Raw genomic sequence first — 43,959 nt, 5'->3', positions numbered from 1 at the left:
TTAACAGATGCTGTAAGAATTCATTAGCGATTTAAATTATCAGCCGGACCTAAGACCGTATCCATTAATTTATGCATATCATCCATTTTACGCTTGAAATCACCTAAAGCAACATTACTCATGGGGCCATCAGGCGCTTTCATAGACAATAGTTCAACTGCAATTTGAATGGCAGCCATTACAGCAATACGTTCGTTACCGCTGGTACGCCCTGCCTCCTTAATGCGCTCCATGTGTTGATCCACATGATGAACAGCGTCAAGTAGTTTGGTTTTTTCTGAAGGCGGACACGCCAACATGTATTCACGCCCAAGCAAGCTAATATCTAAACGTTCCATAATTAATCCTGCGTGTTGTTCGTAGGCTGAATCACATCACCACCTGGTAAACGTGCTAAGAGGTGTGCGACATGATCGCGCGCCTCTGTGGCAGCCCGTTCTAAAACATGCGCTTTAGATTCACTTTGCTGCAGACGGTTTTTAAGACTATTTAGCTCATCTTGCTGTTGAATGAGTTCTGCATAAAGTGACTCTTGAGCCTCTTCGGCCATACGTCGTGCGGTTTCCATGTCTTGCTGATGTCTGGTGACTATTTCAGCCATATTGGCATACTCGGCCTGTTGCGAACCCAACTGGTCACGTAGTGTAGTTCGCTCTTGTTCGAGTAATTTTACACGCGATAAGAGTTCTGAGCGTTCGGTTTTGAGACGCTCTGAGTATGACACCAAACGACTAATGCGATTGGCTAATTGATCAAGATCCTGCAGCATAGGCAATATCGTAAGTGGTGAACCCAATAGTGGGTAAATAAATAAAACATAACCATCATAACCCTATGTCGTCGCATAGGGCTATGATTTCCTAGTTATTAGGTGTTAAGTTAATGTCTTTATGATGCAAGCGCTGAGTCGCATAACTGCGTTGACGTAAAAAACGAGTTTCTTGGCGGTGTCTGAATATGTGCACAGATAATTCATTCAGTGCCTGAAAATAGACTTCTCGTTTAAAATCAATTACGGCATCTAACGGCACCCAATAATCACTCCAACGCCACGCATCAAACTCTGGAGCTGATGTTGCGCGTAGACTGACGTCGCTATCTCTACCGACCATACGAAGCAAAAACCAAATTTGCTTTTGCCCTTTATAATGGCCGCGAGACTCGCGCCGTACAAAATGATTGGGAACGTTATAACGCAACCAGTCTCGAGTCCGTCCTAAAATGTGAACATGTTCAGGTAATAAGCCGACCTCTTCGTGAAGTTCTCGATACATAGCCTGTACAGGACTTTCACCTTGTCGGATTCCGCCTTGAGGAAATTGCCAAGCATGTTCCCTAATACGTTTACCCCAGAACACCTCGTTCTTGCGATTTACAAGAATGATCCCTACATTTGGACGGTAGCCTTCTCGATCTAACATAGGCCACCTCTATAATTTCAATATAATTAGTTAGATTATACGTACCAGTTGAGTTCCATACCATGCATGCAAGCCACTATCATATAAACACACTAAAAGAAGCTCCCGCTGAAGCCGAAATTGCCAGCCATCAACTCATGACTCGAGCAGGCATGATTCGCCGTATTGCTGGCGGCGTTTATACCTATATGCCTTTGGGCCTGAAGGTACTACGGAAAATTGAACAGATCGTACGCGAAGAAATGGATAACTCTGGCGCACTAGAACTGCTTATGCCAGTGGTTCAGCCTGCTGAACTTTGGCAAGAAACAGGCCGCTGGGATGAATATGGTGCCGAATTACTACGAATAAAAGATCGCCATCAACGCGACTTTGTTCTGCAGCCCACATCTGAAGAAGTCGTTACAGACATTGTGCGTAATGAAATTCATAGCTGGCGCCAATTACCGGTCAACTTCTATCACATTCAAACTAAGTTTCGTGATGAGCGCCGCCCTCGATTTGGATTAATGCGTGGCCGTGAGTTCACCATGAAAGATGCTTACTCCTTTGATCGTGATGAGGAATCAGCACAAAAGAGCTACGACATTATGTATGCGGCCTATATGCGGATTTTTGAGCGTTTAGGTTTGACTTTCCGAGCCGTGGCAGCCGATACCGGCTCTATTGGTGGTTCACGTAGTCACGAGTTCCAAGTCATTGCCGATACAGGAGAGGATGAGATCGTCTACAACCCTGACTCAGACTACGCGGCTAACATCGAACTAGCACAAGCTCCCTGCTTAATTGCAGAGCGTCAAGCACCTCAAGCTCAATTAGAAAAAATATCTACACCGAATGCGATTAAGTGTGAGCTTGTAGCAGAACAATTGAATCGTCCACTGAGCGATACAGTTAAGGCGGTAGTCCTAGCAACGGATCCTCATCAAGATCAAACTGACGTCAAAATCTGGCTACTTTTAATTCGTGGTGACCATGAGCTCAATGAAGTCAAAGTCGGCAAGCTTGCTGGATTTGAACATGGGTATCGTTTAGCAACCGAAGAAGAAATCACGTCACATTTTGGTTGTATTCCAGGCTACTTAGGCCCAGTAGGCCTATCTGATAAAGTCGCTATTATCGCGGATAGTACCGTTGCTAATATGAGTGATTTCATCTGTGGGGCAAACGAAGCCGGTTTCCACTTTAGTGGTGTTAACTGGAATCGAGATCTACCCGAAGCCCACGTTGCTGATTTACGCAATGTGGTTGCGGGTGACCCTGACCCTACCGGCACTGGCACACTCGCCATACAGCGAGGCATTGAGGTCGGTCATGTTTTCTTTTTGGGTGATACTTACTCAAAAAAACTACAAGCCACTTATTTAGATACAGATGGTAAGCCAGCTCTTATTCAAATGGGTTGTTATGGTATTGGTGTAAGTCGTATTGCGGCGGCTGCCGTTGAGCAAAATCACGATAACAAAGGAATCATTTGGCCTCGTGCCTTGGCTCCTTTTGAAGTCGTTATTTGTGCGTTAAATTGGCACAAAAGTGAAACTGTCCAACAGGCTGCGACGGCGTTGTATACCGAGTTAAAAGCCAAAGGTGTTGATGTTATTCTCGATGATCGCGATGTGCGCCCGGGTGTGATGTTCGCCGACTGGGAACTCATTGGAGTACCTTTACGCGTCACTGTTGGTGATCGAGGCTTAAAAGAGGGTGTCGTAGAGATTCAAAATCGTCGTGATGGTCATAATGAAAAAGTGACTACCTCTGACGCCTGCGACTATCTTAATCAGGCCCTACAACACCTGTAAGAATAGGTAAAAATCACAGTGGCCCGTTACTTAACCATTAACAGGCCGACTGCATTTCTTCACATTATTTACAAAGACATGCCAACTGAAATGAGTCAAAATGCTAATCAGCTTCAGATTCGCGTATATTACGAAGACACCGATGCAGGTGGTATCGTTTTTTACGCTAATTATCTTAAGTTTTTTGAACGCGCTCGTACGGAATGGCTACGCCGCCTTGGCATTCATCAATCCCAGATGGCGCAATCCGAACAGCAACTCTTTGTGGTGAAACGAGCAGATATTGAGTACATAAAATCAGCCAAGCTAGATGATTTACTTGATATTCATAGTCGAATCACCCATATAGGAGGGGCTTCAGTACATTTTGCTCAAGAAGCCTGGCGCGACGATGATTTATTGTGCCAAAGCTCTATTGTGGTAGTAAGTGTTGATGCCAACACGATGCGTGCCGCTAAAATTAACTCCAACCTTCGATCAATTTTGGAAAACGCTCAGGATTGACCATGCAAGCAAGCAGCGACCTATCGCTAATCCGCCTCCTTTTAGAGGCCAGTATCCCCGTACAACTCGTGATGTTAATCCTTGTTGGTATATCTATCGTGTCGTGGAGCTATATATTTAGCAAACGCGCCGCGTTAAAGCGCACTCTCGCACAAACAAGTCGTTTTGAAGATGACTTCTGGACGGGGGGAGACCTAACTATGTTGCAACAATCCATCGCATCCAGACGTGATGAAAATGGTGCACTAGCTCGCATTTTTGAGTCCGGTATGTCGGAATTCATTAAGGCACGTCGCTCCAATCAAAAAGGAGAGGCTCTGCTCGATGGTCCTCGTCGGGCAATGCGCGCCACATTCCAGCGAGAACTCGACCAACTGGAATCTAGACTCAACTTTCTCGCCTCAGCAGGCTCTGTCAGCCCCTACATTGGCCTACTTGGTACGGTATGGGGAATTATGCATGCTTTTATTGGTCTATCTGGGGCTCAATCAGCAACATTAGCCTCTGTTGCTCCAGGGATTGCAGAAGCCCTAATCGCTACGGCTATTGGTCTATTTGCAGCGATTCCTGCGGTGGTTGCTTATAACCGCTTCACCAATGAAGTGGATCGTATCGCAACACGCTTTGAAAGTTTTGTTGATGAGTTTCTCAACATCTTGCAACGCCAGGTATAAGCCATGTCCTCGTTACGCGGTAACTCTAGACGCAATAGCCGTCGTTTAAAAAACGAAATCAACGTCGTGCCTTATATCGACGTCATGTTGGTGTTACTAGTGATTTTTATGGTGACAGCCCCCATGATTACTTCGGGGCTGATTGACCTACCTACCGTAGGCCAAGCCTCTGAAGTCCCTGCAGCCCCTATCGAAGTTCAAATTGACAAAGAAGGCCAGATGGCCATTCGATTACGCGAAGGTGATGCTCAATTTCAAACAATTAACCCTGAAAGTTTAATTGCTGAAGTCCGCTCACTCGCTCTCAATCAAAACCCAGTGGTCATTGCTGCTGACGGTGAGGTTCCCTATGCGTCTGTCATGGATATCATGGATCAGCTTCGAGGCAATGGTTTTACCCGCTTAGGTTTTTTGGTTAACCAAAAAGCAGACAATTAATTGTTAAGCACGCATGAGTTTATTTAATCGCCACGATCAGAATGAGGTAATGACGCCCGAGCAACGTGAGCAGCGTCGTGGATTGATGTATGCCATTGCTTTACACGTCGCGCTCGTCTTGCTTTTGCTACTTGGCTTCATTACGGCGCCTAAGTCCCCCAACCCCGTTCAAATTGAACTTTGGGCAGAAGGCGAAATGGCAGTTGCTGAAAATATGGATGAGCCTGTTCCTGCAGAGGAACCCGAAGCCGAGCCTGAGCCAACGCCTGAGCCTGAAGTTGCTGCTCCAGTAAAGCCTGAGCCTGAGCCAGAGCCAACCCCAAAAGCTGAGCCTCCACCCCCACCTAAGGTAACTCCCCCTCCTACAGAGGACCCGGAAATTGCCTTAGAAAAAGCACGTAAAGAAAAACAAGAAGCAGAGCGAAAAGAAAAGCTCGAGGCAGAGAAAAAAGCCCGAGAAGACGCTGAACGTAAAGCCAAAGAGGACGCCGAGAAAAAGGCTAAAGAAGAAGCTGATCGTAAAGCCAGAGCGGATGCGGAGAAAAAAGCCCGTGAAGACGCCGAGCGCAAAGCCAAAGAGGATGCCGAGAAAAAGGCTAAAGAAGACGCTGAGCGTAAAGCCAGAGCTGCGGCAGCTACTAAGGCAGAGGCCGAGAAAAAAGCCCGTGAGGATGCTTTCCGTGCAGCCATGCTTGGTGCTGGCCAAGAAGTCGCTGGCGCCCCCGGAGGTACTGCCAACCGTAATCAAGTAGGCGGTAGCGGCGGGAATGATGGCTATGGTGCTAAAGTCCGTGCTTGTGTACGTCCTCGTGTCGTTTACAACACACCACCTCGTAACGGAAGCAACAACCCTGCATTACAATATCGTGTAGACCTAAATCCTGATGGCTCTGTGCGTAATGTACGCATCACTCGCTCTTCAGGTATTGCACTATTTGACGATGCGGTACAAAAAGGGATAGCCAAATGCTCGCCTTTCCCAAAACCAACCAATGGCCGCTACCCATCGTATATTGATGGCGAGTACCGTATGTATGATTAAACAGGAGATTGCCATAATGACTGCAACTATTTCCGCTGCTAAAGCGACTCGCGCCAAACGTCCATTACGTGGTGCGGGTGTATTGGCTGCGGCCTTTGCTACCGTTATGTTGTGTAGCCAAAGCGTACAAGCTCAACTGCGTGTCGATATTTCTGGTGTGGGTGCTACCCAATACCCTATTGCGGTGGCTGATTTTGCCAACAATCCAGCTGCCCAGCCCATTGCCGAAATTATTCGTGCAGACTTAAGCCGTTCCGGCCAATTTCAATTGATAAACGCGACAGGTGCGAACCTGAACGCAGACAGTGCCATCGATCATGAGAGCTGGCGCAATCGTGGCGCTGATTACATGGCTTATGGCTCCGTCACGCAATCAGGTGGGCAATACAATATTACCTACCGCTTAGTTGACGCCGTAAATCGTGTTGAAATGGATGGTATTGCCTTTGCTGGCAGTGAAAAAGAATTACGCCGCCTATCACACCGTATCGCCGATCGTATTTATGAAAAAATCACGGGTGTACGTGGTGTTTTTTCAACACGAATCGCGTATGTGTTGCAAATGGGCGACACACATGAGTTACAAATTGCAGATGCTGACGGTCAAAATCCACAAGTAATGCTACGCTCTAAGAGCTCCATTATTTCGCCTTCTTGGTCCCCAGATGGATCTAAACTTGCCTATGTTAGCTTCGAAACTGACAAGCCTGTGGTCTACGTCCAGACCCTTGCTACAGGCAAACGAGAACCTGTTGCCAACTTCAAAGGAAACAACAGTGCTCCAACCTGGGCCCCAAGCGGAAACCAACTAGCCGTGGTGCTTTCACGTGATGGCATCTCGCAAATCTACACCATCAATGCAGATGGTTCAGGCTTGCGTCGAGTCATGCGTTCACCACTGATTGACACAGAGCCCACCTACTCTCCAGATGGTGGTTCTTTGGTTTTCACAAGCGATCGTGGTGGCAATCCCCAAATCTATAAAGTCGACCTAAATGGTGGTGAAGCTCGTCGTATTACTTTTAACGGAAGTTACAATATCTCACCAGAGGTAGCTCCGGATGGTAATAGTCTTGTCTATGTAACTCGTAGGAATGGCGCTTACCGCGTCGCTCTCCAAGATATGCACACAGGAAATGAACAGCTTCTAACAACAGGTCCCGACGATCAATCACCCAGCTTTGCTCCTAACGGAATGCAAGTTTTATATAGCTCTGTACAAGGTGGGCGCAGTGTGCTCGCGGTGACATCAGTAGATGGACGAGTCCGTCAAACCCTGTCGTCCTTAAACGGCAAAGTTCGTGAACCGACTTGGGGACCATTTACAAACTAACTTTCTGTGTGACTCTTTTTTAAAGGAACGCTAATGAGCTCGCGCATTTTTAAAGGCTTTACTGTAGCATCTTTGGCTTTAGCTTTAGCCGCATGTAGTTCTGTACCCCTAGACGATTCTGCTTCAGGCGCAGGTACCGGCAATGGTGGCATGACTGATCCAAGCACTGGCATGATTATGGATCCGTTTAACCCTCAAAGCCCTCTAGCCCAGCAGCGTTCGATCTACTTCGACTTTGATAGCTATGTTGTAGCTGAACAATACCGCAATACCGTAGAGATGCATTCTAACTACTTGCGCAATCAGCCCCAACAAACTATCCGCGTCGAAGGTCACGCTGATGCTCGTGGTGGTGCTGAGTACAACTTAGCCCTTGGCCAACGTCGCTCCGAAGCTGTTGCTCGCACAATGACACTTATGGGTGTTAATGCAAGCCAGATCGAAGCCATCAGTTTTGGTAAAGAACGTCCAAAATCAATGGGCAATACCGAGGCTGATTACGCTGAGAACCGCCGTGCAGACATCAACTACCAGCGTTAATTACGCTAAAGTATGATAAATTGACGCCGTAGCGATGACTCGCTGCGGCGTTTTTTCTACAAGGATTCATCATGAGCGTATTTAGTCAGTCTTGGCGTCACCGTTTTGCCCTATTTACGGGCGCAGCCATATTAGCAAGCACCGCCCTACCTTCTTATGCTTTTGCAGATGATGAGGCTCGTCGAGCTATTCTTGAGTTGCGTCAGCAAATACGTCAAATCACTGAACAGAACCAACACGCTAAATTACTATTAGCAGATCAAATTGAAATGATGCGCCAAGAGATTGCGCAACTACGAGGCAAGGTAGAAACCTTAGGGTGGCAAAATAGCCAAGCCCAACAATCAGAACAAAGCTCAACGCTGATCGCAGATCCCCAAGAGCAAGCTGCCTATGAGGCCGCTATGGATTTGTATCGTAATGGTCAATACCAAGAAGCAGCGAGTGGGTTTGGTACCTTTATTGAAGCGTACCCGAGTAGCTCTCAGATCGATGAAGTCCGTTTTTATGAAGGCAGCAGTCTTTATGCTTCTAAACGTTTTTCCGCAGCCATTCAAAAACTACAGAGCTTAGTGACTAGCAACCCTTCTGGTGAGCGTGCGGCAGATGCGTTAATGGTAATCGCCTCCAGCCAAGTAGAAATGAATGATTTAGCATCAGCACAAAAAACACTACAGCGTATTGCTAAGGATTACCCACAGTCTGCCGCTGCAGAAACAGCCCGTAGCCGCTTACAACTTCTACAATAAACTGTGTTTAACGAGTTAATTCAGCAGCCTATCCACAGCACTCTGCCTATTCATAGTCAGAGTGCTACCTTTTATGCAGAGCAAGGTACGGGCGATTTGCTGATCTTAGTACATGGTTCCTTGTGTGACTTGCGTTACTGGCGTTGGCAAATCAGTAAACTGCACGCGGCAGCCCATGTTGTCACGATTAGCCTACCGGGCTATTGGCCCAACAATCCTAGCTCAACGGCCTATGAGTTTGATTTACAGAACCAAATTGCCGCTATTGCTGATGTAATTCAACAAAAACGGCAGTCAGGGCAAAAAGTCTATGTCCTAGGGCATTCTAGAGGGGCTTTTGTCGCTGCCCAGTATGTGCTGACATACGGCAATATTGACGGATTAATTCTTGCAGACCCCGCTTTTCCTATTGATAGTCCTCCTCCCGCGCTCCCTGTGCTCGCCCAAGCGGCGAGTCTTATGGCTGAGGGTCAAGACGAGTCCGGCCTACGTTTATTTATTAATGCAGTTAGTGGTGAAAATACATGGCAACAAATGGTGGGCTGGTTTAAAACAATGGTAGAGGACAATGCCCACACGTTAATAGCTCAAAGCAGAGAAAACCTACCCGCAATTAGTACCGTTCAGCTGGAGCAACTGCGTGAGCTACCTTTGCTCTTGATAAGCGGGGCACTCAGTCCTACACGTTATCAACAGAGCGTGGCACGGCTATTAACGCTCTTGCCTCATGCCAACCATGCCATCATTAATAATGCCTCACACGGCATGAATCTGGCTAACCCAAAGGCCTTTAATCGTGCCGTCCTTGAGTTCATTCATCATTAAAAAACCGCCATTACCAATTCGTCTGATTTCATGATAGAAATCAAAAAAAGGTAACGACGGTTTTATTCGCTATTTAACGCTGATTACACTATTCAAACTGTCTGGCATTCGCTGGATTGACTTTGCAATCCATGCTGATTTTTTGAGCATGATCAAAAAGTAATTCGACTTGCATGCGATCTCCTACCTGTAATTTAGCTACAGGTTTTTCGAACATGGCATGCAACCCACCGGGCTTGAACTCTAGTGTCCCTTTGGCGGGGATCTCCATTTTCTCGGCCATAACCATTTTAGCCATCCCATCTTGCTCGATGGTCTCGTGCAACATAACATCGTCATAACTGGGTGAAATCGCAGCAAGTAAATTCATTGCTTGATCCCCGTCATTATGCAGCACGAAGTATCCAGCAGAAGGCACATGCTCTGGTAACAAACGTACCCAACATTGCTCTGCTCGGACTTGAGTAGTGGTTTTTGCCTCGGCAAACTGAGCGCTATAGTCGGTCACATCGTGATGCCCATGGTGGCCGTGATGATGATCATGCGCCGCCGCGGTTAATGAAAAAGCAGACAAGCTTAAAGCAGCGGATAAAGTAAAAATTCGCATTGTAAATCCTAAGTTTTGAGATAAGTCGTAAATACAGATCAATAAAATAAAACTAGGATTTAACAGGTGGCCCTCTGGCCCCTAAAGGCGCCCCTAAAAAATGGCAACGGCGCAGAACAGAGGGAGAGTTCCGCCGCAAGATTAGGGGCAGTAGTAAGAGTCCTAGCACCAATGTGGGCGTATTGGTATTCAGACCTAAAAAACTAAGCGCAGCGCCAAAAACACAATCTAATAAAGGGTGATCTATATGTGGATCATGAGAGCCATCTAGCCCTAAATCCAGATATATCACTGTTGGGCCTGTAAGCCCTACCACACACATAGTTAAGGCCGGGCCATTACCAACCTTATCTGTATTGGGCATATAGCCCGCAGGAATTAATGCGCGCAACAACACCGCCAGCATCAATAGCATGGCTAACAGACGCACAGGTGGTCTGATGTGTTTTAACGTCGAGCAACCAATCATTAATAGAAAAGCGGTACTATAAATAAGGTGGTATCCGCACCACCTACGCGTTTTTTTTAAGCACTATTATTATATGAACCAAACAGCATTACGCACTAGCTTTATTAATGAGTTAAAAGCCTCTATTAAGCTAGGTTCTCCGTTGATTTTAACCAATTTAGCACAGGTTGCCTTATTAACTACCAATTTAATTTTCATTGGTCGCCTTGGTAAAACAGAGTTAGCCGCTGGTTCATTATCCGCCAGTTTCTACCATGCTTTTATGATTTTTAGTTTAGGTTTGGTGTCCGCGACTATTCCTATGCTGGCAACAACAATTGGTAAAAAACGCAGTAATGTACGTGAAGTTCAACAAATTATTCGACACGGTTTTCTTACTGCATTTCTTGTTTGCATCCCTTTTTGGTTTGCCTTATGGCATGCCGACGCGGTATGGATTGCCTTAGGGCAAAACCCAGATACGATTGAACATGCCATTCAATATGTACGAACAGTGCAATGGTCATTATTACCGTATTTAGGTTATATCGTCATTCGGTCTTTTTTTGCAGCCTTGGAAAAACCCCTTTGGACCTTAATCATTGCGATTGCAGGTATTTGCATCAATGCCTTATTTGCGTGGCTTTTTATTTTTGGACACTGGGGACTGCCCACAATGGGAATTGCGGGGGCAGGTCTTGCCACCACCCTAACTAATTTACTGATGTTCGTGGGTATGGTGGTATTAACATTTAAACACCCGCTTTTCCATCGCTATCAAATTTTTATGAATTTTTGGCAATGGAATACCCAACGCTTAATAGGCATGTGGAAACTCGGTATCCCTATCGCCATTACCTTTACACTAGAAACTCTAGTGTTTTATGCCGCGGTATTAATGATGGGTAGCATAGGGGATACGTCCCTAGCAGCACATGCCATCGCCATGCAAATTAGCTCCGTCACCTACATGATTCCCCTGGGCTTTGGGCAGGTCGCTACGATACGAGTCGGATTAGCTATGGGGAGAGCTAGCCCTAAAGATGCGGTACAAGCTGGCTGGATCTCCTATGTGCTCGGTGTCGGTTTTATGGCAATTGCGGCAGGCGTTATGTGGTGGCAGCCAGAGATCTTAATTCATCAATTTATTGATGCCTCTGCTCCAGAAAACCGCGCCGTCATTATTACAGCCGTCCAGTTCTTATTCTTTGCGGCCCTATTTCAATTAGCTGATGGCGCTCAAGCCGTCGCAGCGGGGATGCTTCGTGGACTGTATGACACTCGCACCCCTATGTTGTTGGCGCTACTGGGTTACTGGGGGTTAGGCGTACCCATTGGGGCATTTTTAGCCTTTGGTCTAGACCTAGAGGGCATCGGTATTTGGATTGGCTTTGTAGCTGGTCTAAGTGTAGTTGCGGTTCTATTAACGTTACGCTGGTGGCGTCACGGCCAACGCTTGCTAGAACGACAAGAATACGCTTGAGGTCCGATAAAAAATACGCCATGCTCAAAAAAAGAGCATGGCGTATTAGCAAATCAATACAACGTATAGCTAGATTTACAAGAGTTCTTTACGCAAATCAGCAGCGGATTTAGGTGAAATTAACCCCGGGGCCACATCAAAAACAGTTTTAGCCCCAAACTGCCCCTGCTGAGCCAATCGATGAGCCGCCCGAGCATAAGCCACAAGAACGCTAGAGGTAAACTCTGGATTGCTGCCTAACGCTAATGAGTACTCCACTGTTTGTTTGGTGCCATTACCCGAAGTACCACTACGAATCACAAAGCCACCATGGGGCATCGCACCATGATCACGTTCAAGCTCATCCATAGAGATCACATGCACAGTGGTGTCATAATCTGCAAAATAATTTGGCATCGTAATGATCGTGTCTCGGACTACGGCCTCATCTGCCCCATCCTCTAGAACAATAAAGCATTCGCGACGATGTTTTTCTCGGGTTGATAAAGTGGGAAGATCCCCATTACGGACACGATTCACTGCCTCTTCGATAGGAAGAGTGTATTGAACCCCTGCCTTAACCCCTTCGACTCTACGCACAGCATCCGAGTGGCCTTGGCTAAGTCCCTTGCCCCAAAAAGTATAAGTCTCACCCGCAGGTAATACACTTTCACCCATTAAGCGATTGATAGAAAATAAGCCGGGGTCCCAACCCACAGCAATAATATTCGTATGTTGATTTTTTTGAGCGACGGCATCAACGGCAGCAAAATAGGCTGGAATAGCCGCATGCGTATCAAAGCTATCAATGGTATTGAACCACTGCGCCAAATGCGGACCTTGCTCTGGCAAATCATCTTTAGAGCCACCACATAAGATCAACACATCAATATCATCTTTATGTTGCTCGATTTGATCTAGCGCATAAATCGGTATGTTGGCAGACTGTAACTGTACACTTTCAGGTTTTCGGCGGCTGAATACAGCGACTAACTCCATGTCTGGGTTTTGGCCTATCGCCAACTCTACACCCCTGCCCAAGTTACCATAACCAGCAATGCCAATACGGATTGTTGCACTCATCATTTTTCCTTTAAAACATAAACGTCGAAATTCTAGGCTACACCAAAAGCCATGCGTGCGGCAAAAGCAATAAATAAAATCGCCACGGCTATGTTACAAAATACAGCAAGGCGACGATGACGCCTGAAACTTGCTGCTAAATGGGTTCCACCAAAAATAAGGGTGGATAAATACAAAAAGCTAAAGAGTTGTAAAAAACCACCAAGCACCATAAAAGCTAACCATGGATGGCCTTGGGTCGGATCTACAAACTGCACAAAAAATGAGAGTAAGAACAGAATCGCTTTGGGATTAAGTAGGCTCAGCACGACCGCCTTACTAAAATAGCTTTTATGTTTGACCTCTGTTTCTAGATGCTGAGGATCAGGGCTGCTCATTGCGGGTTTATAGAGAAACCATAGCATCCTAGCCCCTAAATAAAACAAATACCCCGCCCCCACAGCGCGTAAGCCGTAAAACAAAATAGGCATAGCCTGCAACAACGTACCTGCACCTGCTGCGGTTAATGTGATCAAAATCGTATCACCGACCAAGATACCTGCTGCTGCTTGATAGCCTATTTTTACACCTTTAGCCGCTGCACTCGCAAGCACGAAGAGGGAATTAGGCCCAGGCAATAAAATCACAAACAACGCGCCTACCAAGTAGGTTCCTAAATTAATAACCCCAATGCTCTCGAACACTCCGCACCCATTTAGCAAAAAGATAAATAGTACTCTAATCCCCCATCCCCAATCACGAGAATTTAAAAAACAAAAAGCCCACCCCTATGAAGAGGTGGGCTTGATAATCGAAAGCCCTGCCAAAAGCACAGACTAAAGCGACTATTCTACTGAAGTACGAATTAAATAATCAAAGGCACTTAGCGCTGCTGTTGCTCCCTGACCGGCAGCAATAATAATTTGCTTATAAGGTACTGTGGTTGCGTCACCTGCGGCAAACACACCCGGGATAGAGGTTTGACCCCGTACATCAATCTCGATTTCTCCGTGTTTGGAGCGCTTAACTACATCGCCTAACCATTCATTGTTTGGCACCAAACCAATCTGTACAAAAATACCATCTAAAGGGATGTCTTTGGTTTCTTGGCTAGTGCGGTCTGTGTAACGTAATGCTGTTACCTTAGAGCCATCACCGATAACCTCTGTAGTCTGCGCCATTTTAATCACAGTAACATTAGGAAGACTATGCAATTTGCGCTGTAACACTTCATCAGCACGCAAGGCTTCACCAAACTCTAATAGCGTTACGTGATTCACTAAGCCCGCTAAATCAATTGCGGCCTCTACCCCAGAGTTACCACCACCAATAACGGCAACATCTTTGCCTTTATAAAGTGGGCCGTCACAATGTGGGCAATAGGCTACCCCTTTGTTACGGTAATCAGCCTCTCCAGGCACTCCTAGTTCACGCCAACGAGCCCCCGTTGCCAAGATAAGAGATTTCGTCTTTAGCGTAGCCCCATTTGCCAGTTTCAACTGGATTTCTTTGCCTGGAATCAGCTCTTCGGCACGCTGTACGTTCATGATATCCACATCATAATCACGTACATGCGCCTCTAGCGCTCCGGCAAAAGAAGGGCCATCGGTTTCGCGTACAGAGATGTAGTTTTCAATGGACATCGTATCCAATACCTGACCGCCGAAACGTTCAGCGACCACACCCGTACGAATCCCTTTACGCGCTGCATAAATAGCGGCAGCAGCTCCTGCGGGGCCACCACCTACGACTAATACGTCATAGGGCTCTTTTTCATTTAAGGCTGCAATTTGCTCTTCGCTATCACCTGTACCCAGTTTAGCGAGTAACTCCTCGGCATTGGCTCGGCCATAGTGGAATTCTTCACCGTTTAGAAAAACGGCAGGTACAGACATGACTTCGCGCTGTTTGACTTCATCCTGAAACAACGCACCATCAATCGAAGTGTGTTTGATACGTGGATTGAGCACCGACATTGCGTTCAAGGCTTGGACTACATCTGGGCAGTTCTGGCAGCTCAAGGAGTAGTACGTTTCAAATACATAATCCTCATTCAAATTACGAATTTGATTGGCGACCATCTCATCCATTTTAATCGCATGACCACCCACTTGAAGTAATGCCAGCACCAGAGAGGTAAACTCATGCCCCAACGGAATCCCTGCAAACTCCACAGCAATATCACTGCCTGCACGCTGAATCTTAAAGGAGGGCTGACGAGAGCTCTGACCATTGTCTAAAAATGTAATTTTAGCTGGGCTAAGCTCCGCAATTTCAGTTAAGAGTTCGCGTAATTCATTGGATTTAGCGCCCTCATCGAGTGACGCAATTAGCTCGATTGGTTGCGTGATATTTTCTAAGTACGCTTTAAGCTGTGTTTTTAAACCTGCATCTAACATAATGGTGGCTTCCTTTTTAGGCAGTTTTTAGTGAAGTGAGGAATGTAAGGGGCAAAAAAAGCGCCCGATATAATCGGGCGCTGTAGAGGCGAATGGGTTATTCATTTGCCTCTAAGCAATCCCGCTTAGATTTTACCTACTAGATCTAGGGATGGAGCTAGCGTTTTAGCACCTTCTTCCCATTTAGCTGGACATACTTCGTTAGGGTTTTTAGCGATGTACTGAGCGGCTTTAACTTTACGTAGCAACTCTTTAGCATCACGACCAATACCGTTGTCGTGGACTTCCATGGTCTTGATTTGACCTTCAGGGCTAACAATAAATGTACCGCGAAGTGCTAGACCTTCTTCTTCGATTAGCACTTGGAAGTTACGAGCCAACTGATGAGTTGGGTCAGCCAACATAGGGTAGTTCACTTTACCAATAGCAGCAGAGGTGTCATGCCATGCTTTATGAGCAAAATGTGTATCTGTAGATACGGAGAAAATCTCTACGCCGTATTTTTGGAACTCAGCGTAGTTATCGGCTAAGTCTTCTAGCTCTGTTGGACATACAAACGTAAAGTCAGCAGGGTAGAAAACAAAAACAGACCATTTTCCGGCAATGCTTTCGTTGGTGTACTCTTTGAACTCACCATTGTGGTAAGCCATGGCTTTAAAAGGTAGGATCTGTGTATTGATTAAGGACATCGTAGTTATCTCCCGTTCTGGTTAATTTGTGACAGTGATTTCATTATAGGAATTCACTATCAATTTGTGAAATTGATTAAATTTATTGAATCGATAGTTTTTAGCTATGAGACAATGAGTAAAACCTATAGATCAATTTACTTAATATAGGTTAACAGGGCTTTATGACAAATAAAAGCCCTGCCCAGGGTTATGACTCTGACGCACCCTTTGCTTTGGAAGCACAATAATGATGCAATGCTTCTCGGGCAATGACTAATTCCTCGTTTGTAGGAATCACCCAAACTGAAACAGCACTGTCTTCCGTTGATATTTTTTGTGCACTTTGTGCGTTTAGCTCTGGGTCTAGTTTGACCCCTAGCCATTCTAGGTGCTGACAAATACGCGCTCGAATTTCAGGGCTATGCTCCCCAACCCCTGCTGTAAAGACAATGCCATCCATCCCTTGGGTTGGAACACATAAACCGGCTAAGCTTTCTGCTGTACGAAAACAGTAATAATCGACGGCTAATTTTGCATTAGGGTCCTCGCTGGCTAGCAAGGTGCGCATATCACCGCTAATGCCCGACAACCCTTTCATACCAGACTGGTTATACAAAAGATCCTGAATCTCATCTGCATTTTTTTGACGCTGCTGCATCCACCAAAGTACGACTCCAGCATCTAAACGCCCTGGGCGTGTACTCATGGGTAAGCCATCTAAGGCCGTGAAACCCATTGTACTGACTACACTTTTACCATTTTGAATCATGCACGCTGATGATCCTGACCCCAAGTGCGCCACAATCACACGTCCTTGATGTAGTTCAGGTAAATGTTGCTCTAGGTAGTCCGAAATATACTGATAAGACAAACCATGGAAACCATAACGGCGCACGCCCTGATCGTAATAACGCAAAGGTAAGGCGTAGTGGTTATACAGCGGGTCCTGCTGACAGTGGAAGGCCGTATCCACACATGCAATCTGTAAAATTTGAGGCCAGTGTTTACGAATAACACGAACTGGGGCCAAATTATTATGCTGATGCAATGGAGCCAATGGGGCCAAGTCATCTAAGTAGGTCAAGAGCTGATCGTCAATAACCGCACTATCATCCATGTCAGAACCACCATGCACAATGCGATGTCCTACCGCTATGGCAGGCTTATCCATACGGAATGTTAACCAGTTAGCCAATAGTTCCTGAGCCGCTTGAAGGTCTTTGGTTTCATCAAACGTAGTAGAACGATCTTCGAGTATCTGCCCTAATGCCCCTTTTACCTTGAAATGCGCTATATCTGTGCCGATCCCAGAAACCTGCCCGCCATATAGATAGCTTAAATCATTCACATCTACGGTTTCGGCATCGGGTATCTGATAGACGTTAAATTTAAGGCTGGAGCTACCCGCGTTAATAACAATTAATTTTTCACTCATGTTATTCCCCTGCCGCTGCAGCCAAAATGGCGTTTTTTTTCATGAGTGCATCCGCATAAACAGCAGCTACGGCACACGAGGCCAATCGCGCTGTCGCAGAGTCGGCACGGCTAGTTAGAATAATAGGTACTCGGGCACCTAAAACAATACCTGCGGCCTCAGCACCTGATAAAAAAGTGAGGTTTTTTGCCAGCATATTACCGGCTTCTAGATCGGGAGCCACCAAAATCTGAGCCCGTCCTGCTACTTCAGATTTAATCCCTTTAATACGAGCGGCCTCTAAGCTAATCGCATTATCCATTGCTAAGGGCCCGTCAATAATGACATCTGTAATTTGCCCTCGATCGGCCATCTTACATAATGCCGCAGCCTCTAGTGTGCTTGGGATTTTTTCAGTCACGGACTCTACGGCGGATAAAATGGCAACGCGTGGAATACCTAGGCCTAAGCCAACGTGTAAATCTGCCGCATTTTGCACAATATCGACCTTAGTCGTTAAGTTAGGCACAATGTTAATCGCTGCATCTGTGATAAAAAGCAGCTCATCGTAACTAGGCACATCCGTAATAAACACATGACTGACACGACGCTCAGTGCGTAGCCCTTTACCCTCTACCGTCATCACAGCATGCATTAGCTCATCTGTATGCAAACTGCCTTTCATCAATAACTGAGCATTACCACGTAATACCTGTAATACGGCTGTCTCGGCAGACGCATGACTATGTGCTGTATTGATAATTTGAATACCGTCTAGGTCGTAGCCATGTTCTGCTGCTACGGCCTCGATGCGTACCTTAGGTCCAACAAGAATGGGAGTGAACAAGCCCAGTTTTGCGGCCTCAAGGGCGCAACCTAAAGAGACCTCATCGCATGGATGCGCAACAGCACATACACGACGCGGTTCTTGCTGTTGCGCGCGCTCTATTAACTGAGCAAATGAAGCGGGTATTTGTGACACAATGACTCCTTGTAGTAAAAGCAGTGCAACGATGCAACCACTTACATTTTAAGGGTTAGCACTATACTTTGCTATGTCAAAGCTCAATTAAAGCGAATTAAAAGCGATTAAAAACAATTTGTTGTGTCAGCGCCCCTTGAAATTACAAAAGTCGCCCTTATATAATTAGCACTCAGAGGGGTAGAGTGCTAACACCTCCCCTAACTCAACGAATTTATCTTGACCAACTTGTTTTTGAACAGGAGTTCATCTTATGAAATTGCGTCCTTTAGGCGACCGTGTGATCGTCAAACGTTTGGACAATGAGCGTCAAACTGCCTCTGGTATTTTTATCCCTGAAAGCGCTGCTGAAAAACCTGATCAAGGTACAGTAGTAGCGGTTGGCCCAGGCAAGCGTTCCGATGACGGCACCGTTCTACCTTTAGACCTAAAAGTTGGCGACAAAGTATTGTTCGGCAAATATGCCGGTCAGAGCGTCAAAGTAGACGGCGATGAAGTACTTGTGATTCGCGAAGAAGAAATCCTCGCTGTTTTCGAGTAATACAGTCTTATCCACATATTAACGCTACTGAATTAAGGAATTACCTATCATGGCTGCAAAACAAGTATATTTTGGTGATGATGCTCGTACACGCATTGTACGTGGTGTAAACATTCTAGCTAACGCTGTTAAAACAACAATGGGCCCCAAAGGTCGTAACGTTGTTTTAGATCGCTCTTTCGGTGCTCCTACCGTAACCAAAGACGGTGTATCCGTAGCTAAAGAAATCGAACTTAAAGACAAGTTCGAAAACATTGGTGCTCAACTCGTTAAAGAAGTGGCTTCCAGAACTTCTGATAACGCTGGTGATGGTACAACAACTGCAACCGTTCTAGCTCAAGCTATCGTCGAAGAAGGCTTGAAATACGTTGCCGCTGGCATCAACCCAATGGATCTAAAACGTGGTATCGACAAAGCAGTGGCTGTAGTAGTTGATGAGCTACGCACACTATCCCGTCCTTGCACCACCACAAAAGAAATCGCTCAAGTTGGCTCTATCTCTGCTAACAGCGATGCCTCCATTGGTCAGATTATTGCTGACGCCATGGACAAAGTAGGCAAAGAGGGTGTGATTACTGTCGAAGACGGTAAATCCCTGGACAACGAATTAGACGTTGTTGAAGGTATGCAGTTTGACCGTGGTTACTTATCCCCTTACTTCATCACAAACACAGAAAAACAAGTTGCGGTTCTAGAGAACCCGTACATCTTGATTTTCGACAAAAAAATCAGCAACATCCGTGACTTGCTACCTATCCTAGAGCAAGTAGCTAAAGACGGTCGTCCTTTGTTGATCATTGCTGAAGACGTTGAAGGCGAAGCCCTTGCTACCCTAGTTGTAAACAACATCCGCGGTATCCTAAAAGCCACTGCTGTTAAAGCTCCTGGTTTTGGCGATCGTCGTAAAGCCATGTTGGAAGATATCGCTATCCTAACAAACGGTACAGTGATTTCCGAAGAAACAGGCATGTCTTTAGAAAATGCTGACGTAACCCACTTAGGTCAAGCTGTTCGCGTCGAAGTAGGCAAAGAAAACACCATCATTATTGATGGTAGCGGTGATAATGTTTCTATCGAAGCTCGCGTTAAACAAATTCGCGCTCAAATCGAAGAAGCCACCTCTGACTACGACCGTGAAAAACTGCAAGAGCGTGTAGCTAAACTAGCTGGCGGTGTTGCTGTAATTCGCGTTGGTGCAGCTACTGAAGTTGAAATGAAAGAGAAAAAAGCACGCGTAGAAGATGCGCTACACGCAACTCGTGCTGCTGTAGAAGAAGGGATCGTTCCTGGCGGTGGCGTAGCACTAATCCGTGCTCGTAAAGCCGTTGCTTCTCTAACTGCAGATAACATCGACCAAGAAGCAGGTATCAAGCTTGTTCTACGTGCTATCGAAGCCCCTCTACGCACTATCGTCAGCAACGCTGGCGAAGAAGCCAGTGTTGTAGTTAACGAAGTCGCCCAAGGCGAAGGTAACTACGGTTACAACGCTGCGACTGGCGAATACGGTGACTTAGTAGAGCAAGGTGTTCTAGACCCAACTAAAGTAACCCGCACAGCACTACAAAATGCCGCCTCTGTTGCTAGCTTATTGCTAACAACCGAAGTTGCAGTTGCTGAAATTGCCGAAGACAAACCTGAAGGCGGTATGCCTGATATGGGTGGTATGGGCGGCATGGGTGGTATGGGCGGTATGGGTTTCTAAGAACCTAACCGACCAGCGCTGTGTTAATACCACAGCGCAAAAATGACGCGCATTAGCCCCTGCTTTTTTGCAGGGGCTTTTTCGTGGGCGCACGTATAATAGGTACTATCGATTATTTTTAATGCTTATTATGAAATTTATAGACCAACTTCATCACGCTTGGGTAGATCAAAACTCGCTCTTAACCCTAGGGTTAGACCCTGACATCAGTCGCTTTCCTAATGAGCTAAAGGGCTCTACCCAACCCATTTATGATTTCTGCACGGGCATTGTGGATGCATGTGCCCCCTATGTCAGCGCATTTAAACCTCAAATTGCTTATTTTGCTGCCCTTAGGGCCGAGGATCAGCTTGAGCGTATCTGCACCTATATCAAGCAGCACTACCCTGCACTACCTATCATCTTGGACGCTAAGCGTGGTGATATTGGATCTACAGCTCGTCAATATGCCATTGAAGCTTTTGATCGCTATGGTGCCGACGCGGTGACAGTTAACCCCTACATGGGGATGGACTCCATAGAGCCCTATTTTGAGTGGCCTGAAAAAGGCGTCATTATTCTCTGCCGCACATCTAACCCAGGTGGTTCTGACTTGCAATTTATGCCACTACAAAATGGCACCCCGCTTTATTTGCATGTTGCAAAACTGGTCTCAGAGAAATGGAATACCTATGGTCAATGTGGCCTAGTAGTAGGTGCTACTTTTCCTGAAGAAATTGCAAAAGTACGTGCTGTAGTCGGCGATATGCCACTACTTGTTCCCGGTATCGGGGCCCAAGGGGGCGATATTCCGGCGACGGTTCGTGCCGGTTTAAATAGTATTGGCACAGGCATGATGATTAACTCATCACGAGCCATTCTTTATGCGAGCAACGGTACAGATTGGCAAGAGGCTGCTGCACGTGTCGCCAAGGAAACCCGTGATGCGATTAATGCCGCCCGTTAATCATTAAACAACCCTGAGTTAATGGGTATGGATTGCTCTGCCGTATCCTCTATAGTGGGCTGCGGCGGGGCCAAATTAGGCTCAATTAAATCCAGTGCGTGCTGCAAGGCAAACAATACGGCCTGTTCGCGAACGGCGTGGCGACTGCCCTGAAAAACCTCTGTAAACGCATGTGTGACCATGCCATCGCCAACCCTACGTGCCAACCCAAAGCAAACCATGCCGACTGGCTTCCCCGGTGTAGCCCCTGTCGGCCCCGCAATACCAGTGGTCGAAATCGCAATATCTGATGCTGCACTTTTAGTAAGTACCCCCATTGCCATTTCCATCGCTGTTTGTTCGCTGACGGCACCAAATCGGTCTAAGGTTTCCGCATTTACGAGCAAGTCTTGCTGTTTAGCCTCGTTGGTATAGGTAATATAACCACGCTCAAACCATTGGCTTGATCCACTAATTGCTGTAATTGCTGCACCAAGCAACCCGCCGGTACACGATTCAGCGCAAGACAAGACCAGTTGGTGCCTCAGTAGCGCAGTGCCCAGTTTTTGGGCTGCGATTTCGGCAGAGTTATAAGTGGGCTCCATAACAACACCTCTTAGATAAAGTAAGCCACTGCATATAAGACGGCTAGACTATAAAGAGCCGCAAGAATGTCATCTAGCATGACACCAAAGCCGCCGCTTAACTGTGCATCAAAATAACGAATAGGCATAGGCTTTGTTATATCAAATAACCTAAATAAAGCAAAAGCGAGCACTTGCATCCACCAAGTGTTCATGGGTAATAGCCATAACACGAGCCAAAAAGCAACGGCTTCATCCCATACCATACCACCATGGTCGGATACGCCTATATCATCACCACTACGTTGACAGGCCCATACCCCGATGACGAAGCACACAATCACCGTCGCAATCCAAGGCAAGGTCTGCATCAGAAGCAGCCAAACGCCCCAACCCCATAAGGTTCCCCATGTACCTGGTCCCGGATAAATCAGCCCTGAGCCCATGCCAAAGGCGATAACACGCCAAGGCTTAGCATAAACCCAAGCTAAGCTAGGACGAAGCGTTGTTTTTTTAGTCATAATGTCATTGAGTTAGGGAAGTGGTCAAACCCACCCTGCACAGGAAGTGTCAATGCCTGTTTATTTTCATCCAATACCGTAATCCCCGGACTATCGGTAATGGTCCCGATGCGAGAAAGCATAACCTGATGGGCTGCGGCAGTTTCAAGTAAATAAGCTCGCTCTGCGACAGGTGCAGTAAAACAGAGCTGGAATACGTCTCCACCGCTTAAGACAGCGGATTGGCGCACTGACTCATCTACGCCTTGTAATGCCGAGTGAACGGGTAAAGCCGCCCACTGCAGGGTTGCACCACAATGACTCGCCTTTAAAAGATGAGATAAGTCTTGCAATAGGCCATCTGAAATATCAATAGCGGCATGAGCATGCCCAAGCAAGGCAGGAGCGAAATGGATAGGAGGCTGGGGCCGCTCTAAGAGTGGCCGACTCTGTTCTAATCGCCCCGTATCCATAGGCAAAGTACCAGACAAATAGCGGAGTGCTAAATCAGGCGCACCTAACGACCCACTCACCCAAATATCATCTTCAGGGCGTGCCAAATCACGGCGCAAGGCTTGGACAATAGGGACTTCGCCAAAAACCGTAACCGTTAACACGATTCCATGTGGATTCCGCGTCGTATCGCCCCCGATTAGGGGACAGCCTGATGATTTGGCTAAAGCTAAAAAACCCGCACTAAAATCACGTAGCCAAGGCTCATCGACTGAGGGCACTGCTAGCGCTAATACGCAACCTTTAGGTGTTGCCCCCATTGCGGCTAAATCCGAGATATTCACGGCTAAGGCCTTATGACCTAGCGAATGTGGGTCTACGTCAGGGAAAAAATGACGGCCTTCAATCAGCGTGTCAGTACTGACTGCTAATTGAAAGCCGGGTTGGACTGAGAAAACAGCGCAGTCATCACCTACGCCTATATAGCCCTCTGGAGCAGCTTGATTAAAAAAACGTTGAATCAAACCAAATTCGTTTAGGGCTGACATGGGCGTCTCTGGGTTAGGAGCGTTTTTTAGCGCGTTTTGCCTGATATTTTTTAAACTCTGCGGGACGAACTTGAGCGGCCACACGGTCTAAAACACCGTTTACAAATTTAAAACCATCTGTACCACCAAACGACTTGGCTAGCTCGACGGCTTCGTTGATTGTCGCACGGTAAGGAACCTCGGTGTGGTTGACTAATTCGTATGTACCTAGCAACAAAACCGCATGTTCTATAGGTGATAGTTCTTGAAGACCACGATCCACAAAAGGTTTAAATTGCTCTTGTAAGGGAGAGGCGTCACGCATCACACCGAACAAAATCGTTTTATACCATTCAATATCACAGCTTTCAAAACCATTTTCACCACGGATATGTGCATCAATGGAACCCGATTCTTGGAGGCCATCGGCACCACGAATCAACCATGCATAAATACCCTGCAGAGCAAAACCACGAGCACGGTGACGAGGTGTACCGTCTAGCAATTCGTCCTGTTCAAAATCAACAGAATCAGTTCTCATCGTCAAAATCTTCGTCCTCGTCATCGAAATCTTCATCGCTAGGCTCTAGCAAAGAGAGCAAGTTTGCCATCTCTACAGCAGCTTGAGCACAATCACGACCTTTTTCTGCAGCTCGTGCATGGGCTTGTTCTTCGTTTTCAACCGTTAAAATACCGTTGGCAATGGGTAAACCTGTCCCAATCGAAACACGAGCAATCGCAGAGGCGCTTTCATTGCTAACGACTTCGAAGTGATAGGTTTCGCCACGGACTACGGCACCTAAAGCGATCAATGCATCAAACTCGGTGGTTTCAGCCATTTGAATGATGGTGACACCAACCTCTAGGGCTCCAGGTACAGAAAAAACGGTAATATCTTGGGGATCAACGCCAAGCTTAGTTAACTCTTCGATACATGCGTCTTGTTGGGCTAGACCGATTTCCTCGTTAAAACGAGCACGGACAATACCAATATGTAGGCCTTCGCCGTTTAAATCAGGTTCAACAATATAGGGCTTCATGGGGTGGACTCCAAACAAAATTAGGCGGTGGGTTCGGTCAGGTAGCCCGTCACGGTAAGGGCAAAACCGGTCATACTTGGCATTTTACGTGGGCGGGCTAATAAACGAGCTTGGCCTACATCTAAGTCACGTAAAATTTGTGCGCCTATACCATATGTGCGCAAATCGTAACGGTGTTCTGCAGCGGCAGTTGACGCCGTACCAGCAGGCTGTTCGCTACGTAAATTGAACTGCTCGAAGATCTTTTCCTCGGAACCTTGACAATTTAACATAACCACCACCCCTGATGGGGCTTTAGCAATGGTTTTTAATGCAGCAGGAATACTCCAGCTGTGATCATCGCTGTCTGCACACAACATATCTATGACCGTAGTCGGTTCGTGAACACGCACTAAGGTTTCTGTGTCTGCTGTGATATTGCCATGCACCAGTGCTAAATGAGGAGCCCCCGAGGCTAAATCTTTGTAGCCAATGGCACGGAATGCCCCCCAAGGGGTTTGCATATTTTGGTCGAACAAACGCTCAACCATGGACTCATGCGCACTACGATATTGAATTAAGTCCGCAATCGTACCAATTTTTAAATTATGTTGCTGAGCAAATTCGATCAACTGTGGCAAGCGAGCCATCGTGCCATCTGGATTTAAAATCTCACAGATCACAGCGGCTGGTGTTAAACCTGCCATCCGAGTTAAATCACAACCTGCCTCGGTGTGCCCAGCTCGAATCAATACCCCGCCATTTTCTGCCTTTAAGGGGAAAATGTGCCCGGGCTGCACTAAATCAGTAGGTCGTGCATCACGTGCCACCGCGGCACGCACTGTTTTAGCGCGGTCAGCTGCAGAAATACCGGTTTCCACACCCTCTGCGGCCTCGATGGAGACGGTAAAATTGGTTCCAAATCGCGTACCATTACGTACGGCCATCAATGGCAAATCAAGCTGCTGGCAGCGCTCTTCGGTTAAGGTTAAACAAACCAAGCCACGTCCGTGTGTCACCATAAAATTAATGGCTTCAGGTGTGACGAATTCGGCGGCCATGACCAGATCGCCTTCGTTTTCACGATCCTCTTCGTCGACCAAAATCACCATGCGACCAGCGCGTAGCTCGGCCACAATATCGGTAACAGGAGAAATATCGTATTCGTTATTATCTTGTGTATGCTGACTCATGACTGTCCTGCGTAAATGTATTGCCCCTATTTTAGCCCTTGAAGACGAATTAGGTACAATTTCCCTTTATTTGTATAGTCCATTCTATTAATGCAGTAAAAACCCCACGCTTTCTTATGCCTAATGCCCCTCTATCTATTGAAGCAGGACGCCGTCGAATCCAGTCTGTTGAAACAGGACATCGACTATTAGCTGCGCTAGTTAATGCGGCTCAACCCATGCCCTTAGGCGAATTAGCCGCTGCGGCTGAAATGACGTCAGCCAAAGCTCACCCCTATCTGGTGAGTTTTATTAATGTGGGCGTAGTTCGACAAGATGCAATTAGTGGACATTATGAGTTAGGTCCTTTTGCGATGCAAATGGGCTTAGTTAGCCTACAACGGTCCACTCCTCTACGCATTGCCCAGCCTTTGGTGATTGAAACGGCCAACCAAATAGGACACACTCTCGCTACCGCAGTCCTTGGCTCTCATGGACCAACAATTGTGCATCTCTGTGAGGCCAGTTATCCCGTACACGTCAATATGCGGGCCGGTACAGTGATGTCTATGCGCCATACAGCAACGGGGCATGTGTTTGCGGCTTGGCTCGCCCCTAAGGTCGCAGAGCATTACTTAAAACGAGAATATGCAGACTCTGCCATTTTACGTAGTACACATTTAGACTACGAAGACCCAGACTTTGTGCAATTACTCGAACAGGTACGCCAACAAGGGGCCGCCCAAGCTTTGGGTAATCCCTTACCAGGAGTGGATGCAATTTCCGTGCCTATCTTTGATCACTCCGGTAATATCGTGCTGGCCCTCACGAGTATTGGTCCTAGTGCGGTCTTTGATGTAGGGTTGGATGGTGAGATTGCTCATGCCATCAGCCAATGTGCCAAACGAATATCCTCTGCGTTAGGCTATATGCCTGCTAATTAACTCTCTATTTATAATTAATGTGTTAGAACGAGAACTTAAACTTTATATTCCCCCTAATCAACGGATAGCATTAATCGATGCTATTCACCTGATTGCGAGTCAGCCTCCTATCCATCTGGCGGCCCACTACTTTGACACGCCCCTACGCTGCTTAGCACGTCAATTTGCGGCTTTACGCCTAAGACTTGAGGGGACTCAATGGGTGCAAACATTAAAAATGCGTGGCACAGACGAGTTAAGTAAGCTGGAATACAATCATCTTAGACCGGGGCCTAGTTTAGATTTAAGTGTCTATCAAAACACCGCAGCGGCTGCTCTGTTTGAGCAATTAGCTGCCCCCCTAGAGGTCCGTTATCAAACGGATGTGCAACGTACAATTGCGGTAATCAAACAAGACCAGTCAGAAATAGAAATTGCCTTGGACTTTGGGGTCATTAAGGCTAAAGGCTCTGAATTACCGATCAATGAAATTGAGTTTGAACTCAAAACAGGTCACATGACCGATGTATTTACTGCAGCAAGTAAATGGTTAAAACGGTTTGCCTTAATTATTGAGTTACGCTCTAAATCCGAACGAGGCGACGCGCTGTATGAATACATGCTTCACCAGCCTCGCCCTCTAAAAGGAGCCTCAGCTGCACTCGCTCTGGCCCAACAGCCATATCGCCCAGACCCCATTGGTGAAAGTGATGAGGCTTTGGTTTCTCATTTATACATGACAGGGGCCAACGTATTTCTGGGTCAAGTCATCCGTAATGCAACCTTTTTAGCTGGCGTTGATGAAATAGTCGCACCAAAGGACTTACAAGCCAGCTATTTAACATTGTTGCGTGTAGGCCTACGCCGCTTACGTTCTTGCCGTCAGCTCTTTAAACCTTGGTTAACCTCGTCAGAATTGGCTTTAGATCAAGAGTTGCGGGAGCATTACAAAGAGTTTGGCCTCTGGCGTGATAAAGATATGTTCTGGTTAGAGCTGCAACCTAAGTTAGTGGCGGCAGGTTTACCCGCCGCCAAAAAGCTTGAACCACCTAAAAGCAAGACCTCTTCAGCACAGGCTTTAGCCGCCAGTACAGAGTTTCAACTCGTATTGCTCACGAGTTTGGCTAACTTGGTCTTACTTCAAGCACTCAATCCCTCTGCCTACCAACCCGATCTGCCACAGGCTCAGCTTAGTTCCCGCTTAGCAAACTGGCTCAGTCGTATTCAAAAACTATGCGCTCAATTTGGTCTATTGTCCCCATCTGAGCAACACGACTTACGAAATCAAATTAAACGCCTACGTTATAATTTAGAGATAGTGGGTTATTCAACGGATGATGCTCTGTATGCATTATTAGATAAAGCCCAAGATCAGCTCGGCGACCTCTGTGATATCTATGTGGTTCAAGATTGGTATGAAGAAAATGCTGTCAATAAGGCTCAACGTGCTTTTGCCAATGAATGGCTAAATCAAAAAATAGCAAAATACAGTGCTAAAAGTAAAAAAACGCTGGCTCTGTTACAAGACCAGCGTTTAAAACCAGATCGCCATTAAGGCTTTTTAATCACCCAATAACGCACCAGCAAATTCACTGGCAACAAAGGGCTGCAAGTCATGCATGCCCTCGCCGACCCCAATCCAATAAACAGGAATAGGACGAACTCCGTTACTGCCTGCTGCTACTGCCGCTAAAATCCCACCTTTGGCTGTACCATCTAATTTAGTTACGACCAATCCAGTTAAACCAATCGCCGCGTCAAAGGCTTTGATTTGTGCTAAAGCATTTTGCCCTGTATTGCCGTCCACAACTAATAAACACTCATGTGGAGAGCTTGCGTCCGCTTTAGTAATTGCTCGTTTTACTTTTTTCAACTCTTCCATGAGATTGAGCTGTGTAGGCAGTCGACCTGCGGTATCAACCATGACCACATCTGAGCCTCTTGATTTCCCTGCCGTCACGGCATTAAAGGCAACTGCACCTGGATTTCCGCCCTCTTGAGCAATCACCTGCACATTATTACGGTTTCCCCACTCGACAAGCTGTTCTCGGGCAGCCGCTCGGAACGTATCCCCAGCAGCCAATAAAACACTAGCCCCTTGTTGTTGAAAAGTATGGGCTAATTTACCAATAGAGGTTGTTTTACCCGCCCCATTGACGCCCGCAATCATTAGCACAAGGGGTTTAGCCGCATTCAAAGGAAACGGTTTTTCTAAAGGGCTAAGATGACGAGTTAATGCCTCTTTGAGAGCCTTTTTCACCTGCTCGCCCTCTGTGATTTTCTCTTTGCGCACCTGAGCTCGTAAGTCGGTGAGTAGTGCCTCTGTGGCCTCCACCCCTGCATCCGCCATAATCAACGCAGTTTCTAGTTCCTCAAACAACTCCTCATCAACCTTTACCCCAACAAAGAGCGTTGTTAATGACTGACCTGTTCTAGATAATCCTTTACGTAACCGGGATAACCAAGAGCCTTTCGATGGTTTTTCTTGTGTAGTGCTGCCTTCGGCGATAACCGGAGCCACATCAGGTGCAGCTACAGGTAAAGGCTCTGGAGTCGGGACAGATTCGGGTTCCGGTGCGAGTGCGGGTTCCGGCTCAGGGGTCAGTTCAACCTCTTCTAGCTTGGTCTCTACCTGTACATCCCGTGTAAGCTCAACAAAGATATCCTCTTTAGGCGTCAAATCAGCGGTTTCTAAAAGTGCTTGACGTGATGAGGTGGGCTCTGGCGTTACAGTTAACTCGGGCGCTGGAGTCACGTCTGCTACAGGAGTCGGCTCGGGCGCTAAAGTAGGTGCTGCAGCCTCTGGCTCTGACCCCGTCTCAACGGTTTCATCAAGGGCTTGCTCCCCCTGTTCTAGGCGCTGTTGTTCTTGTTGTTCAAGCAGCTCTTGCTCTTTTTTTGCTTTGCGTCTTTTAAAAAAACTAAACATGGCTTTACACTAAACCTAATTTGTTGAATCACGCACTAAAATGTAGGCATGAAAAAAAATGCAATTCGTATCGTAGGTGGACAATACCGTCGCACCCCTATCCCAGTGGTTGATGCCACCAGTTTGCGTCCCACGCCTGACCGCGTGCGTGAAACACTGTTTAATTGGCTACGCTATTTTTGGGCTGATGATTTCAGCAATAAACGCGTATTAGACCTATTTGCGGGTACTGGAGCCTTAGGCTTTGAGGCCGCCTCTAATGGCGTAGCCTTTGTGCAAATGGTAGAGAAAGATCCTACTGCCATTACTGCTTTACGGGCTTTACGAAATAAACTACAAGCCCATCACGTCCGTATTCATGCAGGCGATGCCATGCATGTTCTAGAGCGTGCCGACCACCCTTTTGACCTTATCTTTTTAGATCCGCCTTTTCATCAAGGCTGGTTAGATAAAATATGGAATCAACTACCCACTATTTTAAGCCCAGATGCCTTAATCTATGTTGAAAGTGAGAGTCCTATCGTATTTCCAGCAAACTTTGCTAGTTTACGCCAACAAAAGGCCGGACATGTGCACTTTCAGCTATTAGAATTTGCCGCAACGGCAAAAACAGATAATAATGCGGACAATGCGCCCGATTCTGCATAGCCTTCTATTTGTGGGCTATTCGCTTAATAACTACCCTTTGTATATGACTAAACTATGATTACTGCTGTTTATCCCGGAACCTTCGACCCCCTTACTCGTGGCCACGAAGACCTAGTCCGCCGTGCCGCTAATCTTTTTGATCGCGTGGTGGTGGCGGTAGCCCATAGCCCCAACAAGCGTCCTTTCTTTAGTGTAGACGAGCGAGTCGAAATCGCTCAAGAGGTCTTAAGCCACTACTCTAATGTCGAAGTCAAAAGTTTTGGGGGATTACTCAAAGATTTTGTACGTGAACAAGAAGCTCGTGTCATTGTGCGCGGTTTACGCGCTGTCTCTGATTTTGAATATGAGTTTCAGATGGCAGGCATGAACCGCCACTTATTGCCCGAGGTAGAAACCTTGTTCATGACACCATCAGATCAATATCAATTTATTTCTGGTACGTTTGTACGCGAAATTGCACTATTGGGTGGGGATGTAGGTAAATTTGTTTTTCCATCAGTAGAACGTTGGTTAACCACCAAAGCCGCCGAGCGCCGTCAGCAACAACCAAAAGCCTAACTTCGCCTTAAAGTCTAAATAGGACTACACTAGGTGTATTATCCCTTTAGGCTTTAAGCGGTTTATTATCATGGCCTTATTTATTACCGAAGAATGCATTAACTGCGATGTCTGCGAACCGCAGTGCCCCAACACAGCCATTTATATGGGCGAAGAGATCTACGAGATCGACCCACATTTATGCACAGAATGCGTAGGGCATCATGACGAGCCTCAGTGCATTGTTTTTTGCCCTGTTGAGTGTATTGAAATACACCCTGATCATCAAGAAAGCCAAGAGCAACTACTGGCAAAATATCATCAGCTAACAGCAAAAAACTAGCGATCTGGGTGACCGGGGTCTTTTTTGACTAACCGACATGGGCGACCTAAAACATGCGTAAACCAAACGGCAGCCACGTCGCCCTCATCAATAGCAGCCATTGTTTGCCCTTGTAAGTTCGTGACTTGGCAACGTACCTCATCATCGTCTTCTAAGACATCCAAAAGCAACTCTAAGCGAAGCATGCCTGGGGCTCGTAGCTGTAATTGCCCCATGTGTAACCGCAACGACACCTGATCTAATGCGGTAGCGTCTTGGGCAGTTAAACAGTGATTATCTGCGCCAACGAGAAACCATTGCTCGTGGTATTTTTCAGCCCCATGGATAGCAGGAGCAAAGCAAATAGGTGTGCTGATTTGTTTTGTCATTATTTGGTTTTCAATAAGTCTTTTAACGTATTACCTAACGATTTCGATGTATCTGTAGTAGGTTGCACGGGCACCGTGGCCTCGATGATAGAGCCTAAGTCTGGTCGCCCTAAAAGCCCCAACAGCCCATTATCTATTGCTTGCTGTACAGCAGGATGATCTAAACGCTGCCATTGCAATCGATAGCGCGGTGCTGCCCACATACCGCTAAATCGTACAAACAAGGGGTGTGAAGTATAAGCCACTAAATCTGCGTACTCAGGGGGCAACGTTTTTTTGATCAAATCAAAACGCAAATCCATATCCATTTGCTTATTCACCACATCCACATAAGAAAATGGCTCTGCTTTCATTTTTAACCCATCGGTCTGCCACTGCAGTTTTTTAAATATACCCTGCCCGTTTTCCAATTGCAGCTGTAACTCTAAATTTTTAAAAGAAGTGGCCTGCTCTGCCGTGTATAGCTCCGTGGGCGCCTGTATTTGCCCACTAAACACATTACGCACAGCCTCATTGGCACTACGTAAATGCTGCCACACATCCCATCCTATCACTTGCCCATCTTTTGCTTTTAGCTGAATCAAACCAGCCAGTGCCGCACGTTGTGCTAACTCGGTACGACCTTGTGTTTTTAGCTTAGCCTCTATATCCCCACGCCCCGTTAACGAAATGTGGGAGTCAGCACTCTGGGAGAGTTTTTGCAAATCAATGTCTTTGAGCTGCACGTTTAATTCAGCCTCAGCTCGGTCGTGCTGCCATAGCCCAGAGCCATTAATCTTGCCATCAAAGAGTTCCGCTGCTAGTTTTTTCAGTGTAATGGCTCGGTCTTTTTGCTCAGCCTCTACCTGTACTTGAGATAGCTTCAGTTGCTGCACCGTCAACTCATCGGCACTCACATTTAGTTGCGTATGCAAGGTACGCCAATCAAAATAATCAGGAAGCATTCTGGCATGGGCCACATTGGCCTTATCTGATTGACGTCGTGACTGAACAGATTTCGTTGATGGTAACCACGGATTCATGTCTAGTTCTTGGGCTTGTACCTCTACGCCGAACTGCCAATGCTGATCATGCTTTACATGAGTGCTTAGCTGCGCATGCGTATTAGCACTTTGCCATAACCCCTGAAACAAGCCGGCCTGCTCAGACCAGCTCCACTCTCCATTGCCGGTGAGCTTTGCATTGGCAGGGTTAGGATTTAACGCCTCATCCTCTAAGAGCAAATGCGCATCAAGATCCTGCCATGATAACCGTAATGCGTCTTGTTGCCATTGCGCTGACGCCGTTGCTCCCAGTTTCCATGCCGTATCTACCGCTTTATTCGCCACATCTATTTGGACCTGACCCAATTGGAGTGAGTCTAATGTGCCACTAAAATCCTTCGCCCGTCCATTTAGGCCAAACATCACTGCACCTTGTTGCTGCTTAAAGGAGGCAGCAACAGGTTCGCCTTGAATTTGCTCAGGATCAATATCCATACGAGGCACATCTAAAGCAAATTCAATCTTATGCTCAGCCTGTCCTTCGGGGACCGGTAGAACACCATTCAATCGGACTTGAAGTTTTTGGGTATTAAAAACACGTAGATTGCGTTTTAGATTAAGTTGAGCGACTTGTAGATTTAACTGTGTTTTATTAACCGTCAGTGACTCGTCTTGCCAGCGACCTTGAGTTAGCAGCTCAATATTGCGAGCACGTAGGTCTTCGGTTAGGGTTAAGAGCTCTAGTCCACCTCGTAAGGTGGCACTGTTTGCCTTATAGGGGCCCACATCACCCACCAAAGATAAATTAATACGCTGTGCCGCGTAGCGCTTTAACTGCGGCTCCAGCTGCACTACGGCCTGCCCTTCGAGGGTCGCATCCGCAGTAGGCCTATCGCCCTGCAATAGTCCTTTAAATATCACATCAAAAGGCTGCCCAAAAGTCATACGCCCAGTATTGAGCTCTACATTTACCAACCGCATTTGCGTTTCAGAGGGCTGATCCGAAAAATGGATTTCGCCCTCTTTAAGATCTAAGCCCGCAATATCAATTTGAAATTCAGCTTGGTTCGCATCAGGAACTAAAGAATGGCTTTGTGCTTGGGCTACAGCAATGGGTAACACATTAAATTGTGTCTGCGTAATGGGTGTCTCATTACCTTTTTGTAATAAATCTGTAAAATTAAACTCACCGTCTTCATCACGCTCTAGCCACACTTTAAAGCCACTGACAGCAACGTGATCGACGACCAAACGATTCCAAATTAGCGGCCAAACCGCCACAGCAAAGCGAGCACTATCCACTGCGGCAAAAGGATCTTCACTGTTTTTTTGGCTTAACGAGACCTGCTCAACGGACAAGCCGATACGAGGGAATAAAGAGAGCTCTATTTCACCATCAATCCGTAGATGTCGCTGATAGCGATCATAAACCATCTGCTCTACTTTATTTTTATATGCATTAGGATTAAAAGTGAGCAAAAAAACTGCACCACCAACTAAAGCCACAATGACAAAAACCACTAAAGCAAAAAGTCCTCGTTTAAACCAGTTTTTCATCTAGGTCTCTAATCTCAAAAACAGATACTATAAATAGATGACATGTTACGGCACCTATATTACAAAAAATTGTAACGATATTGATTTTATTTATGTTTAATGCATAAATAAGCCGTTACGATACCATTATGTGTTACCAACTTATCTAACAAGCGAATACGGATACTATGAAATTTGAAACTCTAGCCATACACGCAGGTTACAGCCCTGACCCTACCACCAAATCTGTTGCGGTTCCTATCTATCAAACCACGTCTTACGCCTTTGACAATACACAACATGGCGCAGATTTATTTGATCTTAAAGTTCCCGGCAACATCTACACCCGTATCATGAACCCCACAAATGCGGTTCTCGAAGAGCGAGTCGCGGCGTTAGAGGGTGGGGTTGGAGCCTTAGCCGTCGCCTCTGGTATGGCCGCCATCACTTATGCTATACAAACCCTTGCCAAAGCTGGTGACAACATTGTGTCGGTAAGTAAGCTTTATGGTGGCACATACAATCTATTTGCTCACACATTTCCTCTGCAGGGCATCACAGTTAAGTTTGCTCCTCATGATGATATTGCCGCCATTGAAGCGCTGATTGATGATAATACACGTGCTGTATTTTGCGAAACCATTGGCAACCCATCCGGCAATATTATCGACCTTGAGGCCCTCTGCGAAGCCGCACATCGTCATGGTGTTCCCGTTATTGTCGATAACACCGTCGCCTCCCCAGCATTATGCCGTCCTTTTGAGCATGGTGCTGATATTGTGGTGCATTCTTTAACAAAATACATGGGTGGACACGGCACAACGATTGCGGGTGCTATTGTAGACTCAGGTAAGTTTGATTGGGTAAAACACAAAGCACGTTTTCCCATCCTAAACAATCCAGACCCCTCTTATCATGGCGTGGTCTATACCGAAGCCTTTGGTCCTGCTGCTTTTATCGGTCGCTGTCGTGTGGTGCCTTTACGTAATACGGGTGCGGCACTATCTCCATTTAATGCTTTCCAAATTTTACAAGGCATAGAGACATTAGCCTTACGTATGGAGCGCCATACAGAGAATGCACAAAAAGTGGCCGAATTCCTAGAGAACCATCCTCAGGTAAGTTGGGTTAACTATGCCGGTCTACCTACGAATCCTGAGCATGGATTGGCTCAGAAATACTTTGGTGGTAAACCTGCTGCGATTTTAAGTTTTGGCATTAAAGGGGGCCGTGATGCCGGTGCTAAGTTCATTGATGCCTTAAACTTAATCTTACGTTTGGTGAATATTGGTGATACCAAATCCTTAGCGTGTCATCCCGCCACCACTACGCATCGTCAACTAAACGAAGCCGAGCTAAAACAGGCAGGTGTCAGCGCAGATATGGTGCGCTTATCATTAGGCATTGAACACATTGATGACATATTAGCTGACTTAACCCAAGCCTTAAACGCCAGTAAAATCTAGGTTTTTATGTCTTAAAGCCAGTTAAATAACTCAGGGCCTCCCTAGTATCAGTAGGCCCTGAGTTTTTCTTGTCTGTAAATACGAAAAATCACTGTAATTAAGTATTGTTATTCTAGGTCGCTTTCACCTAGAATTTTGGCAATCTATAACAAAACCTACTTATAGATTCTTACTATATAGAATAATAACCATAATAACCATGACACATACACAGAGTGATTACGACCCACACACCACCTTTGACACCGATCTGATAGATCAAACCCTAGCCTCTATCCATGAGCTATCTTTAGGTGTACGTCTCCATGCCGATAACTCTGAGCTGTTAAATGCGCATGTGTTAGACATTAATTTCGATGAGAACTGGATTTTTTTATCTTATCCTCAGGCTCAGTCAGAACAACTGGGTTCTCTCGAATCAAATCAGCTTACGATCTCTATTATTATTGATTCTAATTATGTTGAGATGCAGCTTGAAGATGTCATAACCACCAGCTATAAAGGGATTCCAGCATTAAAGGCCGCATTGCCTGACCATATGCTTAAAATTCAGCGCCGCAATAGCTTTCGTATTCAGCCTCCGCCGCATCAAGCCCCTGTCTGTACAATCCCCTTAGATCAACCTGTAGAACTGGCTCTTTTTGATATCAGTGCCAGTGGCCTTTCTTTAATAGATCCGTCTTTAGCGCTGTCTTTTGAAAAAGATGCGTTATTAACGGGTTGTATTTTACATTTATCCGATATTGATAAAATTGAAATTAATTTACATGTAGTGCGCCATCATCTTCAAGAGTTAGCCACGAATAAAAAAGTACAACGCATTGGCTGTGCCTTTGTGGACCTAAGCCGAGCCCAACAGCAACGTATTGATTTTTATATTAATCAGCAACAACGTTTATTAATAGCTAAAGAAAGAGGGCTAATGTAAAAATCAAAGCAGCACAAAATACCCTGATTCTGTGCTGCATCATCACGCATTATTTTTTAGCTAACATGCCTAATACAGAGCTTAGGATAGCATTAGTATCTAACTGAGCCGGAGCCGTGCCATTTCCGGTGCCACTAAACACCTTGTCTACCACCACGGGTAACAAATTAGTTAAATGATTTAATACAGAGCTTTGATTTAAACCACTTTTTTCGGCTAAATCAGATAGCATCCCTGTGCCAAGGACTTGCTCAAGCTGACTGGGCTCAACGGGCAAATTTTGCCCTTGTCCCATCCACGAAGCGACCACTGCACCTAAACCACCTTGTTTAAAAGCATCTACTAGGCCATTAATACCACCAGGGTATTGATTCAACGCTTGTAATAAAGCAGGTAACAAACTGGCTTGTTCTTTTTGATCCTTACCTAACGCCATTGAGGCGGCTGCAGATAACACTGAATTCAATAAACTCATAACAAATTCCGTAATGTGATAGTCCTATTTATTAGGGCTACATTGCTGTTAATTTTACAACGATTAACCTATGTTATCGCGTTACATACAGGATTATCAGTAAAGGTCTAAATATTTTGGCATAATACCATCTCATACAGTTACTTATTTTATGGTGTTTTTGCATGTCGGCTGCATCAGATCAAAATACATACGATCCTTATCGGATTGACTCCCCTCAGGAAATTGACCAACTCTTGCTACAAATCATTAAGCAAGGTGTTTTGTTACGTATGCACAATGGCAATATCAACAATGCCGTCATTACGACATTGGTTGATATTGACTTCGACACCAACTCTCTCATCATTGATAGTGCAGCTCAACAAACCATTAACGAGCAACTCATCAACAGTGAGCGTGCTTTTTTTGAAGCCCTAGTCAATCAAGTCTCCATTGAGTTTCAAGTCCAACCTCTCAGTGCAACCACCCACGACGGGCGTGCGGCGCTAATGGGGCCTATCCCTCTGTTTTTGCGTAGAATCCAACGCCGAGACAGCTTTAGAATTCGTCCTAAAGGCAGCACAGCTGCCTCATGCACACTAAATACCAAAACAACACCTGTAACTTTGCCTGTGTTTGACATTAGTTCAGGTGGAGTAGCCATATCTGATGAACTATCGGTATTAAATGCCTACAAAGGTCGTATTTTTCCTGACTGCTTATTGACTCTACCAGGAGTCGGTGAGGTTACTGTTGACCTCCAAGTCGTACGACAGCAAACTCAGACCTTAGCCTCTGGCAAAAAACTTGAACGTTTTGGTTGTTCTTTTTTCAACATTAAAGCCCCCGAACAAATCCGCATTCAAAACTATATTAATCAAGAAGAACGCTCTCAGATTGCGCGTGATCGTGGCTTGGCTTAAATGACATTCACTTTGGCTTAAACAACCAGTACAACAATAAGGCGCAACCTATAAGGGTTGCGCTTAGCCCAATCCATGCAAACAACGGGACGCCCAACAAAAGGGGGCCCAAGTCAAATAACCGGGGTGCTAAGCCCAGCGCAAAAGCGGCCGTAACCAAAGCCACACATAAACGGACTGCGGATTTTTCTAGAGATTGCGCCACCTTATCCAAATGACGCAACTCCATATCTACGCCTATACGACCATGTCGTAAACGATGCAATAGTAAACGGATAGCACCAGGTGTATCAGCAGCTAGATCGTAAAACTCCGCAGCCAAATACGTTGCACGCTGCTTCATGGCAGACACATCGTAATGCTGCTTGATTTCTGCGATGACCATAGGCTCAGCCAAGCGCACCAAATCCAACTGCGGGTCAACCCGTCGCAATACCCCTTCTGCAGTAATGAAGGTTTTAAAAAGCAGACTCAAATCAGCGGGTAAGGTGATTTTCTGTTGTCTAGCCAACGCCATGAAGTCAGTCAACGCACGACCAATTTGCAAGCGCCCTGTACTATGCTGAGCAAGGAATCGCTCTACAGCCATATCTAAATGTACGGGGTCAGCATCGTATTGATCCGACCACGAGAGCAACATCGCGGCCACACCATCACCACGTCCCTCGGTTAATGCTCTCAGTAGAATCAACAGCTGCCCTTTGCGACGCTCAGACAGGCGTCCGACCATCCCAAAATCAATAAAACCGACTCGATTGCCTGCCATTGCCAGTAAATTCCCAGGATGGGGGTCAGCGTGAAATAACCCATCTTGAAGAATCATTTTCAATATAGCTAAAGCACCCCGCTTTGCTAAAAGATGAAGGTCTAAGCCTTTACCTATCAATTCGGCCGCATGTGTCGGATTCGTTCCATGCATAAATTCTTGGACTATGACTCGCTCGCTGGTCCATTGCCAATAAATCGTAGGAAATACAATGTCAGGATAATCAACAAATGCCGCCGCAACTTGATCACAATTATGACCTTCTCGAGCAAAATCCAACTCATCTCGCATAGCGCTCGCCAAATAGCTCACCATCTCCTCGGGTTTAAAGCGAGCCCAGTCCGTACTATTTTGTGCGAGTAAATGAGCCAAATGACTCAGCAACCGCAGGTCTGCTTCGATGGTGGAACTCAAGTTAGGTCGGCGTACTTTCAGCACCACCTCCGTACCATCATATAATCTAGCGCTATACACCTGAGCCATAGAAGCCGCAGCAATCGGTTCAGGATTAAAGTCTAAAAATAGCTGTGTGGGGTCGGCACCTAGGTCTTCAATAAGCTGGGGAGCAATTTGCGCCCATGGCACCGCAGTGACATGGTTATGAAGTTTCTCTAGTTCAGCTGTCCACTCTGGAGCTAATAAATCATGCCGAGTGGCTAAGATTTGCCCTAATTTGACATAAGTCGGGCCCAGAGCCTCTATCGCCTGACGGAGTCGCTCGGGCATAGAAAGCTCATCAATACGTTGTTGTTTTTGTGTGCGAGGTAGCAGTTTTCGCAGTCCTAATTGATCCACTAGGCCATCTACACCAAAACTGATTAAAACACCTGCAATCTCAATGAGCCGAGCTCGGTCTCGTGCTGCCACAATCGCTGTTTCAAGCATGTATTCCCCATCTATTTGACTTAGGTTTCTACATCCTATAGTGCCATGACGTACATAGCACCCTAAAAATAAAGCAGCCTAGGCTGCTTTATTTTTATTATTCGTAATGCTCTTCGACAATACTGGCAAAAGCTTGTTCTGCGCTCATGCCAGACCTCATCATGGCACTAATATCATCGGCATAGTACTGAATATCATCTGGCAACCAGTCTCTGTTTTCACGGAAATAGTTGTACTTATCCACCTCAACGGTATCTGGTACAGCGGCTCGGCGTGCACCAGCCCCTGAACTTTTTCGAGCACGAGGAGCAGCAGCTGGAGGGTTTTTCATTGCCTCTTGAACTTGCTCTAGAGTGAACTCAGCAGATAAATCATCGCTTATGTTGCCGTTTTCGTTTAGGCTATGTAAAAGGTGTTTACCATCAAAACCCATCTTGAATCCACGCTGATTAATTACCTGATAAATCGGCATTTTGGCATGGCCTGGAAATTCAAACTGTACGGTTTTGCCGTAAGCCTGCATTTTTTCTACGACTTCTTTTAAGTAGTCTACTGACAACGATGTTAAATTACCGTCCCAACGTTTAGATCGTCTTGTAGTCAAAATATATACACCCAAAAATCTATATCAAATCCGTGCTGTTTTACAGCGGCTAACCATTGTACGCGCTACAGCATTATTTGTAGAAGCTTTTACGTCATGCACCTAGATTATCACTTCATTCCTTCGGCCTTCGGTCTAGTTCTGTTGGCTACACAACACAATCAGTTGTGTTGGCTAAGCATCGGCTCTGAAAAAGAAGCCCTGCTCCTTGATTTACAGCAATCGTACAAAGCGGCGTCCTTAACAGAAAATCCGACACCACACCCTATTTATGCCCATGCCCTCAATCGCTATGTTGAGTCCGGTCAAATTCAGTCCGAACTAGACCTACAACCCAAAGGAACACCATGGCAAAAACGTGTTTGGCGTGAGCTACAAAAAATCCCTGCCGGTACTACGATTAGTTACTCTGATCTGGCCTTACGCTGCGGCAATCCTAAAGCGGCACGAGCCGTTGCTAGCGCGTGTGCCAACAACCCCATTGCCTTATTTATTCCCTGTCATCGCATCATCGGAAAATCAGGGACGTTAAACGGCTACCGATGGGGGGTAAACCTAAAACAACGACTTTTAAATTGGGAGCAAAAAAAAGACCGTGTTTAGGGGGCTAAACACGGTCCAAAAACGCGCTAGGCGTATCTAACAGCGAACTTATTTACAATGAATTAGTCGACATCATAGTCTAAGGGTTGGTAACTATGTTGCTTGCCTATTACCCCGGCAAAAGCTAATAAGAAGGCCAACCCGCGGCGCACTTCGGGCTCTCGGGTCATTCGAATTAGCCCCATCATAGAAGGCGTCTCTTTCATATCCGAAACCTGTGCACTGGCCATGCGGGCCGCATTTCCAGTAGACCAGACTCCACCGACTAGCTCCTCTCCTGCTTTTGCCATTTTTTCAATCATGTAGGCATCAGACATATCGACCAGATCAGCAGCAATAGAAGCTAAGTCAACTAAGCGATTTAATCGTCCACCAGCAATTAAGGGCTCGAGTTTATTGATCAAATCCTGTAAGCCCATCAACGTCGCATCATCATGTAATAACTGATCAATTTGCTGGCTAGCTGATTCTGCGGCAGTCGGGGTTTGTGTATCCTGTGTCATGGCAGTCTCCGTTATCAATTAGATTAAGCCTCGGGCAACAGCCCAATAAGCGCCTCGATTAAACCCTTTACGCATCAACCCACCTATTTTGTTTGGAGGCGTTGGTTTCACGTCCTCGTTGTAGTCATACCAAAGAGGCATACCATTTTCTAAGCCCATCTGAGCAATCGCCACCACACGACCTTCATACGCATCACACGTGCGTCCAAAACGAATTTCTGAAGCGATGTTATTGACAACCACTGGCGACTGGCTATGACAAGAACCTCCGGCTTTACTGACGGGTAAATCCACGGTATCACCCAATACATAGACATTTTTTAAACCAATGACCTGCATGGTTTCATGATCGGTCGGTAACCAGCCTTCGTCATCCGCTGCATTAGAGACCCCTGTATCTCGTACGGCTTTGACAGCACGAATAGGAGGGGTAGCCATCAAAATATCAAAATTTTCCTCTTTGCCCTCTGCGGAATAAGCAATTTTCCGGTCTGGATCAACCCGATCTAGGGTAAAGCCACGCTGATGCTTAATTCCTTTTTGCTCAAAAATAGGCGGTAAAACCTCGCATGTGTCTTTTTGGAGGAATAAGCAATTACGCAATAATTGAGACACGGTTGGGTAGGTGTATACAATCTCGATTTGATCACGCACCCCCCGTTTACGTAACAGCTCGTCTAGCATCAGAGTGGTTTCTATAGGAGCAATCCCACACTGGTGCGGCACATTATGCGTCTTAGGAAACGTTACGGTAATAAAGATGCGGCCTTTTTCGATTGTTTTAAGTTTGTCAGCTAATTGGCGTGCTGGCGCATGCTGATAGAAATGATCGCCCGCCTCTTTAAGGCCCTCTATGCGCTCTGGGGAGGGGATACAACCAGTGGAAATAATTAAATGGTCATAGCCAAATTTTTTGCCGCTTTTGCACTCGACCGATTGACTATTAAAATCAAAATGCGAGACTTCCTCGACCTGAAAATCAATTTCAGGACGTAATAAACTGCGCTGGGGGCGTCGTAATTCGTCTCTAAAAAAGCTATCAAAGGCCACATACATAAAAGCGGGCTTGTAATAGTGCCACGGCGAGTTAGAGAGCAAAGTTACTTTGACCTTGCCTGCTCGAATCTCTGGATACATTTTAGTTATCAAATGATTAGCGGTCATTGTGCCGCCAATACCACCGCCAATAATTAATATATGATGTGCCATTGCTAAACTCCAAAGTTAGAACGAGGGTTCGTTCTTATTTTTTAGCTTTAAAAAGCCCTGTCATAACAGAGCTTTAATTTAGTTAGGCGCCCAGCGTATGCCACGTATGTTGCCACAGTTCATCAAGGTAATCAGACAAAGGCTCTGTAACGACCTCGTCAAGGCGCAAACACATTAAACGAATTGCCGCCCCATACATCAATGCACTCGCAACCATTGGGTCAATAGGCTTGAGTTCGCCACGTTCTACTCCTTGTGCAACAAAACGACGCATTCGTACAAAAGCAGAGGCAGAGCAAATCGATTTTTCAGAGGGCAGAAACTCTTGGTGTCTGGCATGAATAATAAAAGCCATCGCATCTGGCTCGGCCTCTGTGAGCTTAAAAAGCATACAAATAACGGCCTTGCAGCGAGCTTGAGCGCCCTGATTGTCTTGTTCTATACAGTCAAGCAGCAAGTCCATTTGCCCTAATAAATGGTGATAGAGCGCATGGGCAATACCTGTTTTGTCTTTAAAGTGATGATAGGTAAAGCCAACAGACACACCACCTGCAGCGACAATTTCATGTACTGACGTATTAAAATACCCTTTTTGACTGAATAATCGTAATGCTGCCCGCAATACGGAAGCATGTCGAGAACCCATATCTGGGAACAATCTACAAGTTTGATCAAGCATAAGTTATATTAGAACGAGCGTTCGTTCTTAGGCAATAGTTTAACCATAAAATTAGCGATAACCCCTATTAAAAGCGGGAGGGGGTCATGGAGACAAGCACAAAGATACGATGTTTACGCCTAGATTAAAGCGGATTAGCGTCTAGCTTAGGTAAAAAACAACAGTCCTATCATTGATTTAGGCGATGAGATCTCTATTTGCCCTGCAGCATTCACAAATAGAGATAAACCCTATATAATGATGGAGTCATTACTAACCAAAGAGAGGAAACCCTAGTGGATACCGACGAATGTAGTCGATCTAATATCGCGCGTATCGCTTAGCAGGTTCCAGCTTCTTTTGCTGCATCCTGTTAAAGCCAGGATGTAGTTTTACAAATAGCGTTCTGCTATTTGCTTTCTCCTATATCTTATCTATCGGCATCGTGTTGAGGTCAACACTTGTGGTGCGCGCATTTCTATTTTGTTTTCTCCCCTGTTTTTTAGGAGATCACCATGCGCTTCACACAACTACTACGCCGTTTTGGTTGCGGTACTTCTGCACGCACCTTGCGTCCAAGCTTTCGTTTAACGATCGTAGGCTCTAGCAGCAGCCTCCAAAGCATTAAGCAACCGCTATATCAAGACTTACGCACAATTGGTGCTTCCATTACTCGTGCTCAAAGCTCTATGCGACACGAGGATCAATTGGCCTGCACCGAACTCACCATTCACTGTACCGCTGACCGTCCATTAGGTCTAAATAACTTAGCTCTAAAACTGGGTCAAAAAGACGGTATTCGTCGCGTACACGTCGAAGGCAATTAAGTCTTTTTCTCGTTATATGAGGCCGCCTTTCATTAGGCGGCCAGTTTTCCTGTACCCAAAAGTAGATAAA

49 protein-coding genes are annotated in these 43,959 nt (G+C 46.1%); 23 read left to right on the top strand and 26 right to left on the bottom strand.

Annotated features, from left to right (window positions below; translation table 11 throughout):
* Positions 1 to 23 precede the first annotated feature (23 nt).
* The 3 genes from Q0Z62_RS04270 to Q0Z62_RS04260 form a co-directional block, all read right to left on the bottom strand.
* On the bottom strand, positions 24 to 338 hold the full coding sequence (locus Q0Z62_RS04270) for a cell division protein ZapA (protein ID WP_298051249.1): 315 nt from the start codon (positions 336 to 338) through the stop codon (positions 24 to 26).
* Positions 339 to 340: 2 nt separating this feature from the next.
* Positions 341 to 769, bottom strand: coding sequence for a hypothetical protein (locus tag Q0Z62_RS04265; RefSeq protein ID WP_269901356.1), 429 nt, complete (start codon positions 767 to 769; stop codon positions 341 to 343).
* Positions 770 to 860: 91 nt separating this feature from the next.
* The gene (locus Q0Z62_RS04260; protein ID WP_269901355.1) at positions 861 to 1,421 is read right to left on the bottom strand and encodes an RNA pyrophosphohydrolase; all 561 of its coding nucleotides are present in this window, start codon (positions 1,419 to 1,421) and stop codon (positions 861 to 863) included.
* Between the two features lie 62 nt (positions 1,422 to 1,483).
* Here Q0Z62_RS04260 and Q0Z62_RS04255 point away from each other — a divergent pair, with 62 nt between their 5' ends.
* From Q0Z62_RS04255 to Q0Z62_RS04215, 9 genes are all read left to right on the top strand, one after another.
* Positions 1,484 to 3,220 (top strand): proline--tRNA ligase, encoded by a 1,737-nt coding sequence (locus tag Q0Z62_RS04255; RefSeq protein ID WP_298051245.1) that lies wholly within the window; start codon positions 1,484 to 1,486, stop codon positions 3,218 to 3,220.
* Positions 3,221 to 3,310: 90 nt separating this feature from the next.
* Positions 3,311 to 3,724 carry a tol-pal system-associated acyl-CoA thioesterase gene (gene ybgC / locus Q0Z62_RS04250; protein ID WP_298051242.1) on the top strand — a complete coding sequence of 138 codons (414 nt, stop codon included), beginning with the start codon at positions 3,311 to 3,313 and terminating at the stop codon, positions 3,722 to 3,724.
* A 2-nt stretch (positions 3,725 to 3,726) separates the two neighbouring features.
* Positions 3,727 to 4,398, top strand: a complete 672-nt coding sequence (gene tolQ / locus Q0Z62_RS04245; protein ID WP_269901352.1) for a protein TolQ — start codon at positions 3,727 to 3,729, stop codon at positions 4,396 to 4,398.
* Positions 4,399 to 4,401: 3 nt separating this feature from the next.
* On the top strand, positions 4,402 to 4,836 hold the full coding sequence (locus Q0Z62_RS04240) for an ExbD/TolR family protein (protein ID WP_269901351.1): 435 nt from the start codon (positions 4,402 to 4,404) through the stop codon (positions 4,834 to 4,836).
* A 13-nt stretch (positions 4,837 to 4,849) separates the two neighbouring features.
* On the top strand, positions 4,850 to 5,878 hold the full coding sequence (tolA, locus tag Q0Z62_RS04235) for a cell envelope integrity protein TolA (RefSeq protein WP_298051236.1): 1,029 nt from the start codon (positions 4,850 to 4,852) through the stop codon (positions 5,876 to 5,878).
* Positions 5,879 to 5,984: 106 nt separating this feature from the next.
* On the top strand, positions 5,985 to 7,211 hold the full coding sequence (tolB, locus tag Q0Z62_RS04230) for a Tol-Pal system beta propeller repeat protein TolB (protein ID WP_269902244.1): 1,227 nt from the start codon (positions 5,985 to 5,987) through the stop codon (positions 7,209 to 7,211).
* A gap of 33 nt (positions 7,212 to 7,244) precedes the next feature.
* Positions 7,245 to 7,751 carry a peptidoglycan-associated lipoprotein Pal gene (gene pal, locus Q0Z62_RS04225; protein WP_298051234.1) on the top strand — a complete coding sequence of 169 codons (507 nt, stop codon included), beginning with the start codon at positions 7,245 to 7,247 and terminating at the stop codon, positions 7,749 to 7,751.
* A gap of 71 nt (positions 7,752 to 7,822) precedes the next feature.
* Complete coding sequence (ybgF, locus tag Q0Z62_RS04220; protein WP_298051232.1) at positions 7,823 to 8,500, top strand: tol-pal system protein YbgF; 678 nt, start codon at positions 7,823 to 7,825, stop codon at positions 8,498 to 8,500.
* Between the two features lie 3 nt (positions 8,501 to 8,503).
* Positions 8,504 to 9,325 (top strand): alpha/beta hydrolase, encoded by an 822-nt coding sequence (locus Q0Z62_RS04215; protein ID WP_298051229.1) that lies wholly within the window; start codon positions 8,504 to 8,506, stop codon positions 9,323 to 9,325.
* A gap of 88 nt (positions 9,326 to 9,413) precedes the next feature.
* Here Q0Z62_RS04215 and Q0Z62_RS04210 read toward each other — a convergent pair whose 3' ends face one another.
* The gene (locus tag Q0Z62_RS04210; protein ID WP_298051226.1) at positions 9,414 to 9,932 is read right to left on the bottom strand and encodes a copper chaperone PCu(A)C; all 519 of its coding nucleotides are present in this window, start codon (positions 9,930 to 9,932) and stop codon (positions 9,414 to 9,416) included.
* Between the two features lie 52 nt (positions 9,933 to 9,984).
* A complete protein-coding gene (locus tag Q0Z62_RS04205; protein ID WP_269901345.1) occupies positions 9,985 to 10,362 on the bottom strand; it encodes a hypothetical protein in 378 nt (125 codons plus the stop codon).
* Positions 10,363 to 10,474: 112 nt separating this feature from the next.
* Between Q0Z62_RS04205 and Q0Z62_RS04200 the strand changes: the two genes are divergently transcribed.
* Entirely contained in the window at positions 10,475 to 11,863 is a 1,389-nt protein-coding gene (locus tag Q0Z62_RS04200; protein ID WP_298051223.1) for an MATE family efflux transporter, read from the top strand.
* Between the two features lie 75 nt (positions 11,864 to 11,938).
* Here Q0Z62_RS04200 and Q0Z62_RS04195 read toward each other — a convergent pair whose 3' ends face one another.
* The 6 genes from Q0Z62_RS04195 to Q0Z62_RS04170 all read right to left on the bottom strand — a co-directional run bounded on the left by Q0Z62_RS04195 (position 11,939) and on the right by Q0Z62_RS04170 (position 18,361).
* Positions 11,939 to 12,925, bottom strand: coding sequence for a diaminopimelate dehydrogenase (locus Q0Z62_RS04195; RefSeq protein ID WP_269902243.1), 987 nt, complete (start codon positions 12,923 to 12,925; stop codon positions 11,939 to 11,941).
* A gap of 32 nt (positions 12,926 to 12,957) precedes the next feature.
* Positions 12,958 to 13,608 carry a leucine efflux protein LeuE gene (gene leuE, locus Q0Z62_RS04190; protein WP_298051221.1) on the bottom strand — a complete coding sequence of 217 codons (651 nt, stop codon included), beginning with the start codon at positions 13,606 to 13,608 and terminating at the stop codon, positions 12,958 to 12,960.
* 141 nt (positions 13,609 to 13,749) lie between these two features.
* The gene (gene ahpF, locus Q0Z62_RS04185; RefSeq protein ID WP_298051219.1) at positions 13,750 to 15,303 is read right to left on the bottom strand and encodes an alkyl hydroperoxide reductase subunit F; all 1,554 of its coding nucleotides are present in this window, start codon (positions 15,301 to 15,303) and stop codon (positions 13,750 to 13,752) included.
* A 125-nt stretch (positions 15,304 to 15,428) separates the two neighbouring features.
* Positions 15,429 to 15,992, bottom strand: a complete 564-nt coding sequence (ahpC, locus tag Q0Z62_RS04180; protein WP_269901341.1) for an alkyl hydroperoxide reductase subunit C — start codon at positions 15,990 to 15,992, stop codon at positions 15,429 to 15,431.
* Positions 15,993 to 16,182: 190 nt separating this feature from the next.
* Positions 16,183 to 17,409: an acetate/propionate family kinase gene (locus Q0Z62_RS04175; RefSeq protein ID WP_298051214.1), complete on the bottom strand. Its 1,227-nt coding sequence runs from the start codon at positions 17,407 to 17,409 to the stop codon at positions 16,183 to 16,185.
* Between the two features lies 1 nt (position 17,410).
* On the bottom strand, positions 17,411 to 18,361 hold the full coding sequence (locus tag Q0Z62_RS04170; RefSeq protein WP_298051252.1) for a phosphate acetyltransferase: 951 nt from the start codon (positions 18,359 to 18,361) through the stop codon (positions 17,411 to 17,413).
* 262 nt (positions 18,362 to 18,623) lie between these two features.
* Between Q0Z62_RS04170 and Q0Z62_RS04165 the strand changes: the two genes are divergently transcribed.
* The 3 genes from Q0Z62_RS04165 to pyrF all read left to right on the top strand — a co-directional run bounded on the left by Q0Z62_RS04165 (position 18,624) and on the right by pyrF (position 21,559).
* Complete coding sequence (locus Q0Z62_RS04165) at positions 18,624 to 18,911, top strand: co-chaperone GroES (protein WP_298051211.1); 288 nt, start codon at positions 18,624 to 18,626, stop codon at positions 18,909 to 18,911.
* A gap of 49 nt (positions 18,912 to 18,960) precedes the next feature.
* Positions 18,961 to 20,613, top strand: coding sequence for a chaperonin GroEL (gene groL, locus Q0Z62_RS04160; protein WP_298051207.1), 1,653 nt, complete (start codon positions 18,961 to 18,963; stop codon positions 20,611 to 20,613).
* Positions 20,614 to 20,743: 130 nt separating this feature from the next.
* Positions 20,744 to 21,559, top strand: a complete 816-nt coding sequence (gene pyrF / locus Q0Z62_RS04155; RefSeq protein WP_298051204.1) for an orotidine-5'-phosphate decarboxylase — start codon at positions 20,744 to 20,746, stop codon at positions 21,557 to 21,559.
* Here the strand turns inward: pyrF and Q0Z62_RS04150 are convergent.
* Genes Q0Z62_RS04150 through ribBA form a run of 6 tightly spaced genes read right to left on the bottom strand, consistent with a single transcriptional unit; the run spans position 21,556 to position 25,814 of the window.
* Positions 21,556 to 22,143: a CinA family protein gene (locus Q0Z62_RS04150; RefSeq protein WP_298051200.1), complete on the bottom strand. Its 588-nt coding sequence runs from the start codon at positions 22,141 to 22,143 to the stop codon at positions 21,556 to 21,558. The genes pyrF and Q0Z62_RS04150 overlap by 4 nt on opposite strands.
* 11 nt (positions 22,144 to 22,154) lie before the next feature.
* Positions 22,155 to 22,643 carry a phosphatidylglycerophosphatase A gene (locus Q0Z62_RS04145; RefSeq protein ID WP_298051197.1) on the bottom strand — a complete coding sequence of 163 codons (489 nt, stop codon included), beginning with the start codon at positions 22,641 to 22,643 and terminating at the stop codon, positions 22,155 to 22,157.
* Positions 22,640 to 23,623: a thiamine-phosphate kinase gene (gene thiL, locus Q0Z62_RS04140; protein WP_298051194.1), complete on the bottom strand. Its 984-nt coding sequence runs from the start codon at positions 23,621 to 23,623 to the stop codon at positions 22,640 to 22,642. Before thiL ends, Q0Z62_RS04145 begins: the two co-directional genes overlap by 4 nt.
* Positions 23,624 to 23,636: 13 nt before the next feature.
* On the bottom strand, positions 23,637 to 24,143 hold the full coding sequence (gene nusB / locus Q0Z62_RS04135; protein WP_269901333.1) for a transcription antitermination factor NusB: 507 nt from the start codon (positions 24,141 to 24,143) through the stop codon (positions 23,637 to 23,639).
* On the bottom strand, positions 24,133 to 24,642 hold the full coding sequence (ribH, locus tag Q0Z62_RS04130) for a 6,7-dimethyl-8-ribityllumazine synthase (RefSeq protein WP_269901332.1): 510 nt from the start codon (positions 24,640 to 24,642) through the stop codon (positions 24,133 to 24,135). The genes nusB and ribH overlap by 11 nt, the downstream gene beginning before the upstream one ends.
* A gap of 20 nt (positions 24,643 to 24,662) precedes the next feature.
* Positions 24,663 to 25,814, bottom strand: coding sequence for a bifunctional 3,4-dihydroxy-2-butanone-4-phosphate synthase/GTP cyclohydrolase II (gene ribBA, locus Q0Z62_RS04125; protein WP_269901331.1), 1,152 nt, complete (start codon positions 25,812 to 25,814; stop codon positions 24,663 to 24,665).
* A 116-nt stretch (positions 25,815 to 25,930) separates the two neighbouring features.
* On the opposite strand from ribBA, the gene Q0Z62_RS04120 reads away from it, so the two are divergent.
* Complete coding sequence (locus Q0Z62_RS04120) at positions 25,931 to 26,737, top strand: IclR family transcriptional regulator (protein ID WP_298051189.1); 807 nt, start codon at positions 25,931 to 25,933, stop codon at positions 26,735 to 26,737.
* Positions 26,738 to 26,756: 19 nt separating this feature from the next.
* On the top strand, positions 26,757 to 28,271 hold the full coding sequence (locus tag Q0Z62_RS04115) for a CYTH and CHAD domain-containing protein (RefSeq protein WP_298051186.1): 1,515 nt from the start codon (positions 26,757 to 26,759) through the stop codon (positions 28,269 to 28,271).
* Positions 28,272 to 28,277: 6 nt separating this feature from the next.
* Here the strand turns inward: Q0Z62_RS04115 and ftsY are convergent, their stop codons facing one another.
* Positions 28,278 to 29,645 (bottom strand): signal recognition particle-docking protein FtsY, encoded by a 1,368-nt coding sequence (ftsY, locus tag Q0Z62_RS04110; protein WP_298051183.1) that lies wholly within the window; start codon positions 29,643 to 29,645, stop codon positions 28,278 to 28,280.
* Positions 29,646 to 29,693: 48 nt separating this feature from the next.
* On the opposite strand from ftsY, the gene rsmD reads away from it, so the two are divergent.
* From rsmD to Q0Z62_RS04095, 3 genes are all read left to right on the top strand, one after another.
* Positions 29,694 to 30,293, top strand: coding sequence for a 16S rRNA (guanine(966)-N(2))-methyltransferase RsmD (rsmD, locus tag Q0Z62_RS04105; RefSeq protein WP_298051180.1), 600 nt, complete (start codon positions 29,694 to 29,696; stop codon positions 30,291 to 30,293).
* A gap of 54 nt (positions 30,294 to 30,347) precedes the next feature.
* Positions 30,348 to 30,851: a pantetheine-phosphate adenylyltransferase gene (coaD, locus tag Q0Z62_RS04100; protein WP_269901326.1), complete on the top strand. Its 504-nt coding sequence runs from the start codon at positions 30,348 to 30,350 to the stop codon at positions 30,849 to 30,851.
* Between the two features lie 70 nt (positions 30,852 to 30,921).
* Positions 30,922 to 31,173 (top strand): YfhL family 4Fe-4S dicluster ferredoxin, encoded by a 252-nt coding sequence (locus Q0Z62_RS04095; RefSeq protein ID WP_298051177.1) that lies wholly within the window; start codon positions 30,922 to 30,924, stop codon positions 31,171 to 31,173.
* Here Q0Z62_RS04095 and Q0Z62_RS04090 read toward each other — a convergent pair.
* The gene (locus Q0Z62_RS04090; RefSeq protein ID WP_269901324.1) at positions 31,170 to 31,541 is read right to left on the bottom strand and encodes an MOSC N-terminal beta barrel domain-containing protein; all 372 of its coding nucleotides are present in this window, start codon (positions 31,539 to 31,541) and stop codon (positions 31,170 to 31,172) included. The genes Q0Z62_RS04095 and Q0Z62_RS04090 overlap by 4 nt on opposite strands.
* Positions 31,541 to 34,081 (bottom strand): AsmA family protein, encoded by a 2,541-nt coding sequence (locus Q0Z62_RS04085; RefSeq protein WP_298051173.1) that lies wholly within the window; start codon positions 34,079 to 34,081, stop codon positions 31,541 to 31,543. Before Q0Z62_RS04085 ends, Q0Z62_RS04090 begins: the two co-directional genes overlap by 1 nt.
* Positions 34,082 to 34,248: 167 nt before the next feature.
* Here Q0Z62_RS04085 and Q0Z62_RS04080 point away from each other — a divergent pair, with 167 nt between their 5' ends.
* The gene (locus Q0Z62_RS04080) at positions 34,249 to 35,526 is read left to right on the top strand and encodes a bifunctional O-acetylhomoserine aminocarboxypropyltransferase/cysteine synthase (protein WP_298051170.1); all 1,278 of its coding nucleotides are present in this window, start codon (positions 34,249 to 34,251) and stop codon (positions 35,524 to 35,526) included.
* A gap of 199 nt (positions 35,527 to 35,725) precedes the next feature.
* Positions 35,726 to 36,454, top strand: a complete 729-nt coding sequence (locus Q0Z62_RS04075) for a flagellar brake protein (RefSeq protein ID WP_298051168.1) — start codon at positions 35,726 to 35,728, stop codon at positions 36,452 to 36,454.
* A 49-nt stretch (positions 36,455 to 36,503) separates the two neighbouring features.
* On the opposite strand, the gene Q0Z62_RS04070 is transcribed toward Q0Z62_RS04075, so the two are convergent.
* On the bottom strand, positions 36,504 to 36,929 hold the full coding sequence (locus Q0Z62_RS04070; protein WP_298051165.1) for a YidB family protein: 426 nt from the start codon (positions 36,927 to 36,929) through the stop codon (positions 36,504 to 36,506).
* Positions 36,930 to 37,093: 164 nt separating this feature from the next.
* On the opposite strand from Q0Z62_RS04070, the gene Q0Z62_RS04065 reads away from it, so the two are divergent.
* Positions 37,094 to 37,834, top strand: a complete 741-nt coding sequence (locus Q0Z62_RS04065) for a flagellar brake protein (RefSeq protein WP_298051162.1) — start codon at positions 37,094 to 37,096, stop codon at positions 37,832 to 37,834.
* 7 nt (positions 37,835 to 37,841) lie between these two features.
* Here Q0Z62_RS04065 and Q0Z62_RS04060 read toward each other — a convergent pair whose 3' ends face one another.
* The gene (locus Q0Z62_RS04060) at positions 37,842 to 39,485 is read right to left on the bottom strand and encodes an AarF/UbiB family protein (protein WP_298051159.1); all 1,644 of its coding nucleotides are present in this window, start codon (positions 39,483 to 39,485) and stop codon (positions 37,842 to 37,844) included.
* Positions 39,486 to 39,582: 97 nt separating this feature from the next.
* Positions 39,583 to 40,089: a hypothetical protein gene (locus Q0Z62_RS04055; RefSeq protein WP_269901316.1), complete on the bottom strand. Its 507-nt coding sequence runs from the start codon at positions 40,087 to 40,089 to the stop codon at positions 39,583 to 39,585.
* Between the two features lie 96 nt (positions 40,090 to 40,185).
* On the opposite strand from Q0Z62_RS04055, the gene Q0Z62_RS04050 reads away from it, so the two are divergent.
* On the top strand, positions 40,186 to 40,692 hold the full coding sequence (locus tag Q0Z62_RS04050; protein ID WP_269901315.1) for a methylated-DNA--[protein]-cysteine S-methyltransferase: 507 nt from the start codon (positions 40,186 to 40,188) through the stop codon (positions 40,690 to 40,692).
* A 62-nt stretch (positions 40,693 to 40,754) separates the two neighbouring features.
* On the opposite strand, the gene Q0Z62_RS04045 is transcribed toward Q0Z62_RS04050, so the two are convergent.
* The 3 genes from Q0Z62_RS04045 to Q0Z62_RS04035 all read right to left on the bottom strand — a co-directional run bounded on the left by Q0Z62_RS04045 (position 40,755) and on the right by Q0Z62_RS04035 (position 43,083).
* Complete coding sequence (locus Q0Z62_RS04045) at positions 40,755 to 41,195, bottom strand: DUF1641 domain-containing protein (RefSeq protein WP_298051152.1); 441 nt, start codon at positions 41,193 to 41,195, stop codon at positions 40,755 to 40,757.
* Positions 41,196 to 41,213: 18 nt separating this feature from the next.
* Positions 41,214 to 42,404, bottom strand: a complete 1,191-nt coding sequence (locus Q0Z62_RS04040; protein WP_269901313.1) for an FAD/NAD(P)-binding oxidoreductase — start codon at positions 42,402 to 42,404, stop codon at positions 41,214 to 41,216.
* An 82-nt stretch (positions 42,405 to 42,486) separates the two neighbouring features.
* Positions 42,487 to 43,083, bottom strand: coding sequence for a TetR/AcrR family transcriptional regulator (locus tag Q0Z62_RS04035; protein ID WP_269901312.1), 597 nt, complete (start codon positions 43,081 to 43,083; stop codon positions 42,487 to 42,489).
* Between the two features lie 494 nt (positions 43,084 to 43,577).
* Here Q0Z62_RS04035 and Q0Z62_RS04030 point away from each other — a divergent pair, with 494 nt between their 5' ends.
* The gene (locus tag Q0Z62_RS04030; protein ID WP_269901311.1) at positions 43,578 to 43,889 is read left to right on the top strand and encodes a hypothetical protein; all 312 of its coding nucleotides are present in this window, start codon (positions 43,578 to 43,580) and stop codon (positions 43,887 to 43,889) included.
* Positions 43,890 to 43,959: the final 70 nt, after the last annotated feature.

The organism is uncultured Paenalcaligenes sp. (genome assembly GCF_947630565.1).
Classification (GTDB): domain Bacteria; phylum Pseudomonadota; class Gammaproteobacteria; order Burkholderiales; family Burkholderiaceae_B; genus Paenalcaligenes; species Paenalcaligenes faecalis.
The sequence above is the reverse complement of the archived record's forward strand: the minus strand, read 5'-3'. Positions and strand labels throughout refer to the sequence as shown.

Coding starts and splice junctions, on each gene's coding strand:
- ribBA (WP_269901331.1), bottom strand. CDS start 25,814: ATGAGTCAGCATACACAAGATAATAACGAATACGATATTTCTCCTGTT.
- tolQ (WP_269901352.1), top strand. CDS start 3,727: ATGCAAGCAAGCAGCGACCTATCGCTAATCCGCCTCCTTTTAGAGGCC.
- ybgF (WP_298051232.1), top strand. CDS start 7,823: ATGAGCGTATTTAGTCAGTCTTGGCGTCACCGTTTTGCCCTATTTACG.
- Q0Z62_RS04070 (WP_298051165.1), bottom strand. CDS start 36,929: ATGAGTTTATTGAATTCAGTGTTATCTGCAGCCGCCTCAATGGCGTTA.
- ftsY (WP_298051183.1), bottom strand. CDS start 29,645: ATGTTTAGTTTTTTTAAAAGACGCAAAGCAAAAAAAGAGCAAGAGCTG.
- Q0Z62_RS04265 (WP_269901356.1), bottom strand. CDS start 769: ATGCTGCAGGATCTTGATCAATTAGCCAATCGCATTAGTCGTTTGGTG.
- ybgC (WP_298051242.1), top strand. CDS start 3,311: ATGAGTCAAAATGCTAATCAGCTTCAGATTCGCGTATATTACGAAGAC.
- Q0Z62_RS04195 (WP_269902243.1), bottom strand. CDS start 12,925: ATGAGTGCAACAATCCGTATTGGCATTGCTGGTTATGGTAACTTGGGC.
- Q0Z62_RS04045 (WP_298051152.1), bottom strand. CDS start 41,195: ATGACACAGGATACACAAACCCCGACTGCCGCAGAATCAGCTAGCCAG.
- Q0Z62_RS04200 (WP_298051223.1), top strand. CDS start 10,475: ATGAACCAAACAGCATTACGCACTAGCTTTATTAATGAGTTAAAAGCC.
- coaD (WP_269901326.1), top strand. CDS start 30,348: ATGATTACTGCTGTTTATCCCGGAACCTTCGACCCCCTTACTCGTGGC.
- Q0Z62_RS04150 (WP_298051200.1), bottom strand. CDS start 22,143: ATGGAGCCCACTTATAACTCTGCCGAAATCGCAGCCCAAAAACTGGGC.
- groL (WP_298051207.1), top strand. CDS start 18,961: ATGGCTGCAAAACAAGTATATTTTGGTGATGATGCTCGTACACGCATT.
- ahpC (WP_269901341.1), bottom strand. CDS start 15,992: ATGTCCTTAATCAATACACAGATCCTACCTTTTAAAGCCATGGCTTAC.
- ahpF (WP_298051219.1), bottom strand. CDS start 15,303: ATGTTAGATGCAGGTTTAAAAACACAGCTTAAAGCGTACTTAGAAAAT.
- tolA (WP_298051236.1), top strand. CDS start 4,850: ATGAGTTTATTTAATCGCCACGATCAGAATGAGGTAATGACGCCCGAG.
- Q0Z62_RS04095 (WP_298051177.1), top strand. CDS start 30,922: ATGGCCTTATTTATTACCGAAGAATGCATTAACTGCGATGTCTGCGAA.
- Q0Z62_RS04240 (WP_269901351.1), top strand. CDS start 4,402: ATGTCCTCGTTACGCGGTAACTCTAGACGCAATAGCCGTCGTTTAAAA.
- Q0Z62_RS04080 (WP_298051170.1), top strand. CDS start 34,249: ATGAAATTTGAAACTCTAGCCATACACGCAGGTTACAGCCCTGACCCT.
- nusB (WP_269901333.1), bottom strand. CDS start 24,143: ATGAGAACTGATTCTGTTGATTTTGAACAGGACGAATTGCTAGACGGT.
- Q0Z62_RS04035 (WP_269901312.1), bottom strand. CDS start 43,083: ATGCTTGATCAAACTTGTAGATTGTTCCCAGATATGGGTTCTCGACAT.
- Q0Z62_RS04075 (WP_298051168.1), top strand. CDS start 35,726: ATGACACATACACAGAGTGATTACGACCCACACACCACCTTTGACACC.
- pyrF (WP_298051204.1), top strand. CDS start 20,744: ATGAAATTTATAGACCAACTTCATCACGCTTGGGTAGATCAAAACTCG.
- Q0Z62_RS04145 (WP_298051197.1), bottom strand. CDS start 22,643: ATGACTAAAAAAACAACGCTTCGTCCTAGCTTAGCTTGGGTTTATGCT.
- Q0Z62_RS04040 (WP_269901313.1), bottom strand. CDS start 42,404: ATGGCACATCATATATTAATTATTGGCGGTGGTATTGGCGGCACAATG.
- Q0Z62_RS04270 (WP_298051249.1), bottom strand. CDS start 338: ATGGAACGTTTAGATATTAGCTTGCTTGGGCGTGAATACATGTTGGCG.
- Q0Z62_RS04210 (WP_298051226.1), bottom strand. CDS start 9,932: ATGCGAATTTTTACTTTATCCGCTGCTTTAAGCTTGTCTGCTTTTTCA.
- ribH (WP_269901332.1), bottom strand. CDS start 24,642: ATGAAGCCCTATATTGTTGAACCTGATTTAAACGGCGAAGGCCTACAT.
- Q0Z62_RS04060 (WP_298051159.1), bottom strand. CDS start 39,485: ATGCTTGAAACAGCGATTGTGGCAGCACGAGACCGAGCTCGGCTCATT.
- thiL (WP_298051194.1), bottom strand. CDS start 23,623: ATGTCAGCCCTAAACGAATTTGGTTTGATTCAACGTTTTTTTAATCAA.
- pal (WP_298051234.1), top strand. CDS start 7,245: ATGAGCTCGCGCATTTTTAAAGGCTTTACTGTAGCATCTTTGGCTTTA.
- Q0Z62_RS04120 (WP_298051189.1), top strand. CDS start 25,931: ATGCCTAATGCCCCTCTATCTATTGAAGCAGGACGCCGTCGAATCCAG.
- rsmD (WP_298051180.1), top strand. CDS start 29,694: ATGAAAAAAAATGCAATTCGTATCGTAGGTGGACAATACCGTCGCACC.
- Q0Z62_RS04050 (WP_269901315.1), top strand. CDS start 40,186: ATGCACCTAGATTATCACTTCATTCCTTCGGCCTTCGGTCTAGTTCTG.
- Q0Z62_RS04260 (WP_269901355.1), bottom strand. CDS start 1,421: ATGTTAGATCGAGAAGGCTACCGTCCAAATGTAGGGATCATTCTTGTA.
- Q0Z62_RS04255 (WP_298051245.1), top strand. CDS start 1,484: ATGCATGCAAGCCACTATCATATAAACACACTAAAAGAAGCTCCCGCT.
- Q0Z62_RS04175 (WP_298051214.1), bottom strand. CDS start 17,409: ATGAGTGAAAAATTAATTGTTATTAACGCGGGTAGCTCCAGCCTTAAA.
- Q0Z62_RS04085 (WP_298051173.1), bottom strand. CDS start 34,081: ATGAAAAACTGGTTTAAACGAGGACTTTTTGCTTTAGTGGTTTTTGTC.
- Q0Z62_RS04065 (WP_298051162.1), top strand. CDS start 37,094: ATGTCGGCTGCATCAGATCAAAATACATACGATCCTTATCGGATTGAC.
- tolB (WP_269902244.1), top strand. CDS start 5,985: ATGTTGTGTAGCCAAAGCGTACAAGCTCAACTGCGTGTCGATATTTCT.
- Q0Z62_RS04030 (WP_269901311.1), top strand. CDS start 43,578: ATGCGCTTCACACAACTACTACGCCGTTTTGGTTGCGGTACTTCTGCA.
- Q0Z62_RS04090 (WP_269901324.1), bottom strand. CDS start 31,541: ATGACAAAACAAATCAGCACACCTATTTGCTTTGCTCCTGCTATCCAT.
- Q0Z62_RS04165 (WP_298051211.1), top strand. CDS start 18,624: ATGAAATTGCGTCCTTTAGGCGACCGTGTGATCGTCAAACGTTTGGAC.